We start from the raw sequence: 50,631 nt of genomic DNA on the forward strand, positions 1-50,631 counted from the left end.
GTAGGTTGGGTTGAGCGCAAGCGAAACCCAACAAAGCGTTGATAATGTTGGGTTACTCTGCGAGAAGCCGCGCAGGGCGCGTCTACGTTCCTCAAACGCCAGGTGCTACAACTCTTGGGACCCCCGCAACGCACTGGCTCCCCAACCTACGCTAGTTTTAGTTTTTAGCCTTAACTGAACCGTATTGCAATTTAACCAAGCCAATGAGCAAACATCAACTCAACTGTTTAACTGTGTCGTAATTGTTGAATAAACAGAGGAAGATCGGAAAGTGAAGGAAGCTCTACGGCAAGTCCGTGATGACTTAGAAAACCGAGTACAGCAAAGAACTAGGGAACTTTTAAACATCAACCAGCAGTTGCAGAAAATTCTGGGAAAACTGCATATTACAGAAGAGGAACTACACCAGCAGAACAAAGAATTAACTGCTACTCGTGAGATGTTGAAGTTGGAACGCCAGCGTTACCAGGATTTGTTTGAGGAAAAGAAAAACCTGGAACAACAATTTTTGCGCGCCCAACGCCTAGAAAATCTTGGTACTCTGGCTAGTGGTATTGCTCACGACCTGAACAATGTTTTTACCCCCATTTTAATGATTTCGCAATTACTACCAATAAAATTGCAGGCTGTTGATGGACAAATTGAGGAACTATTGGAGGTACTGAGACATACTTCCAAGCGAGGATCTGATTTAGTCAAACAAATTCTGGCATTTGCACGGGGGACAGAAGAAAGATGCAATTATGTACAAGTTGGACACTTGCTTTTAGAAGCAGCCAAAGTTACTAAACAGACATTTCCCAAATCCATTGAAATCTGTACTCAGATTCCAACTACAAACCTATGGATGGTTGATGCTAATGCTACCCAACTGCATCAAATCTTTATGAATCTTTGTGTGAATGCTCGTGATGCTATGCTCAATGGCGGGATTCTGAAAATCTCAGCCGAAAATCAAATTATTGATCAGACCTATGCTCAAATGTATCTTGATGCCCATGAAGGAAACTATGTTGTTGTCACTATCTCCGATACAGGAATAGGGATTTCCCCAGAATTCATGGAACACATTTTTGCTCCGTTTTTCACCACTAAAGAAACTGGTCAAGGCACAGGATTGGGTCTTTCAACTGTTCTCAGTATCGTTAAAAATCACGATGGCTTTGTGCAGGTGTTAAGTGAAGTGAATAAAGGTACTGAATTTAAAGTTTACTTACCAGCAGCAAATATTAGCCCCACTAACCAAGTACAAGAGGAGGATACTCCAACAGGTAACGGAGAATTGATTTTGATTGTGGATGACGAAGCAATGGTGCAACAGGTAACTCAAGCATCACTACAAGAAGCTAATTACAACACCTTATTAGCTAGCAATGGCATTGAAGCGATCGCACTCTATGCCCAGCATAAGCAAAAAATCAGTGTGGTCTTCATTGATATGATGATGCCGACAATGGATGGGTTAATCGCTATCCGTACCTTACAAAAATTGAATCCACAAGTAAAAATTATTGCCACTAGTGGATTACCTGCTATGGAACAGCAAGCTTTGTCAGCTGGTGCTAAGGCATTTTTGTCAAAACCCTACACGGCAAAGGAATTATTAAAAAATTTACACCAGCTAATCATTTAGTTAAGAGTTAATCAGTGATAACTGATAACTGATAACTGACAACTGTCAAGGCATCCACTCCAAACCCACTCCTATACTACTATCTTGATCCTGTTGTGAAGTCCTTTGTTTAAAACCAGTAGATAGACGTAGATTACGAGTGATCGCATAACCAATCGCAGCTGTTGTTAAACCTACTTCTTCTTCACTACCAGGAGAAATCCAGCTTTGAGTTACCGAAATATCGGCAGCACCACCACGAGATAATACCAACAGCAACTTGATGCCTATATTTACCCCATCTGTAGAATGATCATTAGTTCGTAAATACTGATATCCTACCAACGGCGCAAAGTTAACATAACTACCTAAAGGACGTAGATAATAATATAAATCAGCACCATAAGATTCATGCTTACCGTTGAATGCTGACTCATACTCCGCACCCACCGTTAAACCACTCCGACCGATAAATACATCTTCGATACTAAAATTTATTCCCCCTCCCTGTTCCTCAGAAGTGAACCGAGAATAGCCCAGCCGTATCTTAGTGCGAAAACTAGGATCATTTTGAATTTCTGACAATACATTTGGAACTCGACGCCGCCAGCGCTGTAAAACTGGACTCTTTTGAATAATTTCTGGACTTATATCTAAATCCTGGGCAGATTTACTAGGAGTTTGACACCAAGCAGGGTTAGCTACCACAAGCCAACTCATACCTAATCCAAAACCCAAAGATAATAAATCTCTTGCAAAAGTGATTTTTACAACAAGCGGGAAAACATCAAAGGATAAAGGCGAAAGGAATAAAGCAACACCTTTAACCTTTTCCTTTTCAACTTTCCCCAACTTTTGTAAGGATTTCAATAACTTATCTTTCATTCCTTGGCGTCCTTGCCCTCTTTTGTGGTTCATATAAAAAAGTGGCCCTGCTTTCAGCAGAACCACTTAATTTTTAGCAAAACCTAGAGAACTTAGCGCACACTACCCTCAGCAGCAGCAGCGTCAATAGGCTTGATTAAGTACAAGCGCAGAGTTTGCCAACCATTGGAAATGTAATAAGGCAGCTTTTGGAAGAATTGTAAGAATTTAGGAGTATTAGAATTCGCGATCGCTGTCAATTTTTCGTTATTCTTCACACAAATTTCTAAGCGATCGTAAAACTCCGGCTTGTTAACATCCAGCATCACCGGGAACACCCGCCCAGCTGTTTCATTTGTCTTCTCAATCACATATTTGTCATATTCTCGCGCATCCAACCCAATAGAGGCGTAGAAGTCTTGACGCTGAATATCATTGAGATACATTGTGGCAAATACTGACAGCAAGAAGAACCGACACCACAACCGCGCCTTCCAGTCATTTAAGATTTGCGGCTGTGCTTTCATCACAGCATCAAAGAAATCACCGTGGCGGTTTTCATCTTGACACCAGTTTTCAAACCACCGGAAAATTGGATAAACTCTGTCTTCAGGATGTGCTTCCAAGTGGCGATAAATTGTGATATAGCGCCAGTAACCAATCTTTTCAGAAAGATAAGTAGCGTAAAAGATAAACTTCGGTTGGAAGTAGGTATAATTTTTGCTCTTAGTCAAAAATCCTAAATCCAAGGACATGTTAAAATCTGCCAATGCTTTATTCAAAAAACCAGCATGACGCGCTTCATCCCGCGACATTAGGTTAAAGCATTCTGCCAATACAGGGCTTTTGTCCTTGAGGCGACGGCTGAGTTCTTTGTATAGCAAAAAGCCAGAAAATTCTGCCGTACAAGAACGCTCTAAAAATTCAACAAATAAGCGGCGAGTATCCCCGTCAATATGATCCCAGGATTGTTCAAAGTCCACATCCCGAACAAAGTGATGGCGGTTGTAGTCAGCGCGGAACTCTTCTAGGATGGCTCTCAACTCATCTTCATTGACGGAGATATCCATCCGCGCCATCGCATCAAAGTCTGTGGTGTAAAACCGGGGTGTTAACAGGGTTTCTTTTGCCGGGACTTTAATTCCCGGACGCAATTCTTCAAAACCTGGTTTTTTTAGGGAATCTACCATGTTGTGATTGCTCTTGTGTCTTTTTTTATTGTTCAATGCCCTAGAAAGCCAAGGTTTTTGCTTTCAGGCGGTGCAACAGACAGAATAATGCATTTTGTGTATTAAAAATCAGTCTAACAAGGCATGGCGTAACAGTAGAGGGATAAAACGTTAAGAGTTGCAACAAATTTGGGAGATTGGGGATTCTCTTCAAACAGAGACTACCGGAATTGGGAGGGTGGGGCTTGGAGCTTAAAAGCCTTGACAAAAAAATCTACCTAATTTAAGTTAGATAGCATGGGCAAAGAGGTAAGTAAAAATTCATCTAAAGAAGTAGTTATTAACGTGGCTCAACAGTTGTTTGCGGCACGGGGATATGCCTCTGTCACCCTGAAGGATATTGCTGATCGACTTGGTATTAAACAAGCTTCGCTATACTATCACTTTCCTGGCGGTAAGGAGGATTTGTTTATGGAAGTTACGATTCGTCACCTCGAACAGCAACGGCAAGGATTGGAGCAAATCATTGCCAAGATGTCTTCCTTGGAATTGGAGGAGTGTTTAAACCAAGTGGCGAAATGGCTTCTGGCTCAACCTCCACTCCATATCAGTCGCCTCATCAATTCAGATTTACCTGCACTCCCAAAAGAAAAAGCCGATCAGATTCAATCGGTGATGGATAGCTCCATTGTGCCTGCGATCGCAGAATTATTTGCTCGATACCAACACAATTTGCGAGCCGAACCATTCTATGTTGCAGCTACTTTTTTAGCTGTCATCGAACCAATCCATATTTTTAAGCATTACAGTCCCAACGGTGAGGACTTGATGATTGCGAAGTCGATAAATTTATTCCTGCACGGTGCAATGGAAAAATAATTTTTTTAGATTTTTATCTAACTAATTTTAGGTAGATTTTCGTCATCTTGTGTAGGTGCGATCGCAGATTTCAGAAATTTATACAAATCTGCCTATAACCCATGCAATTTCAACCTACTCCAAGTAACACCAACACCATGAAATTAAAAACAGTATTCGCTTGCCTAATTCTTGCGCTTTTAACCCTATTGGGAACACTGGCAATACCTGTGATAGCACAACAGCCCGCTCCAGCAGTCGTCACAGAGAAAGATAATCAAATTCTGGCGAGGGTAGTTTCGCAAGAAGGTATACCGACTTCACCAGAACTACAATCTGTACTTAACCGTAGCGTCGAACTGAAGGGTTTTGGTGCGATCGCTTTTAGAGCGCCCCTAAAATCAAGTTCAAAAAATGCAACTCCAATTGTTTTGTTTCACGGTATTTTCGGCGGCGTTAGTCACCGGGAGTTACGCCAACTTCTGTCATCCTTAGATAAGACAGGCGCTCCAGTTTACATCATGGATTTGCCAGGAGTTGGTCGGTCTGCCAAGCCCAAAACAACCTATAATTTTGAAAAAATTGACCAGTTTATCAGTGAATTTCTCACAGAAGTGGTGCGCCGTCCAGCCCATGTTGTAGCATCTGGAACTACTACACTCAGTGCATTAAAAGTTGCATCACAAAAACCCAGTTTAGTCAAATCATTAATCATACTATCGCCCAATGGGATTACTACCCTGGCATCACCACCCACAGAAGAGCAAAACCAAGCATATCAGCAAGCGCTACAAACTGATGATGCAGCCATATGGGTTAATCTTTTATTACCAGCAAGCATCAGACCATTTAACGAAGCATCATTTTCCGAACCATCTTTTTTAGAAAAGAATGGCGATATCTTAATTGAAGAAGCATTGATTCAACGTCCCAACATCGAACAACGCTGGATTAGTTATGCATTTATTTTTGGGCAGTTTTTTCGCCCTTTTGCCGAGGCTAGTAAGAGTGTGAAAGTCCCCGTACTGGCAATTTTTGGTGAAGATTACAAGCCGATACCAGGTGATCCTCCCATCGAAATTGATCGAGCAGAACAGTTTCGACAAATTCGTCCTGACTTTAAATACTTAGAAATTCCCCAAGCAAGTACATTAGTTTATACAGAGCAACCAGAGGCAGTTACTAAGGCGATAGTTGAGTTTTCTTGTGGTGGAAATTGCTCTGCATAGATGACTAAAAGCCAATTAACTTGATAGCCAAAGACATATTTTTACAGTATAGGACTTACGCAAAAATTTCCCAAATCCTTAATTTATGGAACCGCCCTTCGGGTACTCTACCAGAAGCCGGACTTCGTCTGTCTACGTGTCTACCGTAAGGTAGAACGCCAAGAACTCGTAGAGTGTGCGTAAGTCCTAACAGTAAAAATAAACAGTTAACAGTTATCAGTCATTCAGTTTGATCGCTGATAACTGTTTACTCATAATTGTTAAAAAGCGCTCCACTCAGTACCAACTTGTGGTAAAAATGTACCATTAGCAGTTGTGCCATTCATAAACCAAACAGCAACTTCACCGGTTTCACCATTGCGCCAGAAAACATCTGTCTTGCCATCGCCATCATAATCGCCGATGCTTGGTTGCCAAGATGCACCAGTCGCAGGTAAGAAAGCCGCAGTTCCTACTGATGTGCCATCCATTAACCAAGCGGTGTTTTCGCCAGTTGTCTGATTGTGCCAAAATACATCTGTCTTACCATCGCCGTTGAAGTCGCCAATAGAAGGTTTCCAAGCAGAGTCTTGTTTCGACAAATTACCTTCACTGATGAAGATACCATTCATCAGCCAAACTTTATTCTCGCCTGTTTCGTAGTTACGCCAGAGGATGTCACTGTTACCATCGTTGTTAAAGTCACCAACGTTAGCTTCCCAGTTACCTTCCAATGTGCTTAGATTATATTCTGATGCATTTGTGCCATTCATGAACCAGACTTTATTTTCACCGGTGATATTATTACGCCAAAAAATATCGTTTTTGCCATCACCGTTAAAATCAACCACACTAGAAGTCCAGGTTGTGTCAGTGGTAGGTAAAAAAGCGGCAGTTGTGACATTTGTACCATCCATCAACCAGGTAGCATTTTCTCCAGTTTGAGTATTACGCCACAAAACATCACTCTTGCCATCACCATTAAAATCTGCAATGTTGTAAGTCCAAGCTGGGCTGATTGTTTGTACAGTAGCTTGAGAGGCAATGTTTGTGCCATCCATTAACCAAATCACATTTTCACCGCTATTTTTATTGCGCCAAAAGATATCAGTTTTGCCATCGCGGTTAAAATCGGCATAAGTAAAATCCCAGGATGCATCTACTGTAGTTACATTAGATGCTCTAGGGTTGCTGCCATCCATCAGCCAAATTGCAGTTTCACCTGTTTGAGAGTTCCGCCAGAATTTATCAGCTTTGCCATCTCCATTGAAATCTGCAACAATGGCTGCATTGCTGAATCTAGAATTAGGATTAGGGTTTTTTGCTGCGACTAAAGATTGTTTTTCATCATTTGAGCTTGAGGAACTTCCCAGACTAAAATTAAGATTGGGAACGGTATTGTCATCAAAAAGATTTGTGGAAGCATATTTTGAGGTGCTAGTTTCTATAGATAAATTCAAGGGCGAATTAGAGTTAGACATACTGTTTGTTGATTACTAGTACAGGTCGGCAGAGTCTAATTTGTAATTTAGAATCCCCAATTAATAATTGAGAATTGCAAATGTACAATAGTTCATCAAATTTTCATCTATTATTCAGGTAATTTATGTCAAAAAATAACATCTGACACTTTTAACAATGTTGTTTATGATTAACAGTTTTGTAACTCAAAAATTAATTCACTTAGCTACAAACTATAATATTTGATTAATGCTTATAGATAACATCGAGATTGAGAGTCCAGATCCCCGATTCCTCTAAGAAATCGGGGATTTTATTGTTCATAAATGATTGAGAAATGCTATTGTAATGCTGACACTTTAATGTGTTTAAACATTGACATAAGGCAACACCAAAAATTTCATATAATGAGCGGGTGGTAGATGCATTGATACTTGCACAAAATTGCGATCGCTCTAGTGGTCTATCCCATTAATTTTGATAGGTTTGTAGTAAGCAATGCGCGTGCTTAAATATTTGAGGACTAAAGTTCTCACTACAAACTGTGCAAAGTTGCTGTGACAGACTACTAGTAGTACGCCTTGAACAGATGTGACACAAAGAATCTCCAAGAAAATTACCCGCTATGAATGAAAATCTTTAGGCAGTGTGGATCGTTATTTCAGCGCTTACTGTCAACTGTTAACTGTTCACTGGGCTAAAAAGTATACCATTCTTTGCCAAGTGTAGGCAGAGCGGTAGGAGTAGAGTCAGTACCAGTTACAATCACAACGGCGTTTTCACCTGTTTCGTAATTCCGCCAGAAGATGTCGGTTTTACCATCGCCATTGGTATCGCTGATACTGGGTACCCAAGCACCACTGGGTGCATCCGCAGCAACTGTGGTGAGAACATTGCTACCATCCATGATCCATATCTGGTTCTTACCAGTTTCCTGGTTGTACCACAAGATATCAGTCTTACCATTACCGTCAAAATCACCAATCAACGGTTTCCAACTAGAACCTTCGAGCGTAGGTAGAGCAGTGTCACTAGCAACGGTTGTACCATTCATTAACCAAACTTTATTCTCGCCTGTGGCTTTGTTGCGCCAGAGAATATCGGTTTGGTAATTGAGGTCAAAATCACCCAAAGTAGCTTCCCATTCTGTGCCTAATGTGGGTAAAGATGCACCAGTGGCGTTTGTGCCATCCATTGTCCAGACAGCATTTTCACCTGTGGTTGTGTTGCGCCAGAAGATATCTGTCTTACCGTCGCTGTTGAGATCAACAATGTTGGCTGTCCAGTTGGAATCAACAGTCTGGAGAAAAGATGGGGTGGTTACTTGGGTACCATCCATTAACCAAGCTGCGTTTTCGCCGGTTGTTTTATTCCGCCAGAGGATGTCGGTTTTGCGATCGCCATTGAAATCTGCAATCACTGGCGCCCAGTCTGGACTTAGTGTTGCTAAGGAGGCTTCTGAGACAACAGCTTGTCCATCCATCAGCCAAACCTGGTTTTCACCTGTGGCTTTGTTGTACCAGAGTAAGTCTGTTTTGTCATCACCGTTGAAATCGGCGATTTTAACATCCCACTCTGTACCCATTGTCTTGACAAAATCCGCAGAGGCGACATTTGTGCCATCCATCAACCAAATGGCATTTTCACCAGTTTGAGAGTTACGCCAGAACTTGTCGTTTTTACCATCACCGTTGAAATCGGCTACAATTGCCGCACTCGTGAATACAGGGTTAGGATTTTGCAGATTCGGAAGCTCAAGCTGAGAGTTTGCATCCGAAGAACTCCTGTAGCCTGAGTATGTCTCTGTCTGTAATTGATTTTTGCTTGTGTATTTGTCTGTTGAGATTGGAGCGCTACTAGAAGTAGAAATCTGATCGGACATGGCGTGTGTTTGAGACAAGTGGTCATAAACCTTTTAACTGTTTTTTTATTTGAGATTCAAGTGTTAGTTAATAACATATTTTGCTTCTTAATATTTTCTTAAGAAGTGTCATGCTTTGCCTAAAATAAAAGCCTTTTCTAGCTATTTTCTGAAAAAAAACAAGTACAAAATAATCACTTTTACGATATATTAATGCTAATTATAAACAAATTGTTAACTAAACAAACATCTATAAATTATCAACTGTTTTTATATGGAGTTTAAGAGTTAAATAATAAACATGTACTAAAATTTTCTGAGTATTTATTATTTTTTATACACTTATATATTTATAGGATATTAAGTTTGTAGTAAGTGGCTCTAGCCCTTATGATGAGGACTAAAGTCCTCACTACAAACAAAAAATGAGAATTGTATGTAACACTTGCGTAAGTCCTAATTTAATTAGAAAATGAATGATTTTTTTTGAATTTCGTCGCAGGTAATTCTACTAAGTAGTATGTAACAGTAGCTAGTAGAACTGATAAAGTCAGTGTTGCTACTAGTCTATTGTAAAAAGCTTCAATGTGAATATCTGAAGAGAATATTGCATAAATTCTAAGTAAAATTGGCATATGCCAAATGTAAACACCATAAGATAAATTGCCAAACACTTCTAATATCCTGAGAGGATTTTTTAAAATAGCAGCAAAGGATAGCTTTTCATTTTTGGTGTAGATATGATAATTATCTGATTCAAAAGTGAAAATAAAAAAAGATGTAATAATTGCGGTTAATGGTTGAAAAATAAAGATAGTCGTCATTGTTCTCCAACCACCAGGACGATTAGGTAATCCCCATAATTCTTGATGATATAAGTGATGAGCAGTAAACAGATAAAGTAAAATCATCAAGATAATAGCTATATATTTTTTATTAATAAATATTTGGGGATGAATTTTGTTGTTTATTGTGGAAGACTTTGATTTGCAATATTGTATTAGTGCATTTACCAAAAACCCAGATAAAAAGACATCTATATTATTAAATATGGGAGTGTACCAATATTTAAATGCATATCCCATTTGATAATTGATTTGATGAGAAAAAGTCAGCCAACATAAGCTTTTAATAAAAAATGCTACTAATATAATTAATATTGCTGCTGCAATTACCTGCTTTTGCTGGAAGATGAGAGATTTGCTCAAATTATAAATAAAAGGAACAAATATATAAAATTGCATTTCTGTAGAAAGTGACCAAAAAACATCATTGAACGCGATTGGCTGAGATCCAACATAAGGATGATATGTGAAAGTGCAAACTCGCAGCAGGTATCCCCAATTCTCGAATTTAAGAACATCAGGATAAACAAATATAGATAAAATCAAAATAGCAAAATAATAAAGAGGAAAAATTCGCAAAACACGATTACGCCAAAAGTTAATTACTCCTGTGACATCGCTGCTATAACGCTCAGTGTAAAAGGCTTTTCCCATCAAATAGCCAGACAAACAAAAGAAAATCCAAACTGCGACTGCACCATGACTAAAAATGAGCCAAGTTAAATCGTAATTTTGATAAATAAGTACATTTCTAGGTGGAGCGCAATGGATAATTACTACCATTAAACAGGCAAAACCACGCAGAGCCAACAGAACATCTAAACGATTGTGATTCTGAATAACTTTTGGCAGATGCAAGTAATTTATTGATTTTTCCATGAATACTTTTAAATCAGTTAACAGTTAACAGTGATTAATTTAATTTGATAACTAATAACTGTTAAATTTAGCGATCGCATATCATAAATACAATCGCCCAAATAGATATAGATATAGATTAATTTAAAAATATTTAAGTATATTTTCTACTTAGCGTGTTGCCAAATTGGCAAAAATATGAGCCTAAATTTGTCAGTGAGTAGGGACACATAGCTGTGCGCCCCTACAAAGGTTATGAGGGTATCAACCAAAGATACTAAGGTGGTTGTAGTTGACCAGTGTGAATTTTAGACACAATGAGATTAAGTTCTTTATAGCGGAATTATGCAGACAGAATATAAACAGCGTCGGGAAGCATTAATGTCCAAAATTGGTAATGGTACTGCAATCTTTCGTAGTGCGCCAACAGCAGTGATGCACAACGATGTCGAATATAACTTTCGTCAAGATAGCGATTTCTTTTATCTGACTGGGTTTAACGAACCGCAAGCAGTAGCAATTCTAGCGCCACATCACCCAGAACATCAGTTTGTGTTGTTTGTGCAACCCAAGGATAGGGAACAGGAAGTTTGGAATGGTTATCGCTGTGGGGTAGAAGCAGCGAAGGAAGTATATGGCGCGGATGAAGCTTATCCAATTGCGGAACTAGATGAAAAACTACCGCAATATCTGGAAAAAGCCGATCGCATTTATTATCGCTTAGGACGCGATCGCACTTTTAACGATAAAATCCTCAATCATTGGCAACGTTTAATGCGGACTTATCCCAAGCGGGGTACAGGGCCGATTGCGATTGAAGACACTAGTCCCATTCTCCATAGTATGCGTTTGGTTAAAACTCAAGCAGAATTGGAGTTCATGCGTAAAGCTGCTGACATTGCAGTGGAAGCACATAACCACGCCATGCAATTTACCGCGCCAGGACTTTTTGAGTATGAAGTGCAAGCAGAAATAGAACATATCTTTCGTAAGCGGGGTGCTTTGGGGCCTGCTTATCCTTCAATTGTTGCTTCTGGTGTCAATGCTTGTGTACTGCATTATGTAGAGAATAATCGACAGATGCAGGACAACGAGTTACTGCTGATAGATGCTGGATGTGCCTACGAATACTACAACTCAGATATTACCCGGACATTTCCTGTCGGAGGTAAATTTACTCCAGAACAAAAAACCTTGTATGAGATTGTTTTAGCAGCACAAAAACAAGCGATCGCCCAAGTACAACCAGGCAACCCTTATAATCTGTTTCATGATACCGCCGTCCGTGTTCTCACAGAAGGTTTAGTGGAAATCGGTATTCTCAAAGGCGAAATTGACAAATTAATAGAGGAAGAAAAATATAAGCCATTTTACATGCATCGCACTGGTCATTGGTTAGGCTTAGATGTGCATGATGTAGGAGTTTACCAGCACGGTGACAACCCACAAATTCTACAACCAGGACAAGTAGTGACGGTAGAACCAGGACTTTATATAGTACCAGATACTAAACCAGCAGAAGATCAACCAGAAATAGATCAACGTTGGGTTGGTATTGGTATTCGGATTGAAGACGATGTCTTGGTGACTCCCACAGGAAATGAAGTATTAACTGCTGGTGTACCCAAAGAAGTAGAAGATTTAGAAAAATAGGGTGTTGCTGAAGGCGGTATGAATCCAAATGTAGAGACGCGATATATCGCGTCTCTACAAGGGTTTGTAGTGAGGACTTTAGTCCTCTATGAGCGCTTAAGCGCTCACTACGAACTTCCCGCCAAAACTCGATTTCATCCTAATTTCATTTCTAAATGAAACACTAGTGTAAGAGTGCATTTCTCAAACCCGAAAGTACTTTTGACCATTCGCAATTCCTGATGCTCCATACTCAAGGATTTTATGGCGATGTCTTACCCTGTGCGTTCCCAAACACCTAAAGCAATTCCTTGTGTTTATGGCACAGTTGTTAGCCTGCTGTTATTAGCAAGTCCCGCAGTTGTTCTGGCTCATAGCGGACATGGAAACGAATTTCATCAACAAAGTGAAACTACTCAAATTACCAATTCTATTCAAGTTGATCCCGACACAGCCAAACGTCTAAATATTAAAGTCGAACCAGTCCAACGTCAACAGATAACTTTAGGGATAAAAACCACTGGACAAATTGAAACTCTACCTAGCCAAAAAGTAGAAGTAACTACCCCAATTTCTGGGGCGAAAGTAGTTGAATTGTTGGTGGAACCAGGTGCAAGCGTAACAAAAGGTCAACCCATTGCTGTTGTCACCAGTCCTGATTTAGTGACATTGCGCGTTGAATCGCAAGAAAAACTTGCTCAAGCTCAAGCTGATTTACAGCAAGCGCAAGCCGACTTAAGACTGGCTCAACAAAATTACCAGAGATACCAACAAATAGCCGATTCTGAAATCGCTCAAGCCCAAAGCCAAGTATCATTTGCTCAAGAAAAATACGACAAAGACCAACAGTTAGCTGCTACTGGAGCTTTACCCCGACGCAATGCTTTAGAATCGCAAACCCAATTAGCAGAAGCTCAAGCCGAATTCACCAAAGCTAATAGTCGTCGAGACGTGATTGAGGCAGAAAATCAACTCAAACGCGCTCAAGCCGCAGTTAATGTTGCAAAAAGACAAATTCAACTCAGTAATACTACTTATCAAACTCGGCTGCAACAATTGGGTAACAGTGCTAATGCCAAGGGATTAGTGACGGTAACTGCTCCGATTGCTGGTAAAGTTGCAGATAGGGAAGTAACAATTGGTCAAACATTCGAGGATGCTGGTGGCAAGCTAATGACGATTGTGAATGATAGTCAGGTTTTTGCTACAGCTAATATTTATGAAAAAGATTTAGGTAAAGTAAAAATAGGTCAACAGGTAAGTGTCAAAGTTGCTTCTTTACCTGACCGTAATTTTACAGGAAAAATTACCGTAATTGGCTCAGTAGTAGAAGGTGAAACGCGGGTAGTACCTGTAAAAGCCCAAATAAATAATCCAGGTGGAGTCCTCAAACCAGGGATGTTTGCAGAACTAGAAGTCTTGACAGAGCAAACCTCAACACCTAGTTTGGCTATTCCCACTTCAGCTGTAGTTGATGTGAATGGTAAAAAACAAGTTTACGTGCAGAATGGAAATGCTTACCAACCTGTGGAAGTGACTTTGAGTCAAACATCCGGTGATATGGTTGAGGTCAAAAGTGGTTTATTCGAGGGAGACTTAATAGTTACCCAGCGCGCACCTCAGCTTTATGCTCAATCATTGCGGGGTGATAGTAAGACAAAACCAGACGAACATACACAAGCTCCTTCACAGACAACTGAAGTTAAAACATCTAGCTTACCAGCACCGCTGTGGTTGCTAGGAGCAGGTGGAGGAGCTGCGTTAGCCACCTCTTTTATCGCTGGTGCTTTTTGGTCAAATCGCCGGACTCGTTCTCGATTAGTACCAGCAGGTAATTCTGATGATGAAAGCTTCAGTTATAAAACTGAAATTTCTCTCGATAATCATCAGCAGTCAAAATTATCTACTTCTAACATAATTATTGATGAGCAAAATCATCATCGTCATTCATAAGGTAGTTAGCTATTTTTAATTAACTGAAATTTTTGAAAATTTATTTAGTATCTCATCTGTATGAGTGAAAAAGTAGTTCGTCAACAATACGACCAAATAGCAAATTTCTATGACCAACGGTGGAAAAGTTATATTCACAAAACACTTTCTTTTCTCAAAAATTGGGCAGATATTCCACCACAAGCAACACTACTTGATGTTGCTTGTGGAACAGGAGAGTTTGAGCGCTTGCTACTTTGTGAAAATCCAACACAACAAATCATAGGGGTTGATATTTCTGAAAAAATGTTACAAATAGCGCAAGCAAAATGTTCTGATTACCCCAATGTCTCGTTTTTTATTGCTTCTGCATCTGCGTTACCTTTTGCTAGTAGTAGTTTCGATATAATCGTGTCTGCAAATTCATTTCATTATTTTGAAAACCCAAATTTTGCATTAGCAGAAATGAAGCGTCTTCTCAAGCTCAATGGTCAATTAGTGATTTTAGATTGGTGCAGAGACTATTTTTTCTGTAAATTATGTGATTTATTTTTGAGAGTTTTTGATTCAGCACACAAGCAGTGTTACTCTCAAGCTGAATTTCATCAAATGCTTACTTGTGCAGGCTTTAATATTTGTCGCGCTACAAAAATTCGCTTTGGCCTGGTCTGGGGATTAATGGTAGCGACAGTCACACCTGAAATTTAAATAGGTTTGTTAATGCTGAGTGCCATCATTAAATGGGCGATCGCTCGCCGTTGGTTAGTCATTCTGGGTACAATTATCGTCACAGTTTGGATATTTCGGACAATCATCCAAATGCCGTTGGATGTCTTCCCCAGTTTCGCACCTCCACAAGTGGAAATTCAAACGGAAGCACCAGGACTTGCACCGGAGGAAGTAGAATCTCTAGTCACTTTACCAATCGAAAGTGCAATTAACGGTACTCCGGGAGTCACAGCAGTACGTTCTTCTAGTGCGTCGGGAATCTCCGTTGTTAAAATTATTTTTAACTGGGGAAGTGATATTTACCAAGCTCGCCAATTGGTAACAGAGCGATTGCAACAAGCGCAAAGTAAACTTCCATCAGGAGTTGAAACACCGCAGATTTCCCCTACTAGTTCTCCCATTGGAACTGTACTGCAATACGCTTTTACATCAGAAAGCACTCCTTTAATGGAAGTGCGGCGCATAGTTGATTGGCAAGTAACAAACCGCCTTTTGGCTGTCAGTGGTGTTTCTCAGGTAGTAGCATACGGTGGTGATAGTCGCCAATATCAAGTATTAATTGATCCAGCAAAACTCAGAGCTTTTAACATTACTTTAGAAGACGTAGAGCAAGCCGCCTCTGCTGCTAATGTTAATGCTCCAGGTGGTTATTTAATTACTCCCGACCGTGAAAAATTAATTCGAGGTATCGGGCGAATTGAATCAACAGAAGAACTACAGCAATCTGTAATTACTGCTCGCAATGGTACACCTGTAAAAATATCAGATATTGCCGATGTGCAAATTGGGGCAGCTATCAAACGAGGTGATGGTAGTTTTAACGGTCAAAAAGCAGTGATTGTCATGATCAATAAACAACCACAAGCTGATACCCCCACTGTCACCCGTGCGATTGAGGCGGCGATGTCAGAAATTAAAGCAGGCTTACCCAAAGACATCAAAGTTACTCCTACCTTTCGCCAGGAAAATTATATAGATTCTTCGATTGAAAATGTTAGAGAAGCTTTAATTGAAGGCAGCATTATTGTTGCGATTATCTTAATTCCATTTTTAATGAATTGGCGCAATTTAGCGATTTGTTTAACAGCTTTGCCTTTGTCTTTGTTAGTAGGAGTACTATTATTAAATTGGGTGGGACAAGGTTTAAATACCATGACTTTGGGAGGGTTAGCAGTAGCAATTGGTTCAGCTGTTGATGATGCGATCGTTGATGCTGAAAATGTCTACCGTAACCTACGAGAAAATAAATATTCTCCCAAACCACGTCCTGTTTTAGAAGTAGTATTTGACGGCTGTCAAGAAGTACGTGATTCGGTATTTGGAGCCACTATTATTACTATAGTTGTCTTCTCCCCAGTGTTTGCTTTGACTGGCGTAGAAGGTAGTATTTTTATTCCCATGGGATTGGGTTATATGGCGGCTGTGATTGCTTCTAGTATCACAGCATTAACAGTAACTCCGGCTTTGTGTGCAATATTATTACCTTACGGTCACTTACCAGAAACCGAACCTTGGGTAGCAAGATTTTTTAAGCGGCTTTATTATCCTTTATTAACATTTTCTCTGCGACGTTCGGGAATTATTTTAGCCCTAGCTATTGCGAGTTTAGTAGCAGCAACTTTGATTGTTCCTTCATTTGGAAGAGTGTTTTTACCAGAGTTTCAAGAACAAACTTTAGTGAATACTTTAACTCTTTATCCGGGGGTTTCTCTGGAAGCTACTAATGCAGCTGGTGAAGCACTTCAACAAGCTCTCAAGGGAGACTCTAGATTTCCTTACGTGCAGTTACGTTCTGGACGTGCGCCTGGTGATGGAGATGCAGCAGGAGTGAATTTGGCACATTTGGACATTGAATTAAGCGAAGCAGGAATGAAAGATAGGGAGGAGACGATTGAGAAGCTACGGGAAGAATTTGCGAAATTACCGGGGGTAGCACCGAATATTGGTGGTTTCATCTCTCACCGCATGGATGAGGTATTGTCTGGAGTGAGAAGTGCGATCGCAGTCAAAATTTTCGGTTCCGATTTAGAGCAACTTCGCACAATTGGTCAGCAAGTTGATAATGTCATGAAAACTGTGAATGGGATTGTGGACTTGCAACTTGAACCCCAAATACCGATTGAACAAATACAAATTAAGTTCAACCGGCTTGCTGCCTCACGATATGGTTTAACAGTAGGAAAACTTTCTGAAATTATCGAAACCGCCCTTAATGGTAGAGTCGTATCTCAAGTTTTGGAGAAACAACAAACTTTTGATTTACTTGTATGGTTAAAGCCAGATGCACGTCAAAACTTGGATACAATTCGCAATCTGTTAGTTGATACTCCTGACGGTCAAAAGATTCCCCTAGCACAAGTTGCTACAATTGAAAATGGTACTGGTCCCAACACTATCAATAGAGAAAATGTCTCTCGTTTAATAGTTGTTTCTGCTAATGCCAACGGTAGAGATTTGCGCTCTATTGTGAATGAAATTCGAGATAAAGTAAAGCAACAAGTACAGATACCTCCGGGTTACTACATTCAGTATGCAGGGCAATTTGAGGCAGAAGAAAGAGGCACTCAAAATATTTTAATTTTTAGTGCTATAGCTTTTGTTGCTATTACAGTCATCATGTATCTTTCAGTTAAATCTATTCCTTCTACTGCCATGATTATGATTAATTTGCCTTTAGCATTAGTAGGAGGAGTATTTTCAGTGGCTTTGAGTGGCGGTATTATTTCTATCGCCTCTTTGGTTGGTTTTGTTACTTTGTTTGGAGTTGCTACTCGTAATGGTTTACTACTGGTAGATAATTACAACACCAAATTTGCAGAAGGAATGCCACTCAAGGAACTATTAATTAAAGGTTCAATGGAACGGCTAAACGCTATTTTAATGACAGCTTTTACCTCAGCTTTAGGATTAGCACCTTTAGTAATTGAAAGTGGACCAGGAAAAGAAATTCTTCAACCACTTTCGATAGTAGTATTAGGTGGATTGTTTACTTCTACAGCATTAACGCTAGTGGTTTTACCTGCTTTATATGCTAAATTTGGCAAGTTGTTAATGCCGACCAACTAATCAAGAATCATTCAATGCAATATCTGAATCTCAATTTTGTACTTTTAGCAAGTGTTGGACTAGTTTTTTTAGGCGCTTGTAATAACAGTAGTCCAACCACTACTACAGATAATAATACTTCAGTAACCTCTAACTCCGGTTCTGTATCACCAACTACTTCTGCTTCATCTGCTGCTAAAACAAATAACGAACATGGTGCATCTAAAGGCGGTCAAGTTGTAGAGACAGGAACTTATCATTTAGAATTTGTTCCTGAGAAAGAAGCAAGTGCAACTCACATGGATTTATACCTGCTAAAAGGTGACAACCATGAAACAGTACCTGATGCAAAAGTAACGGCTCAAGTTCAGCTACCTGATGGAAAACAAAAATCAATTCCTATGACTTATGACGCTAATGGAAAACATTACACAGCAAAGTTAACTGAAAAAGAAACTGGTCAATATCAAATAAAAGTTCTTGCGGATGTTAAAGGCGAAAAAGTAAACGGTAGATTTACTTTTAATCAATAGATTTCTTATAAATTTATTAGCTTAGTGATTCCCATAGCTTTTGGAGAAGGGTACGCCTACGAAGACGCTAGGTGATGATTAGACCCTGAAAGGGGCTTCCCGAAGGGTAGCATCCGTCTTATCGCGATCGCATTGTAAATAAATTTTGATATAAAACAACATTTCATCTTGATTTCATTCTGAAATGAAATACTAGAAATGTGGGCTTTTGTCAAACTAATAACTCAAATTGGTCAGATTTGATAAGTAAAGTTTTGTTGCTGTAACTTGACTCTCCAGTTGAGTAGAGATTTGACAATTGAAGTTAAGGGGGAAATAATCACGAGAAAAGACAAATAAAACTGTTATATACTCAAAACTTCCTCACAAATTCCCGCTAAATTTAATTAGAGAAACCAAGTATTTAGCCTTCATTCTCTCATAGAGGTGAAGTTATGAAGAACAAAAATTTGATTTATGGTCTTATAGGGTTATTGAGCAGTAGTGCTTTGGGAGGACTATTAATCATCAATAACACGCAAGCTCAGTCCCCAAATCCACAACATAATATTCATCACCGATTTGCTCAAGTTACTCCTTCCCAACCTTCCCAGCCTTTGCAACGACGAATGATGACTCAAGTGGATCGACATTTCATCGAAATGATGATTCCTCACCATGAAGATGCGATAGAAATGGCTAAGTTGGCTTTAAACCGGGCTAAACATCCCGAAATTAAAAAACTAGCTCAAGCTATTATCAAAGACCAAAACCGCGAAATTGAACAGATGCGTTCTTGGTACAAAAAGTGGTATGGCACAGAAGTACCTGCTACTCCAATGGCTGGTATGGGGATGATGAGAATGCACCAAGGTAGGGGTGAGGGTATGAACCGAGGAATGATGAGAATGTCCATGCATCGAGATATGCAGGTGCATTTGGATATTCTCAAGAATACCTCTGACTTTGATCGAGAATTTATTCGTGAGATGATTCCGCATCACCAAATGGCGGTAATGATGTCGTATATGGTTGTTAACAGTGGTACACACCCCGAACTTCGCAACTTAGCTCAATCCATCATTCAGACTCAAACGGCTGAAATCACACAGATGCAGCAATGGTATCAGGCTTGGTATAAGCCTGCTCCTAGACAAAGTCAACAGTAAACGAACAACCTAGTCTATGCCTTTAGCATAGACTAGGTTGTTCGTTTAGATACGTTAGTGTAAGTACTTCACGCAACTGAATAGCCTGTCTCATTACTCATCAAAAGCAAGATCCTGAGATTTTAGGATTTCATCCAAATTTCATCATCGAATGGCAGACTAATAGTAAATCACCATTTTCACCCAATACGGTTCAGTTAAGGCTAAAAACTAAAACTAGCGTAGGTTGGGTTTCGTTCTTCAACCCAACATTATCAAGGCTTTGTTGGGTTTCGCTTGCGCTCAACCCAACCTACATTTCTTCTTAACTGAACCGTATTGCATTTTCACCAACAAAATATTTCTGTTTTACAATCAAATCTGTAAACACATGAACCGAATTTTTACTGCACTAGCTATCACTTCAAGTCTTGTTCTCACTCAAGCTTGCGCCTCACAAGTAAAATCTTCCCAAACAAGCGAAATATCAATTCTGAATACAAATACTATTGCAAATGCGAATCCCCACACAGATCACAATATGGAGAATGACCACAATCAGCATTCTGGTCATTCCAGCTTAGAACCTGTAAATGCAATTGCGGAGCTTAAAACACCCAGCAAAATTATTCCTAAAAACCCTGTCTATTTAGCAATTGATATCAAAGATAAAGCAGGTAAACCAATTGCTAATTTTGATAAATTTCAAGAACAATTAATGCATTTAATTGTCGTTAGTGATGACCTCCAATCTTTTCAACACATTCATCCTACATATAAAGGCAATGGACGTTTTGAAATTAAAACTGATTTTCCTTATCCTAGCGGTTACACTCTTTTCAGTGATTACAAAGTAGCGGGAAAATCAGAACAAGTTTCAGTGTTAAAAACACAAATTCCAGGGCAATCACCAACTACACCAAAAATTGATTTAGCTACTAATAAAACATTTGGCAACACTAAAGTTAATCTGAAATTATCTCAACCCACAATCAAAGCTGGACAAGAAGTTCATGTAATTTTCAATTTACAAGATACCGTAAGTAATCAACCACCCGCAGATTTAAAACCTTATTTAGGAGAAAGAGGACATTTAGTCATCCTCAAGCAGTCATCGCCATTAACACAAGCAGATTATATCCATGCTCATGCGATGAAAAATACTCCAAAAGGTGAAATTCATTTCATGACCAGTTTTCCGAAGCCAGGAAAATATAAAATGTGGGGACAGTTCAATAGAAATGACAAAATAGTTACTGCTGATTTCTGGATAGATGTGCAATGAGAGTCTTACTAGTTGAAGATGAACCCGATTTAGGTACTGCAATTAAGCGAACTCTTACCCAGCAGAAATATTTAATTGATTGGGTAGTTGATGGTAATGATGCATGGGCATATTTAGAAAATAGCTGGACACAATATACACTAGCTATTTTTGATTGGATGCTGCCAGGAATATCAGGATTAGAATTGTGTAAGCAACTACGTTACCATAAAAATCCTCTGCCTGTGTTGATGCTCACAGCAAAAGACAGTATGGAAGATAAAGTTGCTGGTTTAGATGCAGGTGCAGATGACTATTTAGTGAAGCCATTTGGAATGGCAGAATTATTAGCGCGATTGCGTGCTTTGCAGAGGCGATCACCTCAATTTCAGCCACAGGAATTAACGGTGGGTAATCTGACTTTAGATTACGGCAATAATATAGTTGTCAGTCAAAATGCTGGAGGAAATAAACAGGAAATTTCTCTGACTAATAAAGAATTCCAGCTACTAGAATATTTTATGAAACATCCAAACCAAATTATTACTACTGAACAACTTCGCAATCAGCTTTGGGAAGTGAATGCAGAACCTATTAGTAATGTAGTAGCGGCTCAAATACGTTTGTTACGTCGCAAACTAGTTAACAATGGCTGCGGGAACATGATTGAAACTTTGCATGGTATGGGATATCGTCTCAATCTGACGGATGAATCAGAATAAACTGTTTCAATTAACACGCTTGCATTTAGCTCTGTGGTACGCCCTTGTGATGGCGTTAATTTTAAGTGTATGCGGCTTTGGTATTTACAGAGCGATCGCTCATGCTCATTGGGTAACATTAGACCGAGAAATAGAATCAGTTGCGGGAACATTACACGATAGTATTGAACTAAAATTACAGCAACCTGGTCGATTAGAACCAGTAATACAAGAGCTTCTACCAAATATCTGTGTGGTAGGAAATAGATGTACTCCAGAGCCATCAAATTTACGACGCCATACTCTGAGCGCGATTAATCAAGGTCACTATTATGTACGTTTTTTTGACAATTCTGGACGTTTGTTTGCTATAGCTGGTTCTCATCCCGAAGCATTATCATCTGAGTTTAACAAAGAATTATGGCAGACCTTAAAAGACAGTCAAGGTAAGCTTTATCACCAGATTTCTTTGACATTGCATACTCAAAACAATGATGATTGGGGGTATATCCAAGTAGGGCGAAGTCTGGAAGATTTCAATAGTTATTTAGATGTAGTAAAACTCACCATAGCATTAGGCTCACCAATTGTTATCGGTCTAGTTGGTCTTGCTAGTTGGTGGCTAGCAGGATTAGCAATGCAACCAATTTATAAATCTTACAGACAAATTCAGCAATTTACAGCAGATGCTGCACACGAGTTGCGGACACCTTTAGCCGCAACCCAAGCAACAGTGGAATCAGCACTTTTTATACCACAATTAGATGAAACAGAAGCACGGGAAATTCTGCAAAGCATACAACGTCAGAATCAACGACTGACTACTCTGGTAACAGATTTATTACTGCTAACCAGATTAGATCGTCAAACAGTGCCATTGCGACGCGATATTTGCTGTTTAAATGATATTATTGACGACTTAATAGAAGAATTTGCCGCATTAGCGATCGCAGCAGGGATAAAACTCAAATCAACAATACGAGTTTCACACCCTGTGAATATTGTCGGTGATGGAGACCAGCTTTATCGGCTATTTTCTAATTTAATTATTAATGCCATTCAATACACACCATCAGCAGGAAAAGTAACTGTTTACTTAGACCGCAGTGATCATCATGCTGTAATTCAGATTGAAGATACAGGAATTGGGATTCCTCAACCAGAATTGTCACGAATTTTTGATCGCTTTTATCGTGTAAATTGCGATCGCTCTCGTACTACTGGTGGTTCTGGATTGGGATTAGCAATTTCCCAAGCAATTGTCCAAGCACACCACGGTAGCTTTAATGTGCAAAGTGAATTAGGTAAAGGTAGTACTTTTACGATTAAGTTACCTTTCAATATCCGCCCACTGAATAGCGTTCGCTCTATTTATATATTTAAAAAATTTTCCACTTGATAGCAAATTTGATGAATCAAGATAGGGTTACAGAATGCGATCGCACTTCCTAATAACATTTTGGATTTTGGATTAGACTTCTTGCATGAATTTTTCTTTACCCTCACCCTAACCCTCTCCCAATATTGGGAGAGAGTAGCTCCCCTTCTCCCAATATTGGGAGAAGGGGTTGGGGGATGAGGGTAACTTTATTCGTGCAAGAAGTCTATTGAGTCCACGGATAAATCCACTTTTTTGTACCCTACTCGGAATCATCAGTCAAATAAAGTTAATTATTTCTAAAAATAAACAATTAAAGTTTACATAAAAACCCATTTTAGTATCAATACAACCAATTTATAAGCTTTTTTTAATCACTTTTTGATGTTGAGAAAATCCATAACCAGACTAGAATTTAGTCATGCACTAATGTCGAATTTCAGGTGTGTCAAGCTAGCTCTTGACGAGGGTAATCTCTGCTTTTTATTTACAATTTGTATTTGATCCCCTACTTGAGAAGCTTCTATTTTCACAACTCCTACATAGATTGCTATAGCTCCTAGTTGTCAGTGCCTAATTTTTAGCATAGATAAAAACAACTTTATCAAAAAAAATGCTGTCATATATGTCTTATATGTTATTTTTTGTACCTGCAAAATTCACAAAAACTAACATATAAGTTAATAAGTGTTACTTTATACTATTTATATTTCTTATGACCGTTATACTATTTTCAGGTTCTACCTGGGAATTACTTAGAAGTGGCTCTGCCACTTCTTTTTCTGTAACTTATTTTGTCAATATATTTTTCAATAATCCAACAGTCCCATCATTAATCTACTTCAAGCCACCGAGATAAATAACCACAATAAATGTAAACATAATTGTCGATAGATACATAAATTATGTAAATTAGTAATAAAGCTGTATAAAAATTAGAAAGAATATGCTGTTAATTGGTCAGGTAACAGCTTTAAGCGGAGTTCCAATTAGAACCATTCGCTATTATGAAAGCTTTGGTCTTATCGAGTCATCAGGACGCACAGAGGGAGGTTTCCGACAGTTTTCCTTTGATGTCCTCAAACGTTTATCATTTATTAAACGCGCTCAAAGTCTTGGTTTGAGTTTGCAAGAAATTAGCGAAATCCTCCAAGTTTACGACGGTGGTAAACCCGCCTGTGATGAAATTCAACACAAATTACAAGATAAAATCTCGGATATTGACTATCAAATTGAGCAATTGTTGACTTTACGAGGCGAACTCCAAGAATTAGTTTCAGAATGGCACAGTGTATCAACAAAGCCGGAAGATAGAATTTGTCCTATCATTCAGCAAGATTGATAGGCTTTTTGCGGGAGTTCAAAAATACCTGTGATTCAAATCGCACGTCAGGTTAAGTCGCACATCGCGTTATATCTCCTCTTTGTGTCTTTGTGTCTTGGTGGTGAAAAAATAATTTTTGAAACACTAAGACACGGAGACACCAAGAAATATTCATAATTCCTCTCGTTGAATTAGCGCTTGAAATCGCTCATCTTCGCGAATACTATCAAAATTAGAGTTGGTTCTTGCTTTTTCTCGATATTCGGGATTAAGACTAATTGCTTTTTGCAGGTTTTCAATTGCTTGTTCAATATTTCCTTGTAGAGCATAGCAGCAAGCTTTGTTGTACCAAGCTTGGTGTAAGTCTCTTTTAATTTCCACAGCTTTGTCGTAGGATGCGATCGCTTCTTCGTAGCGTCCCAAATTACCCAGCGCAATCCCCCGGTTGTTCCAAGCTTCGTGTAAATCAGGTTTAATTTCCACGGCTTTGTCGTAGGATGCGATCGCTTCTTCATATCGTTCCAACTCAGCCAGCGCAATCCCCCGACCGTACCAAGCTTGGTATAAGTCAGGTTTAATTTCCACAGCTTTGTCGTAGGATACAACTGCTTCTTCATATCGTTCCAACTCAGCCAGCGCAATCCCCCGACCGTACCAAGCTTCGTCTTTGTCAGGTTTAATTTCCACAGCTTTGTCGTAGGATACAACTGCTTCTTCGTAGCGTTCCAACTCAGCCAGCGCAATCCCCCGGTTGTACCAAGCTTGGTATAAGTCAGGTTTAATTTCCACAGCTTTGTCGTAGGATACAACTGCTTCTTCGTAGCGTCCCAAATCATCCAGCGCATTCCCCTGGTTGTTCCAAGCTTCGTGGTAGTCTCTTTTAATTTCCACAGCTTTGTCGTAGGATGCAACTGCTTCTTCGTAGCGTCCCAAATTACCCAGCGCATTCCCCCGATTGTTCCAAGCTTGGTGTAAGTCAGGTTTAATTTCCACAGCTTTGTCGTAGGATGCAACTGCTTCTTCGTAGCGTCCCAACTGATGCAGCGCAACTCCCCGGTTGTTCCAAGCTTCGTGGTAGTCTCTTTTAATTTCCACAGCTTGGTCGTAGGATGCGATCTCCTCTTGGTTGCGTCCCAAATTACCCAGCGCAATCCCCCGGTTGTACCAAGCTTGGTGGTCGTCTCTTTTAATTTCCACAGCTTGGTCGTAGGATGCGATCTCCTCTTGGTTGCGTCCCAAATTACCCAGCGCATTCCCCCGGTTGTTCCAAGCTTGGTGGTCGTCAGGTTTAATTTCAACGGCTTTGTCGTAGGATGCGATCGCCTCTTGGTAGCGTCCCAAATTACCCAGCGCAATCCCCCGGTTGTACCAAGCTTGGTGGAAGTCTCTTTTAATTTCCACAGCTTTGTCGTAGGATGCGATCGCAGCTTCGTATTCTTTTGCTGAATACAGCAAATTTCCTAGTTCAAATAGTAGCTTTACCCTACTATCTTCTGTCTGGTGTTTTTCTACCAACAAATCTTGAATTTCTAAAACTTTTTCAATCTTTTGTTCTTGAGTAAGTTTCAAATATTCCTCATAATCTCCCTCCAAAATCAGACGAGTTGATTCCTGTTCAATCACTTCTGGTGTTGTAGGTAACTCAAATACTCCAGAACGCCAATCAAAAAAATCTGGGGCGCGATGAATTAAATAGTTTATCGAAAATGAGCGTAAGAGAAAAACAAAGCAAATCGAAAAATCATCTCTAAACCGTTCTCGCTGTTGATTTAAATGATTTAAAATATGCGGCACACTTGTTAAATCGCTAAATCTCCCTTCTGTAATTTCGCCAAAAGTTCTTTTCTCATATTTATATAAAGAATATTCCAGACCTTTAATCAATAAAATATCAATTTGCTTGTCTTTAACCAACTCAGCCACTCGCTCATATAAATTATCAATCGCTTCAACTAAGCGCAAAACTTCTACATGCTTCTGCGGAATATCCTGGGGAAGTTTGGCAATTAAACGATCTGCTTCCACAGGAGTACATTGCACAAAATACAAACCAAATCCTGATTTTCGCTTCAATGCACGAACCAAGTCTTGATAAACTGCTTCTGGTTCTGGGGGTAAATCTTCATCCCAATTATCTACATTTGGGTTCATGGAAGTTTTGCTACGGCTTCTTTAAATTCTGCAATTCCTTGAATGAATGGATGAATATCATACCAGCGTTGTACCTCTCCATCATCATCCAAATATCTGTATTCTAAAAGACAGCGATTGTACATTAAGCTGCGATACTGATCATCATTAAGAATGCGTTTAGAACGGGATACTTCTGCTAATAGATTCCATTGATTATTTTCCACTGTGCGGCGATAGGTATCTCTAGCTTGAGTAATTGCTCGTCGCACAGCATTTTCTGTAATTGGTAACTCTTCAATACGTCCGATCGCATCTTGAGTTAACAATAGCAAATTCCTGACATGTCCTCCACTCATCAAACAAAGCTTTTCTAAAGTATTGGGACTATCAAAAATGTCTGTTTCTAGTGATAGTTCCGGTGCAATTTGTCGGACTCGCTTGCTAATTACTTCTTTAACTTTCTTAAGTCCAGGTTGGTAAATTTCCCCATCAGGAGTTTTCACCATAATCATCGGTAAAATTAGGCATTCACCATAGAGTTCCCGGATATCTGTGGCTCGTTTAGAATACAACAGAGAAATGGGTGCAGTGTAAATCAAATGGCAATCTAAAGCTTTTAGTTGTTCGCTGCGGTGAAAAAAAACTTCCTCATAGTTGGTGCTATCTCCCTCTTTAACTAACACCATCCGGTCTAAATTATCCACAATTAACGCTAATTTGGTGTAGCCAGCAGGGAGTTTATTTTTCGCATCCGCCAGAAATTCATTCAACACCTTAATTAAAGTGAGACTTTCGGGATCTATTTTTTGGCGAATTTCTCGACGTAACTTGGGAACATTTCTTAAATTTGCTGTTAGCTTGGCAAACTGAGCAAGTTGTGCTTCTACTTCCATACTCTCAAACTCGATCTCAGTCTGTGCCAAGTCTTTTAAATCTTGCCAGCGTTTTTTTAACCAGTTCAGTATTGGATCAGGATTGGCAAGTGTGTGCAAATCTTTGAGCAATCGCCGAGTACAGGCGAGGAGTATATCTGTATACCGGGTGTCTTGTGATTGAATATCCTCTTCATCAGCCGCAAAATACACCACATAAAATTGCCGATTTTGTAAATAGTTCTTTAACCTAAGTAGTTCCGTAGATTTCCCCGAACCTCGATGACCAGAATACAATTGGCAAGTATTTTGATTTGCCAGTTGCATCCGATTTCCCAAATCTTGCAGAATATCGGTATCTCCCCTGACTTCCTGACAATCCACGTATTTTGGATCACCTGCGGGTAAAGGTTCAAAGGGGTTAAAAGCATTGTATAGGTTTGTTAATAACTCATTACTATCAAGCATAGGTAATAAATATAGCTATGTTTTTCATAATAACGAGATTATAGAGGGTTAAATGCTGGTGAAGAAAGTTCGTAGTAAGGACTTTAGTCCTTATTTTTTAAGCACTAAAGTGCTTACTACAAACTCTTAATTAAAATTTGACAACTACTAGTGGCATGGTAAGACTAAAATGATACAATAAATCTCTTCTTCCTTCTCTGCGTTCTCTGCGCCTCTGCGGTTTATTAATGCACTATTTTAAGGCTGTCGCGCCACTACTTTTACTTTGTGTCTTTGTGTCTTGGTGTTTCAAAAACTATTTTTTCACCACATAGACACGAAGAAAGTTTTCGCCATTGCTTCACCAGTGTTTGCAATTCCTCCGACAACCAACTATCAAATTGTGGATAAATTGGCAACCTTGGCACTAATTCCCATCCCGCAGGTTGTAAAATTTCTTTTAACTCCTGCTCTTGAATATGAGGATAATCAGGATTTACTTCATCTTTGGGGCCAATTCCGCCTAAATCTCTGGCGCCAGCTGCTATACATGCGAGTAACCATTGCTGATCTTTAACTAAATTTGGTGGAATTTGAATAGTAATATCTGACGGTAAAATTTGACGTGCTTTGCAAATTACTTCTGGTAGCTGATTCGGATCAAATGGTGGCGCATTAAAGCTTTGCTGATTACCAGGACTATGGGGTTGCAAAATCACTTCTTGAATGTGATGATAACGCTGATGCAAGTTGGCGATCGCTTCCAAAGTTTCCCACCAATCATTTTCTATTTCCCCAATTCCCAACAATAAACCGGTTGTAAATGGTATTTTTAGTTCTCCAGCCCATTCTAATTGTTGCAGTCTTAAATCTGGTAATTTACTCGGCGCATGTTTATGTACAGTTTTTAATAACTCTGGGGTTAACTGTTCTAACATCAACCCCATAGAAACATTTACCTGCTTGAGTTTTTGCATTTCCGCAAAACTCAGTGGACCAGCATTTGTATGCGGTAAAAAACCCATTTTTAATGCTAATTCACACAAATCATAAATGCGTTGAAACCATTCTAAACGCTGTGATGATTGGGGATGAACTTCGCCACTGAGGATGAGAATTTCACAAACATTTTTGTTTTTAAGTTGTTTTAAAAATTTTTCTGCTACTATTATTGTCAACCAAGGACTTTGACCCGGTTCTGTACGAAAATTGCAATAAGTACAGCGATTAAAACATTCATAAGTAGGAACAATTGTGTAAGCGGGACTATAAGTAATTATGTTCATAATTGGTTTTTAAATCATTCGCGAACAATCAGTAGAACGACTTCTTTAGCTACTACAAATCAGGATGTCATGCTTGCATACATGAATATACTTATAAATAAAAACTATATCTCAATAAATACTACAATACATACTTATTAGTATGGCAATAAAACAGACTCCATAGCTTGCAGAATAATTCACCGATGTGTCTCCCGTAACTTGGTAAAAAAAAGCAGCTGTAAATAGTCAATATCACTTCTATCAAATCTAGTAGGAGCATGGTAATGTTTTAAATCCGTTGTTTCCTATTTTGCCCTGACTAATGCATTTGCACTATTTACAACCCCAACATTTAGAGGAATTAGTCAACAGTGGCGGTATTGATTTACACTTAGCAACCTTGAATTTCCAGTCTTTGCAAGACGAAACCGCCTATAACTATCTGTTAATTTCCGAACACATACCACGCACAAACATTGGTATGGTGAAGAATAGCTGGTTACAACGCTATGCTCATGTAGCTGCTGGTGGCTGGTGGTGTGCTGGACTTGATCCTCTCAATAACTGGGAACCAATGGAATGGGGATGCTTGAAGCCAAATCAACCCCGACTCAATGAAAAAGGTAAATCTATTAAATACGAACATCCTCCTTGTACACCGACGCGGGTGTTTTGTTTGCGAGTCAGTTTGCGGGTGTGGCAACAAGTCGCCCAACGTTACAATCAAACCATGCCGGAGAATATTAGTATTACCGAAAATGGCGAAGCTGTAGGTTTTTGGCCGTGGGTAATGGCAAGAAATATACCTATAATTATTTGTGAAGGTGTGAAAAAAGCCGCCGCACTGTTAACGCAAGGATATGCAGCTATTGGTGTTCCTGGAATTACTAGCGGTTATCGTGTCACTAAAGATGAATTTGGCAAAGTTATTAGTCGTCAGTTGATCCCAGACTTAAATGCGATCGCGATCGCTAAACGCACATTTTATATTTGCTTTGATTTTGAAACCCAAGCTAACAAAATCGCAGCCGTAAATAACGCCATCTCTCAACTTGGTTTTTTATTTCAAACCCAAAATTGTCCTGTACAAGTGATTGAACTACCAGGAAATGAAAAAGGAGTTGATGAGTTTATCGTAGCCAAAGGTGCAAACGCCTTTGAAAAAATATATCGCCAAAGCGTTGATTTAGAAAATTATCTTGCTCAAACAAAACCCCATACAGAATTAACTATACCTCCTGCACTCACTCTGAATAATCGTTATTTAGGAGAAATACCTTTTCCTACTTCTGGATTAGTTGGAATAAAATCTGCTAAAGGCACAGGTAAAACTACAGCACTTCAGACAGTTGTGCAACAAGCAAAAAATAGAAATCAACCTGTTTTATTAATTACTCATAGAATTCAACTTGGTCGATTCTTATGTGAAAAAATCGGTATCAATTGGGGAATTAACAATGAAACCTTAACTCGTAGTGACAGCTTTGATACTCGCTATCAATCTCGCCAATCACTGGGATTATGTATAGATTCTCTGTGGAAGCTTAATCCTGAAGATTGGCAAGGAGCAATATTAATATTAGATGAAGTAGAACAATCATTATGGCATCTCCTCAATAGTAATACTTGTAAAGAAAAGCGAGTTAAAGTCCTAAAATCATTCCAACAATTAATTTCTGCTATCCTTACAACAGGTGGATTAGTTATTGCTCAAGATGCAGATTTATCTGATATTTCTTTAGAATATTTACAAGCATTATCAGGAATTAAATTAACGCCGTGGGTGGTCGTTAATCAATGGAAACCTCAACGCGGATGGGATGTTACTTATTATGATTCTCCTAATCCAACTCCACTCATTCACCAACTAGAATTAGATTTGATGGCAGGTCGAAAATGTTATGTAACTACTGATAGTCGTTCTGGACGTTACAGTTGTGAAACAATCGCGAGTTATTTACAAGAACGACTGCAAAGACTGCAAAAACAATTTTCCAAAACTTTAGTCGTCAGTAGTTTGACAACAAATACACCTGGTCATGCAGCAGTTGATTTTATCACATCTATTAATCAAAAAGTGCCAGAATACGATTCTGTGTTTGTCACACCCAGTTTAGGAACAGGAATTAGTATTGACGTTCAACATTTCGACTGTGTTTATGGCATTTTTCAAGGTGTAATTCCTGATTCCGAAGTCCGACAAGCATTAGCAAGAGTACGAGATGATATTCCCCGAATAATTTGGTGTGCTAAACGAGGTATTGGTTTGATTGGAAGTGGTAGCACAAATTACCGTTTGCTTTCTTCTTGGTATCAGGAAAACCAAAAAGAAAACTTGGCTTTACTCAGTCCCTTACATAAAATTGATGTAGACTTACCATTAGTTTATGACCCGATTCATTTACGAACTTGGTCGAAACTAGCAGCAAGAGTCAATGCTTCAATTAAACTCTATCGTCAATCAACTAAAGATGGTTTAATTGCTGATGGTCATCAAATTCAGACACGGAGTAACGCTGTTCAAAATAATATAGTCCGAGATTTACGCCTTGCTTTTTTAGCCGCTGACCCTAATGATTTAGCAACGCGCAGAAGATTAATTGTAGAAATTGTCAAAATCCAAAAAGATTGGTCACAAAGACGCCAAAAAGCCAAGGAAATTAAACGTAAAATTAAACAAATTAAGCAACACAACCAATTAGTAGCAGCAACAGCTGTAGCTAATGCTAAAGATATTGATTATGTGGAGTATGACCAACTCATAGCTAAACATTCACTTAGTGATGAAGAACGGAATCAAATTAATAAATATATTCTCAAGCAAAGATACAGTATATCAGTTACACCTCAACTAAAATTATTAGATGAGCAAGGTTATTATGGTCAATTATTAATTCACTATTATCTCACTCATGAAAGTGAGTATTTTTGGGTACGAGATCAGCAAGAATGGCAACAACAATTAATTTGGGGTGAAGGTCAAGTTTTCCTTCCAGATTTAAAAACATACACCCTCAAGGTTGAAGCGATGAGAGCTTTAGGAATGCTACAGTTTTTAGAACCGGAACGAGTATTTACTGAACATGATCCTGATTTAATTCTGTTGCAAAATACTGCTATCCAGTGTAGTAAACATATTAAAAGAACACTTGGTATAGATTTAGTAAAGGGTAAACAGCGCGTTTCTGCTATCAAAATACTGAGTAGATTACTAAATTTGTTAGGTTTGAAGTTACAGCGAGTTGATCAAATATACCAAGTTGATTTTAAGACTCTCAATGATGGTAGAGACAAAATATTTGCTGTTTGGCATCAACGAGATCAGTTGATGTTAGCTAATATGACCGATGCTGCTGATGGCAAAGCTATCTTATGGCACATATCAACTCAGACTAAAGGAGCAACACCCCTCTATGCAGGCTATAAATAAAATTATGTAGTAAGAACGATATGAAACAGTCTGCAATACTGTACATTCTTAACTATAATCGCTCTGATACTGTTTCAGTCTAATACATTTGGAAGGGGAGCCACTGCGCCCTTGCGGGTTAAGAGCGTTGTAGCACGTGGCGTGGACAAAGGAGTGTGGGGAGTGTGGGAAGACAAGGAAGGGAGAATTATTTAACAAGTCTCTTCCCAATGCCCGATACCCAATGACAAATGACAAATGACGATAATCATCTACATTTTATTAAAAATTTAAATTACTTTGTCAAATCTGCACATAGAATGAGGTGACTTTGTGATCTATCTGAAAGGAATATTAATAAATCGAATTTAAATATGGTCAACGAAAGTGGGAATAATAAAATCAATCAGACATTTGTAAGTTTTTTACTAAATTTACGAAATTTATGCAGTTTAGACTGTATTAGCACAACAAAAGGCAAAATTTTAGTCAAACGATAAGCCGATGAGCGTAACTAGTTACCGACGAATAGTAATTGGGGATGTGCATGGTCACTATGAAGGTTTAATGAGATTGTTAGATGCGATCGCCCCCGCATCAAATGATCAAGTCTACTTTTTAGGAGACCTAATTGATCGTGGCCCACAAAGCGCCCAAGTAGTTGATTTTGTTAAAGATAGTCGCTATCAATGTTTGCTAGGGAATCACGAACAAATGCTATTGAATGTTCTCACGAAACGCATCCCCACCCCTACAGTACAAGCGTGGCTATACAGTGGTGGACAGGCTACGGTATCTAGTTATGAAGAAGCTACAATTCCCCATGATCATCTCGAATGGTTTGATAATTTGCCTACATATATTGATTTAGGGGATGCTTGGTTGGTTCATGCTGGTGTTGACCCTTTCATACCTTTAGAAGCACAAACCGCCGACCAACTTTGTTGGGTGCGAGATGAATTTCACAGTATTGAAAAGCCATACTTTGCCGATAAATTGATGATTATCGGTCATACAATTACTTTTACCTTACCAGGCGTATCTCCTGGTCAATTAGCTCAAGGGGAAGGATGGTTAGATATAGACACTGGTGCTTATCATCCTCGTAGTGGTTGGTTAACGGGATTGGATATTACAAATAATTTGGTTTATCAAGCAAATGTTCTCAAAAATTGCATCCGCATCTCACCTTTGGAAGAAATAGTGACAACCATCAAGCCAGAAAAATTTCATCTAAATCGCCGCAATAAGTGTTTGGCCTGATTTAAGCGTCCCATAGGAGGGGAAGTCAAAAGTTAAAATTATTGGGAATATACGCAAAGTTTGGATGAGGTGGAAAACCCCAATCCAATATCTCAAAATTTAAATAGAAAATTGCTTCAAGACCTAAGCAGGGCTTGGATATTAGTCTTATATGTAGAATTATCTAAACCATCATTGCCATTGCTTGGTTGAGTATTGATGGCCTTTTTAATAATATTAATGCGATCGCCTGTTGCTGGGTGAGTACTCAAAAATGTTGGTACAGAACCCTTTTTGACAAGCTTTTGCATAAACGAAACCATCGCCGTTTGATTGTAACCGCTACGTGTCAAAGTTCTTAATCCTCTTTTATCAGCATCAAATTCGTGGTTTCGACTACCTGGTAGGTTACGCGCTAACTGATAACCAATTTGTATGGCTCGATTGCGATCTAAACCAGCTGCTGTTAACAAACCTGCGTCAAGTGCCTTTTGGCGCATCTGCTTGACTAGGTGTCTACCGCCAATATGACCAATTTCATGGGCGATTACGCTTGCTAGTTCCGCTTCATTTTCAGCAGTTTCGATTAAACCTGTATTTAAATATACAAATCCGCCAAGAGTAGCAAAAGCATTAATCTTATCATCGTCAACTACTTGGAAAGTAAAAGGAAGATTGGGGCGATCGCTATTTGCTACCAATCGCTGACCAATTTGTTGCACATAACGGTTAATATTTGCGTCGCGGTACAATCGAACGTCACTGTCTAGCAGTTGTTGATTGATTTGTTTACCAATCTCAACTTCCTGGCGATCGGACATATTAGAAAGCTGAAGTGCTTGCACTCCTTGAAAAATCAGAGGTACCCAATCAAAAGCTTGAGATGGTAAAGCGCTACTCAAACAAATACTCAGCGCCACCAGCACCGAAATCAATGGATAAAACAAACGACGTCGAAAAACAGTGTAATAGATATATAAGCTTTCCCTATTATTCATAATTCGGTCTGAAAAAACTTTAGAAAGAACGTAAAAAGAACAGACGCAAGCAGGATATAACAAGTTGCATGAAACATTTCTCATGCAGATGTCACGAGCAGACTTGACTATAATGCAGTTTTAACCGATTGTTTTTGGCAGCAGCAACTAAAAACAGCGACTATGATAAACTGTCGCATGTCAAAACACAATAAGACAGGAGGGAAAAGAAACAACTCAAAATTCAAAAGCCTACTCTTGGATGAAACGAAGAATCAAAAGGAGTCACTGCGCCCTTGAGGCTTCTTCTCATCCTAGCTAGCACGTGGCGTTCCATTGTCAAATTTAGCATTCATAAAGTCAAAAATTGAATTTAGGAAAATATCAGTTATGGCTATTTTAGATTCCAAAGGTCGTTTATTTGGTAAATTTAATGTCCTTGATATCGGTGCTGGACTGGTAATTTTACTAGTTATATTTGGCATCTTTTTCTTCCCTGGTACTACTGGTTCTGTTGCTCAAGTAGGTTCTAAAACAGTACCTATTGAAGTAGATTTAGTTGTTCGGGGATTAAATGTACGTGATCCTGAACAGTTATACAATCAAGGTTTAAAAGAAGGTGGTAAAACAAACGTTATTATTCGTAATCAACCCCACGGGAAAATTGATATCAAGTCTATTCAAACATTACCTAGAACTGTACTTGTTCCCCAGCCGAATGGTACTGTGAAAGAATTACCAGATCCAAAATCAAACAGTTTTAGTACAGACATGTTATTGACTTTGGTAGGTAAAGCCCAAGTCACTGAAAATGGACCAGTTCTAGGTAACAGCAAAGTCAAAATTGGGATGCCATTTGAATTAGAAGGCTTTAATTACAACTTTAATGCTAGCGTGATAGATGTACGAATTAAAGATAAATCTTAGTTAGAGCCATTAAAGCTTTATGGGGAAAAATGATTGTTTAACCTATCCCCCTAGCCCCCTTTCCTACTAGGGAAGGGGTAATTTTTTGTTATATAAACCTCGTCCATCTTGAAAAGAGGAGTTTTTCAAAAAGGACATTATGTAGGTTGGGTGGAACGGAGTGTAACCCAACCTACAAAACTACAAAACTAGGGAAGGGGTAATTTTTTGTTATATATGATCTTTGTGGTTAATTAATAATTAATAATGAAAAAACTATTTACACTTTTTAACGAAGAACGTCATCAACTCCAAACTGAGATTGACAAGGTGACTAGTGTTGAGCAGGTGGTGAAGTTGGTGCAAAACCGAATTGATCATCTGGAAAAAATTTATGTAGGTGAGCTAAATATGGCTCAAGTACGTTCGGCTGCTTTTTTCTTGGATGCATTGCGCCAGTCACTAGCTACTCTCACAGCTGCTAACCAAATTCAAGTCACTCTCCCAGAGTCAAAGCAAGTTACTAACCAAATTACCCAGTTGTCTCCTAACAGGTTAATCCTAAAACTACTGAAGATACTTCTTTATATAGGTATATTAGCTTGGTTATTTTATCTCACAGAAACTAGCCCTGGGGCGTGGATGGCTATTTTGCTTGCTTGTGTGCTGATAGGTTTAGAAGTTGTCTTGCAACTCGATAAAGATAGACAGGAAAATAATGCAAATTCTGCTGAGTTAAGAGAATTACCTCAATCGGTACTCAAAATAGATAGCAAAATTCTTCTTGATAATCTAGGTGATGCTCTCAACACAATAGACTTAGCAGTTGCTAGAGTTGAACAAGGGAATCAATCTTTAGACGATCGCGCGATTGAAGAATTACCAGAACTATTAAATTTTCTGCAAAGACTAATAGGTGCATCATTTTTGGATAAACCCCAAATGATGCTGGAATTAACTAAACTTTTGCCCCAAATTTTAATGGAGCAAGGAATTCGTACTCAAATTTATCAACCACAAGACCCCCAGAGCGATCGCGAATATTTTGATTTCGAGCCAAGTATCGACCCTGACACCAAAGATTTTGTGACTATTACTCCTGCTTTGCTCAAGGGCGATCGCTTGCTCAGACGTGGTCGGGTCATTGAACCAGCTTTCAAGTAAGCCTTTTGAAGCCTTGAAGATGCAGCATTAGAAACAAACAGATAAAAATATGGAAATTTTAGAAACAATTGGTTTTGATTTGGGGCATGGTGAAACGGCTGTTGCTAAAGCCATTGTGGAGAGTATTGAACCTCCCCAAATGTTGGAAATTAATAATAAGAAAAACCAACTCACGGCTCTTGGTTGGCATCCCGAACTTGGTTATCTTGTGGGAGAACAAGCATTAATTCAAGCTGGTGTTACTCAACTAGAAATATCTTTTAAGCAAAAACCAAATCATGACTTAAATTACAGGAAAACAATAAGTACTTTTGTTGCCACTTACTACCATCTTTTGCAAGCCAGTAAACAAATTGAAGGCGGGAAAAATAGCTATTTTTATGTTGGTTGTCCTTCTGGATGGTCAATGAGCGATCGCGAAGAATATCAAAAGCTACTGCAAACGGCTGGTATTTCCCAATTGTATGTTGTACCAGAGTCACGGGCTGCTTTTATGCAAGCCAAGGAAGCCGGGAGACTGGAGTATGAAAAGCTGAAATCATCGGTACTAATTGTGGATATTGGTTCTTCTACTACTGATTTCACCTTAGTCAAAAGTTTACATGAAATACCAGTAGATTTTGGTAGTAATGCTTTAGGAGCGTCTTTAATTGATCGTGCTATTTTTGAACGAACTCTCGCTAAACACGAGCAAAAAGCGTTACTTGAAAGAGTGTTTCATGAATATCCACACCACCAAGCTCGTTGTGAACTTGCTTGTCGCAAAGCTAAAGAAAATTATTTTTCTAACGAACAACTATACAGCGATTCTCAATCTTTTGCTCGTGGCTTTGAGTCGATCAACGAACAGATTTATTTTATTCCCCAAGTCAACAAATTGATGATGGAGGAAATCTTGAACCAACCTTTGACTGAACTGGGGCAAAATAGTTGGATGCAATCATTTCGCGCCGCTGTTAATGAAGCAAAACAACAGCTGGCTCAACAAAATATTGTGCCGCAACTTTTACTGATGACTGGTGGCGCGTCTCGGATGCAGTTTACTCATCAAATTTGTCAAGAAATTTTTCCCGAACCCCAAACCCTACTACGTCCCGATCCGGAACCAGAACGATGTATTGCTTTGGGTTTGGCGCGAGTCGGAAGATGGGATTTACGTGCATCTGCTTTTAAACAAGAAGTCAATAAATTATTTGAATCACAAAAGCTGAAAAATTTGATTGAGAGACATATTCCGGATTTAGTCGAATTGTTAACTAAGCCACTAGCAGATAATTTAATAGAAAGTGCTGTGAGAATTAGTATTAAAGAATGGCAAAAAAACCAAATCCGAACTTTAGCTGATTTGGAAGTATCTATGAAAGATAGAGCAGAACAATGGTTAAAAAGCGATCGCGCCCAACAAATCATCAATCATCAATGCATTAGTTGGTTTAATAATAAAATTCAACCAGACTTAGGCACAGAAACCGATCCCATTTGTCGTCAGTTTCATATACCCAGAAGCAGTTTAAGGTTTGAGGAAGGAATTGATCCTGCTTTTGTCAACCCAGATTTACGCATCGGTGACGCAATTCTAGCTGAAACAGTGGCATTTATCATTAATGTGGTAATTGGTGGAGGTACTCTCGCTAGTATCATCACTCTCATCCTCACCGGACACTTAACCTGGCCGATTGCTTTAGTATATGGTGCTTCGGTGATGGCAGCAGGTATGGAGTTAAATCGTCAGGGTGTCAAAGAAGCAATCAAGACAAATGTCGATGTTCCCGGTTGGATGCGTCCTAGTTTTTTAAACGACAAGAAAATCAATGATATTTGCAAGCAAATTCAGCCGGAGTTAGAGAAGGTGTTGCAAGAGCAACTTATAGCAAATCAAGAAGCTTTTGAGCAATTAATTGGCAAAGTTGAGCAAGGTTTGCAAAAAGCTCTGGCGACTAAGGTTCAAGAGGCGGTTATTTTGATTCAATAATTAAGTGGCGCTTGGAGAATTATTGCAATGCGATCGCTGTTTTCTTTTTCTGAGAAATCCTCAAACAAAATACATTTCGTACGCTCACTACAATCTGTCTTCGATTTCTAAAACCTGATTTTTGTAGACATACAATTTTTTCTAAAGTACTCGACAAGTTTGGCAATGTCATACCCCGAACCAAAAAATCCGCATCCAATGCAGGGTTTCCCTCAAGTTTGTTTTATCAAAAATACTGTCTCCAACCCCAACATCATCATTGGGGACTATACATATTACGATGATCTCCAAGACTCAGAAAACTTTGAGCGCAATGTGCTTTACCACTATCCATTTATTGGCGACAAGCTGATCATTGGTAAGTTTTGTGCTTTAGCTACAGGCGTAAAATTCATTATGAATGGCGCAAACCATCAGATGTCTGGGTTTTCAACTTATCCATTTAACATTTTTGGTAGTGGTTGGGAACGTGTGACACCGAAACCTGATGAACTACCTTTCAAGGGTGACACTGTGATTGGTAATGATGTGTGGATTGGATATGAAGCAATGATTATGCCTGGAGTTAAAATCGGTGATGGTGCGATCGTTGCTGCAAAATCTGTAGTTGTTAAAGATGTCGCACCTTACACAATTGTTGGAGGTAATCCAGCTAATTTAGTGCGCCAACGCTTTCCAGACGAAATCATCAAAACTCTACTAGAAATTGCTTGGTGGAATTGGGATATAGAAAAAATCACCAGAAATTTAGAAAAAATTGTTGGTGCAGATATTGAAGCGTTGAAAAGATGTGTGTAATTTCTGCAATTTTTGCTGTGAAGCTAGCAATTACTAAGGAAAATCGAAAACCCTCACGATTTAACTTTATTGATAGCTATTTATATCAAGCCTGGATAATCAGTTGATATTTCCATTGTGATGCTCATCGCAATCATCGCAACTATTAGCTAATACCCAATTACCAACACGAGCGGATAGTATAATTTTTCAAGTACACATGATTTTACTTCTTGTTATTTTCTTCCTCAATACTCTTGCGGAGTTCAATATACTGCTTACCTAAAGCCGTGATTTTGAGATAATTAGATAAATTATTTCCTTCATAGGGAATATCACGAATTTCCTTTGTATCTTCTATGTAACCTATATCTCGTAAGTGGTACAATTCTCTTTCTAATTTATTCGTCAAATCGTAATTCCCATAGTTACCAGAGTTAATTTTTTGCAAGGACTTATACATTGAGTCTGGGATTGTTAAGAGAAAGATTTTATCTACTCTGTTCTTAGTAGTACTCAGTTTTTTGTTGAGAGAATTGATTTTGTTGTCAATTTTATCTCTGTCAAATGTCAGTGCAACAACATCATCTGCTCGTGGAATAAATACCATTAAGATCGCAATGAAAAGCAATGCTGCTATAGTTAATCCTGAACTACGCCCAGAGAATAACATCACCAGTAAAACGCCTTCTATAAACGCAAGGCATGAAAAAGCTGCCCACCATTTTGTGGTATAGTCTTGAGTCATACTTCACTCTCCTAAAAAGAGTCTAGAGAAACTATTATTGTTTTAGTTAAATTTAATTATAGTTTTGATTTTCATATCTGATTCAGTTTCATATTATGATGCCTTGATAATATAGAAAATTGATTTTCAGGAAGTAGAAATACTTAATATATTTGCAAGTAAATAATAAATTGAAAAAACCAGGATTGTAAGTATTAATTTATATTTCGCTAACAGCATTTATTGATACTCACGCCCCGGCTTGGAAATCAAAATTATGTAGTGGCTCGTTGCAGTTAAGCTACTTTATAATCCTTGTTTGGTGAATAATAATGAATATGACACTCTGGAGTGGAAACCCCTATCCTCTAGGTGCTAGATGGGATGGTCAGGGAACAAATTTTGCTTTATTTTCCGAAAACGCCACAGGTGTCGAGGTTTGTCTGTTTGACGAAAAGGAGCAGGAAACTCGCCTATCTTTGGTTGAGGTGCAAAATCATATCTGGCACAGCTACGTGCAGGGTGTCAAACCAGGACAGAAATACGGATTCCGAGTCTATGGACCCTATGAACCTGAGAAAGGACACCGTTTCAATCCAGCTAAACTGCTACTTGACCCCTACGCCAAGGCGATCGCAGGCGATGTGATCTACGGGCAAGAAATTTTTAATTATTCATTAGAAGATTCAACAAAAGATCCATCTCCGTCACTGTTCTATTTAGGCTTAGATGATGCTCATTTGATTCCCAAGGCAATTGTGATTGATGATACCTTTGATTGGGAAGGAGACAGGCTCCTGCAAATTCCTTGGTCTGAAACCATTATTTACGAAACTCATGTCAAGGGTTTCACCAAGCTTCATCCAGACATTCCTGAAAACTTACGGGGAACTTATGCGGGGTTAGCTCATCCAGTTGCGATCGCTCATCTCAAGTCTCTCGGTGTTACAGCAGTGGAATTGCTACCTGTTCATCACATTTTCCCTTGTCCCCAATTTCTGGCTGAACATGGACTCCGCGACTACTGGGGTTACAGGACTCTCGGTTATTTTGCTCCCTATTCTGGTTACAGTGCTAGTGGCATCTTAGGACAGCAAGTCACTGAGTTCAAACAGATGGTAAAAAACCTTCATGCTGCGGGTATCGAAGTCATTTTAGATGTGGTCTATAACCACACAGGAGAAGGAAACCCATCAGAACCGACTCTATCTTGGCGCGGTATCGATAATGCAGTTTACTATCGCTTGAACGAAGATAACAACAGTGAATATCTAGATTTTACAGGCTGCGGAAATTCTCTCAATGTCAGTCATCCCCAAGTCCTGAAAATGATTTTAGATAGCTTGCGTTACTGGGTTACGGAGATGCACATAGATGGTTTTCGCTTTGATGAGGCTCCGACGCTAGCGCGGGAATGCTTTTCCACTGACTATCAAATCCAGCTAACCATTTCTCAAGACAACAACCAAAGTGAATCTAAAACTTTCTGTGAGAAAATCACTAAGATTCAGTACGACATGGGAGCCGCTTTTTTTGATATCATCCATCAAGATCCAATTCTTTCTCAAGTGAAATTGATTGCTGAAGCTTGGGATTCGGGGGACGGTGGCTATCAATTAGGCAACTTTCCGATTTTATGGTCAGAGTGGAATGACAAGTATCGCAATACGATGCGCGACTTCTGGCGTGGCGAACAGAAAAATAGACAAGAATTGATCAATCGTTTTTTGGGTAGCCCTGACTTATACAAAAACCAAGGGAAGCGCCCCCGCGCCAGTATCAACTATATCACTTGCCACGATGGGTTTACGCTCAACGACCTAGTCAGCTACAACGAGAAACACAATGAAGTTAACCAAGAAAACAATAAGGATGGCAGCAATAACAATCGCTCCTGCAATTATGGAGTTGAAGGAGAAACGGACGATCCAGAAATCTTACAGCTACGAGAGAGGCAACAACGCAATTTCCTGACGACTTTGATGCTATCTCATGGTGTGCCGATGCTGTTGGGAGGAGATGAAATCGGGCGAACCCAACAGGGAAACAACAATCCTTACAATCAAGATAATGCCAATTTTTCTTGGTATAATTGGGACTTGACTGAAAAACAAACAGAATTGTTGCAATTTACGCGCCAGTTACTCCAGTTTCGCCGTCAATATTTGGTGTTTCAGCAGCGCAATTGGTTAGAGCGGGGTTCGCGCAGGGGTAGCATTGATTGGTTCAATCCAGATGGGAGTGAGATCAGCAAAGAAGAGTGCCAAGATGGCGTTTGTGCCATTAGTATTTTCTTGAACAGCGAAGGAATTTCCACGCCTGATGTCTGCAATGACAGCTTTCTCATGTTTTTCAATGCGGAGGATAAAATGATGGAATTTGCCTTACCGCTTGGGCTAGAGGATAGAGAGTGGAAGGTGATCATTGATACGACTGAACCTCGCTTTATTGAGGAGAGCCGTGTTTACCAAGGTAGTGAATATGTAGTCGTGACGGCGCGATCGCTAGTGGTATTGCAGGGGAACAAGATTTAACTCAACCCAGGAACTTATCCCTTTCTTGTCTGGTTAAATCACGATATAATTTTTGCTTCAGTTTCTGAGCCAATTCTTCAGTTTCTATAGTCCAGAGGCGAACAGTATTGTCAAAGCTAGCTGAAGCGAGTTGTTTTTTGTCAGGACTAAAGGCGATCGCGGTTATTTTTTCTTTATGTCCTTGAAGAACAAAGGGATCATTGTCTAAATTTTCCAGATCCCATAGCTCGATGCTACCGTCATAACGTCCTGAAGCGACCCATCGATTATCTTTAAATGCTAGGGCAGTTACCCAGCAATTCAACTTTGACTCGCTCTCTGACTTAGGAGGAATTTTTTGACTTTGCCCATTATCAAGCTGACTTGTATCCCACAACAAAAGATACCGTTGATCACTACCTGAAACTAGCCATTTTCCATCAGGACTAAAAGCTAAAATGATGGGCGCATCTTCATAGGTTTTCTCATGAACAAGCGGAGATTTAGTCAGAAAATTTCCAGTTTTTAGATTCAATAAATTTATTTTCCCTAATACTCTCCCTGATATTTTCTCTGCTTTATAAGCAATGGCTACAATCTGTTCATCATTAAAAGCATAAGGTTGGAAAAGTACAGAAGTAACGGTGAGTTTATTGTTCAGCGGAAGGTTTGGTAGAATTTTATATTCTCCTTTAGACTCTAGCTCCCAAACTTGAAGATTGTTCTCTATCACGGCTGCAATCAACTTACCATCAGAACTGAACGCAAGCGAATTAATCTTAAGTTCTTTGTTGGTTTCTGGAAGTATTTTTATGTTCTTATTCGGCTTCTTATTTATATCTTGAAAATTTAAATCCCATATCCAGATTGAGCCATCTGAATTTCCGACAGCTATCTTTTGTTGTTTCCCTTCCCCAAAAAAGGCTACTGTCGAGATATCTGGAGAGACTGAACAAGAAGTAAGCAATTTATTTCTATTAATATAATTGTCACATTCTCGGACTTCTAAAGTTCCATTAGAGCAGACTAAAGCAAAGTGTGTCTCGTCAATCCAGGTAACTGCTATCACCTCTTTTTGACGTGGTTTAAAAATTTTGGATTCAGCCCTTAAATTAAAAAATTTGATGATGATTTTATCCCAAATCACATCTTGTTCAAGCACTGGAACATTTTTTGGTTCACTCCCCAAAGTCCAAAATCGCATTGTCCGATCCCAACTACATGAAACCAAACGCTGCGGGTTATTTGGATCGAATGCGACTGAAGAAACGCTGTAGGAATGACCATGCAATACTTCTGGCTCTTCTTCAAGATTTTCAAGATTCCACACCCTAATTGTCTGATCTTCACTAGCTGAAGCTAGCTTCATTGAATGTTTTTTGTAGACTTCACCATCACTCACTGAATTCGGGTTCTCCGAACTAAAGGAAATTGCTCTGACACATCCTTTATTTCCTTTCCAAGCTTTTTTTAGTGAAACATTAATCTGATCTAGTTTCCACAGACAAACCGTACAATCTCTGCTTCCTGAAGCTAACCATTTTCCATCTGGAGCAAACGCCACACAAAAAATTTCTTGCTTATGTTTCTTTAAACTCCTTAATAGCTTAGGTTTTAGAGGATCTTCTATATTCCAGAGATAGACAATTCCATCCCCTCCTCCAGCAGCCAGTAGCTTACCATCTGGACTAGTATCAACTGACCAAATCCAAGGATCTGAAAGTCTATTTTTCCGATGATTTTTTCTGGAGAAGAGCTTTGACAGCCCATCAATGAGATTATCTAACCATTTTTGTAGAGTAGCTAGCCAATCTAGTTGGCGCTGTAATGGTTCTCGGAATTGCTCAGGTTGTTGAGGTTGACTGATATCCCATAGCCAAACATTACCTGTCCAATTACCTGCTGCTAGGAGTTTATTGCCATCTTGCCGATTAATAAGTGACACTGAGGTAAAACCATCTTGACTTAGCTCTTTTTGGTCTGGGTCTCTAATTTCAGAGATGCAATTTATTCGCTGTACATTCAAATTATTAATCTCTAAGTGAGAAAGATCCCAAAGTTTAATCGCCCCATCTCGACCACTTGAAATCAACATTTGATTGTCTTGACTGAAGACAACTGTCATGTCTAGATTTGAGCCAGGAGACATGTGACAAGCATCATGAGCCTTTTCTTGCCAACCTATCAGTTTAGGAGTTGTACCTTCCTTCTCCAGATCCCATACCCAAAGACTTCCATCATGGTTGCTGGCAGCTAACATTGTTCCATGCCCATTAAATTTTACCTGCCAGAAATCTCTTTTATTAGAGGACTTATTAGGAACAGTAAGCAGGCAACTAAAATATGGATATTGCAAAATCTCCCGTAAAGCTTCATCAACCTGAGATAAATCCTTTGGATAGCCCATATCTTTATGAGATCCATAAGCTTGACATGCTAATAGTGCGGCTAACTCTCTTTTTCCTCGTCTACATAAAGCCAAGGACTGAGTTGGTAAATTCTGTTTCAGACTAATGCTGCGAAGTTGACTTATATATTTTGTTCGCCAAGATTGAAGAGCTGGCATTAAACCATCAAAATAAATCTCGTAAGGTTTATCAATCTTGTCTTGTTTTGGCGACGATCGGACTGGTCGCAAGATGCGTTTGCGATCTAATTCATCAAGAAGCTTCACAACCTCGGTTTTCTCCATTTTTGGTAGCTCTAGCTGCTTGAGAACTTTAGCGTCTTCCTCAGCAAAAGCGACGATTTCCCGGACGGACAGGGCGCGTTTACTGCCAGAGGGTGTACTTAGATAATAAAGGACACGAGAAACTGTATTCAGGCTATTAGATTTTATGGCTCTTCCTATGAGGTGATAAGCAAGACTAATAAACCACCAATCACGCTTTGCACCGTTCATCGGCTGACTGTTTTGTATCGCTAGATACCACTTCCACCAGAAACTCAGGAGAGCCGATTTTATACTTTGTTCTTCTAATTTTTTTATTGTGCTATCTACATAATGCTGGATAATTTCTTCAATTCCCTCCTTAATGATTTCATCCTCTGATAGTGTTTTTTTCCTCTCTTCCGATTGAGTCTGGGGAACTATTCTCTTTTTTCCTAGTTTTTTTACTGTTTTTAATGAGAGAATTCGCTTTCCATCTTTGTATTTTTTCTTCTTCCACAACTCAGTCATTACCAGTTGTAAAAAGGGAGTTACAACCGGTTTTTCTTCCTTAGCCAGATTAGTCAATACCTCAATAATTTTTTTAGCAAATACTTCTTCATAAATTTCGGCTATTTCTATATTTGTTAGTTTTTCTTGATTTTGAAAAATCAGACTATCTTCAGATAAGGTGAAACACGGAACTTCACACTCAGTATTTTTTTCTTTAGCTTCTTTCAACTGAACAATAAAAGGTTTTAAAAGTTTGAGATAACTATCACGAATAGAAACTAATATATTAATGGGAAACTCAGTAAACACTTGTTTTAATTTTTCTGTAAACTCTTCAGTTTCCCAAGAGGAATGAGCTTCAATATATTTTTCAAAATGGTCGAGTATAATTAGTAATTTTACATCATGACTATTGCCGAAACTGGTCTGTTGCTCTGAATATTTTGTCCAGATTTGCAATGTCTCTTGAAGTGTAATTTTATTGAAAAAATTATCACCTTCGTATTTATTTTTAGTCCAAAATATTTGAATATCTTCCTGAATCTGCTTTACTAAATCATTGAGTGGATTGCCATTCCAAGTATTAAAAAGAACAGGTAGAAACCAAGATGATTCTGATGACTCTGACTCTTTGCTAGTTTTACTTAAATAAGGAATAACCTCTCCTTGTAGCATAAAGCTTTTGCCTGCATATTTTTCTCCGGTGAATACAATTAGACGGGAGTTTTTAAGACACTGAATAAAGTTGTATCTCTCAATGGGTTTCTTTATTGCCTCTTTGGCTGATTCTCGATCAAGAAATTCTAGTTCTATGCAGTTACCAAGAATATTAAAAATAGTTCCTTGAAAGGCTCCTTCAAGTCTGTAGAACTCATCCGAACGGATAGAGATGAGAAAGTGAACGGCTAGGTTAGGGTAGTTAACTGCACGAGCAAACTCTGTAGTAAAATCCTCCTCATTTCCTTGTTGGGCATGATACTGAAAATACTCCTCAAACTGATCCAGAATAATGAATAGTTCACCACCTCCCTGTTCGCCACTAATGATTTCCACACAAGCTTGCAACTCCCGAATAAATTCGGAAGGGAGATAAGAATTAACAATATCTAATTTTTGATTTTGGTTTTCGGATTTTATATTGAGAGTTTCTAGAATTTTTTCTCGCGTTTCTTGTTCTTTATCTTTCTGTTTTTTTATTATCTCCTCGACCAACCTTGAAATTTCCTCTGGCTTATCCTTATTAATTGCTTTAGCAACAGCAGTTTTAATATTTTCACGCAGTTTTTCTAGTAAATCTTCCTCTCGATTATTATCTTTCCAATTCTTAAAGACAACAGCAGCGATTTTGGGGACACCTGTATTTTTTCGATTCTCCTCTCCAAACAATTTCAGGTAATTAGCGACACCAGCTTGAAGCAGAGAACTTTTTCCAACACCACTTTCGCCATAGAGTACAGTTAGTCGAGAAACCATTAAGCGATCAGTTACTTTTTCTCGCCACGCTTCCCGTCCAAAAAAGAAGAGTGCGTCTTCTTCTGTGTATGGATTTAAGCCTTGGTATGGTGTATCATTCATGAGACTAACTCCTACAAGTTCATTTCACGATTAAAGAATTTATCTCAATTAAAAGAATTTATAAATAATAAATTTTCTAAATCATTTCTTTCAATTGTTCAACATAATCTTTCCAGGAGTATTCTATAAGTTCTATGCCCCAATGATTCTTCCAGTATGTTTCTTCATTGAGGTCTCCAGGATGACTTGATTGATGAATCAACCATCCTTTTACATAATTTTGGGGGTAAGAGGGGTTTTCTTCAGTGTTACGAAAATAGTCTAAGATAGCACGCAAGTCAGGGTCATTGGCACTGTAGCCGATAAATAAAATTTGACTATTGTTCCAGTGCATAATTAGCTTGGAAGGCAATATTTCTCTTAATTTTAGATGTGCATCCTTAGAATCTCTCAAGTAATTATTATGATGAATTTCGGGAATAAAAAAACTGTCTTGGTTTTCCAATTTATAGAGAGTACCACCATAAAGCTTGATAATAATTGGACGATCTAAACCTACAGTCTTTTTAAATTTAATCTCTTTCAGACTATCAATAATGCTATCTTTATTGCTGGTATTTAAAACTCTTGAATTTAACTCATTTTGAGAATATTCTTTTTTACTTTGGTCATATTTTTCTGGAATACGATAACGGATATACTTAAATTTACCGCGAACTTCACCATGTGCGATGTAGGATAAGACGTCGATATCTTGCTCGTTGCTTTCAAAAGCTAGTTCCAACCCCCAATCATAAGTTGTTGTAGCGATTACTTGGTAAGGATTTTCCCAATCAGGATCTGTATTTATCCTTTCTTTGATTTTTAGGACAAGGTCTGCTAAAGACTTCTGCAATGGATTGAATTTATAATCTTTTTTTCTAAAAATGCTACTAAGTTTGTTATGTAAGTATGCATTTTCTAAATCTTTTGAACTCGACTCTCTAGATATTATTTCTCTCAATCTTAAAGGCAATATATCTTTAAAGTATTGTGCTCGGCACCGAAGCTCCAACTTGGCTTCTCTTAACCTTTGTTCATCTATTAATTGAGAGTTATTCCCTATCGCTGTTAGGACTGGACAAACATCAGGCTTAAAGATTGATTCATTTTCACTAGCTCCCTCTTTCATCTTGAAAGGACATATTTCACAGGGAAATCCTATTAAATTATTGATGTTTATCGTATTTTTTTCTAAGGAAAGTTCGTCAGCTATTTGCCTATCGCTTGGTGGCAAGTTAGAATCTTTTGTTAAATTGATCCCTGAACCAAGGAAGAAAATTAAGCTCCCGTTACGTAGAGATTTAGCCACCTCTTGGAAGTGCTTTGATAGCTCCTGTTCATTCACAGGATTGGGAACAGGAGAAATAATAGATCTACCTGTTCCTTCTTTTGTTAATTCATCGATTTTCTGCTTGCATTCTTTTATCTGCTTCTCCAGGTCAAATTTCTGGGCGGGATTGGCGGTTCTTGCTTCTTCATTTTGAAAGAAAGCTAACTTTTCTTTCCAGGTGTCCAGTGGTGATTGAGGTTCTTGAGAAGCCATGCACTTACCCTCCTAACTCCTTAATTTTCTGCTTGCATTCTTTTATCTGCTGCTCCAGTTCAAATTTCTGAGCGGGATTGGCGGTTATTGCTTCCTCATTTTGCAAGAAAGCTAACTTTTCTTTCCAGATTCTTATCACAGCAAAGTTGTCATCATTTTTGGCGGGTTGTTCTGTTTGAATTCCATCCAGCTTAACGCCTTCTTTTTTATGGAGTTTCGGGGTCAAGTTCTCTGGTATCCCGGACAGATTGATCGCAGTACAGCCCAACTTGTAAGCAAATTCATAGGACTTTCCTGCGCCTAATGCACTGTAAAAGCCAGCTGCAAATTCAATTGCTGCCTTATCGCCAATTGCCTTATCCATGCCAACCACATAGGGAATGTGTTGAGCGATCGCTTCTGCTTGTATCTGTGTGTAGCAGCCGTTAAGCACAATGCACTCCAAACTACCAGCAAACAGCTCAAACAAGCTCGCTAAAGTGTCTCCATCTATTAACTTGGCATATCCGCTTTCATCCTCAAAGGCTAACCCCTTTTCTCCCCCTCCATGTCCTGCAAAGTGAATAATTTGCGGGTTGAAATCCAGCATTGCTCTGCGGATATCTATTAATCGCACTGCCCAACGCTGTTCCAGCTTAAATTGCTCTCGCCGTTTAGACCGCTCTAGCTCTACCTGGATTTCTCGGAACTCTTGATCTAAACGCAGATGTGTCGTATCTAGCGGATTGGCTGCCAGGAATAAGATTGTCTTAATTGTCATTGATTATGATGTCTTTTTCAAACTACCCTACTCTTTCAATTTAGGAATAAAAGTTGAGGAAGTTGTGAAGATAATCAGTAAAAATGCTGAATTAAGAAATTTCCAACGTTATACAAGCGTTTCCAAAAGCACCTAACTCAGGGTTTGCGATCGCACTCATGGCGATTGGTATAAATATGAATGGGTTGCTCAAACATGATCACAACTAAACTAGCTCGAACTTGAGCGCTTGGTAGGTGCGATCGCTCTCATCTCAAGTCAGTTTATTATTTATGGTCTTGTATTTTTTTCTATACGACTTAAGAGGTCAATAATTGCTATTAATACTTCTGTCAAAGTATATACAATGAGACAACTAATTACTAAATAAAGTAAGGCTCCTAATAAAATTGCACCATTATATGATTGAAAACTCAAAGATTGAAAAAATGACAATTGTATAACAAAAGAAACAATTACAATGAAATAGCCGATAAACTGAAGTATTCTGAGAGTAGTAATTAATCTTGTGTATAGTCTATTTTGATTAGAACTGTTAGGTGATTGGTTACTGCTCATAAATTTATATTTTCAAATTACTTAAATAATACGAATAATAAAAGTGTTTCCAACTAGGAAACACTTTGTGATCATACTTAGCTTGAGGCTGAAACCTAACTATATAAACCACGTCTACTTTGAGAACTGTAGTTTTGTAGGTTGGGTGTAGCGACAGCGAAACCCAACATTATAGTCTGGTTAATGTTGGGTTACACTCCGTTCCACCCAACCTACATAATGTCCTTTTTGAAAAACTCCTC

At 38.8% G+C, this 50,631-nt stretch carries 33 protein-coding genes; 20 read left to right on the forward strand and 13 right to left on the reverse strand.

What is annotated here, in order from left to right; all coding sequences use genetic code 11:
• The first annotated feature begins 271 nt into the window (after window positions 1-271).
• Entirely contained in the window at window positions 272-1,633 is a 1,362-nt protein-coding gene (locus ACE1AT_RS06745; protein WP_374866587.1) for a response regulator, read from the forward strand.
• Window positions 1,634-1,678: 45 nt separating this feature from the next.
• Here the strand turns inward: ACE1AT_RS06745 and ACE1AT_RS06750 are convergent, their stop codons facing one another.
• Window positions 1,679-2,332 carry a hypothetical protein gene (locus tag ACE1AT_RS06750; RefSeq protein ID WP_374866643.1) on the reverse strand — a complete coding sequence of 218 codons (654 nt, stop codon included), beginning with the start codon at window positions 2,330-2,332 and terminating at the stop codon, window positions 1,679-1,681.
• Window positions 2,333-2,589: 257 nt separating this feature from the next.
• Entirely contained in the window at window positions 2,590-3,666 is a 1,077-nt protein-coding gene (gene acsF, locus ACE1AT_RS06755; RefSeq protein WP_374866589.1) for a magnesium-protoporphyrin IX monomethyl ester (oxidative) cyclase, read from the reverse strand.
• A gap of 276 nt (window positions 3,667-3,942) precedes the next feature.
• On the opposite strand from acsF, the gene ACE1AT_RS06760 reads away from it, so the two are divergent.
• Window positions 3,943-4,524 (forward strand): TetR/AcrR family transcriptional regulator, encoded by a 582-nt coding sequence (locus ACE1AT_RS06760; RefSeq protein WP_374866591.1) that lies wholly within the window; start codon window positions 3,943-3,945, stop codon window positions 4,522-4,524.
• Between the two features lie 101 nt (window positions 4,525-4,625).
• A complete protein-coding gene (locus ACE1AT_RS06765) occupies window positions 4,626-5,732 on the forward strand; it encodes an alpha/beta fold hydrolase (protein ID WP_374866593.1) in 1,107 nt (368 codons plus the stop codon).
• A 260-nt stretch (window positions 5,733-5,992) separates the two neighbouring features.
• Here the strand turns inward: ACE1AT_RS06765 and ACE1AT_RS06770 are convergent, their stop codons facing one another.
• The 3 genes from ACE1AT_RS06770 to ACE1AT_RS06780 form a co-directional block, all read right to left on the reverse strand.
• On the reverse strand, window positions 5,993-7,192 hold the full coding sequence (locus ACE1AT_RS06770) for an FG-GAP repeat domain-containing protein (protein ID WP_374866595.1): 1,200 nt from the start codon (window positions 7,190-7,192) through the stop codon (window positions 5,993-5,995).
• A 677-nt stretch (window positions 7,193-7,869) separates the two neighbouring features.
• A complete protein-coding gene (locus tag ACE1AT_RS06775) occupies window positions 7,870-9,054 on the reverse strand; it encodes an FG-GAP repeat domain-containing protein (RefSeq protein ID WP_374866597.1) in 1,185 nt (394 codons plus the stop codon).
• 440 nt (window positions 9,055-9,494) lie between these two features.
• On the reverse strand, window positions 9,495-10,757 hold the full coding sequence (locus tag ACE1AT_RS06780; protein ID WP_374866599.1) for an acyltransferase family protein: 1,263 nt from the start codon (window positions 10,755-10,757) through the stop codon (window positions 9,495-9,497).
• A gap of 324 nt (window positions 10,758-11,081) precedes the next feature.
• Between ACE1AT_RS06780 and pepP the strand changes: the two genes are divergently transcribed.
• From pepP to ACE1AT_RS06830, 10 genes are all read left to right on the forward strand, one after another.
• Window positions 11,082-12,389, forward strand: a complete 1,308-nt coding sequence (gene pepP / locus ACE1AT_RS06785) for a Xaa-Pro aminopeptidase (protein WP_374866601.1) — start codon at window positions 11,082-11,084, stop codon at window positions 12,387-12,389.
• 249 nt (window positions 12,390-12,638) lie between these two features.
• On the forward strand, window positions 12,639-14,321 hold the full coding sequence (locus tag ACE1AT_RS06790; RefSeq protein WP_374866644.1) for an efflux RND transporter periplasmic adaptor subunit: 1,683 nt from the start codon (window positions 12,639-12,641) through the stop codon (window positions 14,319-14,321).
• A gap of 60 nt (window positions 14,322-14,381) precedes the next feature.
• Window positions 14,382-15,008 carry a class I SAM-dependent methyltransferase gene (locus ACE1AT_RS06795; protein WP_374866603.1) on the forward strand — a complete coding sequence of 209 codons (627 nt, stop codon included), beginning with the start codon at window positions 14,382-14,384 and terminating at the stop codon, window positions 15,006-15,008.
• 12 nt (window positions 15,009-15,020) lie between these two features.
• Window positions 15,021-18,095: an efflux RND transporter permease subunit gene (locus ACE1AT_RS06800; RefSeq protein WP_374866605.1), complete on the forward strand. Its 3,075-nt coding sequence runs from the start codon at window positions 15,021-15,023 to the stop codon at window positions 18,093-18,095.
• 14 nt (window positions 18,096-18,109) lie between these two features.
• Window positions 18,110-18,607, forward strand: a complete 498-nt coding sequence (locus tag ACE1AT_RS06805; RefSeq protein WP_374866607.1) for a hypothetical protein — start codon at window positions 18,110-18,112, stop codon at window positions 18,605-18,607.
• A gap of 434 nt (window positions 18,608-19,041) precedes the next feature.
• Window positions 19,042-19,755, forward strand: a complete 714-nt coding sequence (locus tag ACE1AT_RS06810; protein WP_374866608.1) for a DUF305 domain-containing protein — start codon at window positions 19,042-19,044, stop codon at window positions 19,753-19,755.
• A 370-nt stretch (window positions 19,756-20,125) separates the two neighbouring features.
• Window positions 20,126-21,019, forward strand: a complete 894-nt coding sequence (locus ACE1AT_RS06815) for a hypothetical protein (protein ID WP_374866610.1) — start codon at window positions 20,126-20,128, stop codon at window positions 21,017-21,019.
• The gene (gene rppA, locus ACE1AT_RS06820) at window positions 21,016-21,720 is read left to right on the forward strand and encodes a two-component system response regulator RppA (protein WP_374866612.1); all 705 of its coding nucleotides are present in this window, start codon (window positions 21,016-21,018) and stop codon (window positions 21,718-21,720) included. The genes ACE1AT_RS06815 and rppA overlap by 4 nt, the downstream gene beginning before the upstream one ends.
• Entirely contained in the window at window positions 21,707-23,098 is a 1,392-nt protein-coding gene (gene rppB, locus ACE1AT_RS06825; RefSeq protein ID WP_374866614.1) for a two-component system sensor histidine kinase RppB, read from the forward strand. Before rppA ends, rppB begins: the two co-directional genes overlap by 14 nt.
• A 925-nt stretch (window positions 23,099-24,023) precedes the next feature.
• Window positions 24,024-24,419 carry a heavy metal-responsive transcriptional regulator gene (locus tag ACE1AT_RS06830; RefSeq protein ID WP_131120816.1) on the forward strand — a complete coding sequence of 132 codons (396 nt, stop codon included), beginning with the start codon at window positions 24,024-24,026 and terminating at the stop codon, window positions 24,417-24,419.
• A 153-nt stretch (window positions 24,420-24,572) separates the two neighbouring features.
• Here ACE1AT_RS06830 and ACE1AT_RS06835 read toward each other — a convergent pair whose 3' ends face one another.
• The 3 genes from ACE1AT_RS06835 to cofG all read right to left on the reverse strand — a co-directional run bounded on the left by ACE1AT_RS06835 (window position 24,573) and on the right by cofG (window position 29,139).
• Complete coding sequence (locus ACE1AT_RS06835; protein WP_374866616.1) at window positions 24,573-26,552, reverse strand: tetratricopeptide repeat protein; 1,980 nt, start codon at window positions 26,550-26,552, stop codon at window positions 24,573-24,575.
• Window positions 26,549-27,874 carry an ATP-binding protein gene (locus ACE1AT_RS06840; protein ID WP_374866618.1) on the reverse strand — a complete coding sequence of 442 codons (1,326 nt, stop codon included), beginning with the start codon at window positions 27,872-27,874 and terminating at the stop codon, window positions 26,549-26,551. Before ACE1AT_RS06840 ends, ACE1AT_RS06835 begins: the two co-directional genes overlap by 4 nt.
• A 260-nt stretch (window positions 27,875-28,134) precedes the next feature.
• Window positions 28,135-29,139 (reverse strand): 7,8-didemethyl-8-hydroxy-5-deazariboflavin synthase subunit CofG, encoded by a 1,005-nt coding sequence (gene cofG / locus ACE1AT_RS06845; RefSeq protein ID WP_374866620.1) that lies wholly within the window; start codon window positions 29,137-29,139, stop codon window positions 28,135-28,137.
• Window positions 29,140-29,443: 304 nt separating this feature from the next.
• On the opposite strand from cofG, the gene ACE1AT_RS06850 reads away from it, so the two are divergent.
• Both ACE1AT_RS06850 and ACE1AT_RS06855 read left to right on the forward strand, forming a co-directional pair.
• Complete coding sequence (locus ACE1AT_RS06850; RefSeq protein ID WP_374866622.1) at window positions 29,444-32,551, forward strand: plasmid replication protein, CyRepA1 family; 3,108 nt, start codon at window positions 29,444-29,446, stop codon at window positions 32,549-32,551.
• Window positions 32,552-33,034: 483 nt separating this feature from the next.
• Window positions 33,035-33,793 carry a metallophosphoesterase family protein gene (locus ACE1AT_RS06855; RefSeq protein WP_374866624.1) on the forward strand — a complete coding sequence of 253 codons (759 nt, stop codon included), beginning with the start codon at window positions 33,035-33,037 and terminating at the stop codon, window positions 33,791-33,793.
• A gap of 116 nt (window positions 33,794-33,909) precedes the next feature.
• Here ACE1AT_RS06855 and ACE1AT_RS06860 read toward each other — a convergent pair whose 3' ends face one another.
• Window positions 33,910-34,770, reverse strand: a complete 861-nt coding sequence (locus ACE1AT_RS06860; protein ID WP_374866626.1) for a M48 family metallopeptidase — start codon at window positions 34,768-34,770, stop codon at window positions 33,910-33,912.
• A gap of 369 nt (window positions 34,771-35,139) precedes the next feature.
• Between ACE1AT_RS06860 and ACE1AT_RS06865 the strand changes: the two genes are divergently transcribed.
• From ACE1AT_RS06865 to ACE1AT_RS06880, 4 genes are all read left to right on the forward strand, one after another.
• A complete protein-coding gene (locus ACE1AT_RS06865; RefSeq protein WP_374866628.1) occupies window positions 35,140-35,676 on the forward strand; it encodes a DUF4330 domain-containing protein in 537 nt (178 codons plus the stop codon).
• A 246-nt stretch (window positions 35,677-35,922) separates the two neighbouring features.
• Entirely contained in the window at window positions 35,923-36,819 is an 897-nt protein-coding gene (locus tag ACE1AT_RS06870) for a hypothetical protein (protein ID WP_374866629.1), read from the forward strand.
• Between the two features lie 49 nt (window positions 36,820-36,868).
• Window positions 36,869-38,791: an Hsp70 family protein gene (locus tag ACE1AT_RS06875; protein WP_374866631.1), complete on the forward strand. Its 1,923-nt coding sequence runs from the start codon at window positions 36,869-36,871 to the stop codon at window positions 38,789-38,791.
• Between the two features lie 165 nt (window positions 38,792-38,956).
• The gene (locus ACE1AT_RS06880; protein ID WP_374866633.1) at window positions 38,957-39,589 is read left to right on the forward strand and encodes a Vat family streptogramin A O-acetyltransferase; all 633 of its coding nucleotides are present in this window, start codon (window positions 38,957-38,959) and stop codon (window positions 39,587-39,589) included.
• A gap of 205 nt (window positions 39,590-39,794) precedes the next feature.
• Here ACE1AT_RS06880 and ACE1AT_RS06885 read toward each other — a convergent pair whose 3' ends face one another.
• The gene (locus tag ACE1AT_RS06885) at window positions 39,795-40,316 is read right to left on the reverse strand and encodes a hypothetical protein (RefSeq protein ID WP_016861225.1); all 522 of its coding nucleotides are present in this window, start codon (window positions 40,314-40,316) and stop codon (window positions 39,795-39,797) included.
• Between the two features lie 311 nt (window positions 40,317-40,627).
• Between ACE1AT_RS06885 and ACE1AT_RS06890 the strand changes: the two genes are divergently transcribed.
• Window positions 40,628-42,829, forward strand: a complete 2,202-nt coding sequence (locus ACE1AT_RS06890; protein WP_374866635.1) for a glycogen debranching protein — start codon at window positions 40,628-40,630, stop codon at window positions 42,827-42,829.
• Window position 42,830: 1 nt separating this feature from the next.
• Here ACE1AT_RS06890 and ACE1AT_RS06895 read toward each other — a convergent pair whose 3' ends face one another.
• From ACE1AT_RS06895 to ACE1AT_RS06905, 3 genes are all read right to left on the reverse strand, one after another.
• On the reverse strand, window positions 42,831-47,546 hold the full coding sequence (locus ACE1AT_RS06895; RefSeq protein WP_374866637.1) for an NACHT and WD repeat domain-containing protein: 4,716 nt from the start codon (window positions 47,544-47,546) through the stop codon (window positions 42,831-42,833).
• A 76-nt stretch (window positions 47,547-47,622) separates the two neighbouring features.
• A complete protein-coding gene (locus tag ACE1AT_RS06900; RefSeq protein WP_374866639.1) occupies window positions 47,623-49,071 on the reverse strand; it encodes an SIR2 family protein in 1,449 nt (482 codons plus the stop codon).
• A 4-nt stretch (window positions 49,072-49,075) separates the two neighbouring features.
• On the reverse strand, window positions 49,076-49,831 hold the full coding sequence (locus ACE1AT_RS06905) for a CHAT domain-containing protein (protein WP_374866641.1): 756 nt from the start codon (window positions 49,829-49,831) through the stop codon (window positions 49,076-49,078).
• Window positions 49,832-50,631: the final 800 nt, after the last annotated feature.

Origin of the sequence: Pelatocladus sp. BLCC-F211 (assembly GCF_041928655.1) — a bacterium.
GTDB lineage: Bacteria > Cyanobacteriota > Cyanobacteriia > Cyanobacteriales > Nostocaceae > Pelatocladus.

Bases quoted from the DNA above. Each gene is read 5' to 3' on its own strand.
- ACE1AT_RS06750 (WP_374866643.1), bottom strand. From the start codon at position 2,332: ATGAGTTGGCTTGTGGTAGCTAACCCTGCTTGGTGTCAAACTCCTAGT.
- acsF (WP_374866589.1), bottom strand. From the start codon at position 3,666: ATGGTAGATTCCCTAAAAAAACCAGGTTTTGAAGAATTGCGTCCGGGA.
- ACE1AT_RS06760 (WP_374866591.1), top strand. From the start codon at position 3,943: ATGGGCAAAGAGGTAAGTAAAAATTCATCTAAAGAAGTAGTTATTAAC.
- ACE1AT_RS06765 (WP_374866593.1), top strand. From the start codon at position 4,626: ATGCAATTTCAACCTACTCCAAGTAACACCAACACCATGAAATTAAAA.
- ACE1AT_RS06770 (WP_374866595.1), bottom strand. From the start codon at position 7,192: ATGTCTAACTCTAATTCGCCCTTGAATTTATCTATAGAAACTAGCACC.
- ACE1AT_RS06775 (WP_374866597.1), bottom strand. From the start codon at position 9,054: ATGTCCGATCAGATTTCTACTTCTAGTAGCGCTCCAATCTCAACAGAC.
- ACE1AT_RS06780 (WP_374866599.1), bottom strand. From the start codon at position 10,757: ATGGAAAAATCAATAAATTACTTGCATCTGCCAAAAGTTATTCAGAAT.
- pepP (WP_374866601.1), top strand. From the start codon at position 11,082: ATGCAGACAGAATATAAACAGCGTCGGGAAGCATTAATGTCCAAAATT.
- ACE1AT_RS06790 (WP_374866644.1), top strand. From the start codon at position 12,639: ATGTCTTACCCTGTGCGTTCCCAAACACCTAAAGCAATTCCTTGTGTT.
- ACE1AT_RS06795 (WP_374866603.1), top strand. From the start codon at position 14,382: ATGAGTGAAAAAGTAGTTCGTCAACAATACGACCAAATAGCAAATTTC.
- ACE1AT_RS06800 (WP_374866605.1), top strand. From the start codon at position 15,021: ATGCTGAGTGCCATCATTAAATGGGCGATCGCTCGCCGTTGGTTAGTC.
- ACE1AT_RS06805 (WP_374866607.1), top strand. From the start codon at position 18,110: ATGCAATATCTGAATCTCAATTTTGTACTTTTAGCAAGTGTTGGACTA.
- ACE1AT_RS06810 (WP_374866608.1), top strand. From the start codon at position 19,042: ATGAAGAACAAAAATTTGATTTATGGTCTTATAGGGTTATTGAGCAGT.
- ACE1AT_RS06815 (WP_374866610.1), top strand. From the start codon at position 20,126: ATGAACCGAATTTTTACTGCACTAGCTATCACTTCAAGTCTTGTTCTC.
- rppA (WP_374866612.1), top strand. From the start codon at position 21,016: ATGAGAGTCTTACTAGTTGAAGATGAACCCGATTTAGGTACTGCAATT.
- rppB (WP_374866614.1), top strand. From the start codon at position 21,707: ATGAATCAGAATAAACTGTTTCAATTAACACGCTTGCATTTAGCTCTG.
- ACE1AT_RS06830 (WP_131120816.1), top strand. From the start codon at position 24,024: ATGCTGTTAATTGGTCAGGTAACAGCTTTAAGCGGAGTTCCAATTAGA.
- ACE1AT_RS06835 (WP_374866616.1), bottom strand. From the start codon at position 26,552: ATGAACCCAAATGTAGATAATTGGGATGAAGATTTACCCCCAGAACCA.
- ACE1AT_RS06840 (WP_374866618.1), bottom strand. From the start codon at position 27,874: ATGCTTGATAGTAATGAGTTATTAACAAACCTATACAATGCTTTTAAC.
- cofG (WP_374866620.1), bottom strand. From the start codon at position 29,139: ATGAACATAATTACTTATAGTCCCGCTTACACAATTGTTCCTACTTAT.
- ACE1AT_RS06850 (WP_374866622.1), top strand. From the start codon at position 29,444: ATGCATTTGCACTATTTACAACCCCAACATTTAGAGGAATTAGTCAAC.
- ACE1AT_RS06855 (WP_374866624.1), top strand. From the start codon at position 33,035: ATGAGCGTAACTAGTTACCGACGAATAGTAATTGGGGATGTGCATGGT.
- ACE1AT_RS06860 (WP_374866626.1), bottom strand. From the start codon at position 34,770: ATGAATAATAGGGAAAGCTTATATATCTATTACACTGTTTTTCGACGT.
- ACE1AT_RS06865 (WP_374866628.1), top strand. From the start codon at position 35,140: ATGGCTATTTTAGATTCCAAAGGTCGTTTATTTGGTAAATTTAATGTC.
- ACE1AT_RS06870 (WP_374866629.1), top strand. From the start codon at position 35,923: ATGAAAAAACTATTTACACTTTTTAACGAAGAACGTCATCAACTCCAA.
- ACE1AT_RS06875 (WP_374866631.1), top strand. From the start codon at position 36,869: ATGGAAATTTTAGAAACAATTGGTTTTGATTTGGGGCATGGTGAAACG.
- ACE1AT_RS06880 (WP_374866633.1), top strand. From the start codon at position 38,957: ATGTCATACCCCGAACCAAAAAATCCGCATCCAATGCAGGGTTTCCCT.
- ACE1AT_RS06885 (WP_016861225.1), bottom strand. From the start codon at position 40,316: ATGACTCAAGACTATACCACAAAATGGTGGGCAGCTTTTTCATGCCTT.
- ACE1AT_RS06890 (WP_374866635.1), top strand. From the start codon at position 40,628: ATGAATATGACACTCTGGAGTGGAAACCCCTATCCTCTAGGTGCTAGA.
- ACE1AT_RS06895 (WP_374866637.1), bottom strand. From the start codon at position 47,546: ATGAATGATACACCATACCAAGGCTTAAATCCATACACAGAAGAAGAC.
- ACE1AT_RS06900 (WP_374866639.1), bottom strand. From the start codon at position 49,071: ATGGCTTCTCAAGAACCTCAATCACCACTGGACACCTGGAAAGAAAAG.
- ACE1AT_RS06905 (WP_374866641.1), bottom strand. From the start codon at position 49,831: ATGACAATTAAGACAATCTTATTCCTGGCAGCCAATCCGCTAGATACG.